Origin of the sequence: Streptomyces sp. NPDC051940 (assembly GCF_040680895.1) — a bacterium.
Taxonomy (GTDB): domain Bacteria; phylum Actinomycetota; class Actinomycetes; order Streptomycetales; family Streptomycetaceae; genus Streptomyces.
In genome coordinates this window covers 1-50,062 of sequence record NZ_JBFAXR010000061.1, presented here as the reverse complement: position 1 = coordinate 50,062, position 50,062 = coordinate 1, and the positions used below count along the sequence as shown (strand labels likewise).

The 50,062-nt window shown below is 72.1% G+C and carries 49 protein-coding genes; 23 read left to right on the top strand and 26 right to left on the bottom strand.

All coding sequences use genetic code 11. The annotated features are described in order from the left end of the window. Window positions 1-128 precede the first annotated feature (128 nt). The gene (locus tag AB0M28_RS23200; protein WP_365408019.1) at window positions 129-2,189 is read right to left on the bottom strand and encodes an MDR family MFS transporter; all 2,061 of its coding nucleotides are present in this window, start codon (window positions 2,187-2,189) and stop codon (window positions 129-131) included. A gap of 180 nt (window positions 2,190-2,369) precedes the next feature. Here AB0M28_RS23200 and AB0M28_RS23195 point away from each other — a divergent pair, with 180 nt between their 5' ends. Next, window positions 2,370-3,761 (top strand): AI-2E family transporter, encoded by a 1,392-nt coding sequence (locus AB0M28_RS23195; protein WP_365408016.1) that lies wholly within the window; start codon window positions 2,370-2,372, stop codon window positions 3,759-3,761. 104 nt (window positions 3,762-3,865) lie between these two features. Here AB0M28_RS23195 and AB0M28_RS23190 read toward each other — a convergent pair whose 3' ends face one another. From AB0M28_RS23190 to AB0M28_RS23175, 4 genes are all read right to left on the bottom strand, one after another. Next, a complete protein-coding gene (locus AB0M28_RS23190; RefSeq protein ID WP_365408013.1) occupies window positions 3,866-4,399 on the bottom strand; it encodes an alkyl hydroperoxide reductase in 534 nt (177 codons plus the stop codon). A 6-nt stretch (window positions 4,400-4,405) separates the two neighbouring features. Beyond that, on the bottom strand, window positions 4,406-4,960 hold the full coding sequence (locus AB0M28_RS23185) for a peroxiredoxin (RefSeq protein WP_365408010.1): 555 nt from the start codon (window positions 4,958-4,960) through the stop codon (window positions 4,406-4,408). Between the two features lie 57 nt (window positions 4,961-5,017). After that, window positions 5,018-5,536 carry a zinc ribbon domain-containing protein gene (locus AB0M28_RS23180; RefSeq protein WP_365408031.1) on the bottom strand — a complete coding sequence of 173 codons (519 nt, stop codon included), beginning with the start codon at window positions 5,534-5,536 and terminating at the stop codon, window positions 5,018-5,020. Window positions 5,537-5,670: 134 nt separating this feature from the next. Further along, the gene (locus tag AB0M28_RS23175) at window positions 5,671-6,081 is read right to left on the bottom strand and encodes a recombinase family protein (RefSeq protein ID WP_365408007.1); all 411 of its coding nucleotides are present in this window, start codon (window positions 6,079-6,081) and stop codon (window positions 5,671-5,673) included. 96 nt (window positions 6,082-6,177) lie between these two features. On the opposite strand from AB0M28_RS23175, the gene AB0M28_RS23170 reads away from it, so the two are divergent. The 4 genes from AB0M28_RS23170 to AB0M28_RS23155 all read left to right on the top strand — a co-directional run bounded on the left by AB0M28_RS23170 (window position 6,178) and on the right by AB0M28_RS23155 (window position 10,706). Further along, window positions 6,178-7,131: a hydrogen peroxide-inducible genes activator gene (locus tag AB0M28_RS23170; RefSeq protein ID WP_365408004.1), complete on the top strand. Its 954-nt coding sequence runs from the start codon at window positions 6,178-6,180 to the stop codon at window positions 7,129-7,131. Window positions 7,132-7,231: 100 nt separating this feature from the next. After that, entirely contained in the window at window positions 7,232-7,756 is a 525-nt protein-coding gene (locus AB0M28_RS23165) for a PadR family transcriptional regulator (protein ID WP_365408001.1), read from the top strand. Further along, window positions 7,753-8,439 (top strand): ABC transporter ATP-binding protein, encoded by a 687-nt coding sequence (locus AB0M28_RS23160; RefSeq protein ID WP_365407998.1) that lies wholly within the window; start codon window positions 7,753-7,755, stop codon window positions 8,437-8,439. Before AB0M28_RS23165 ends, AB0M28_RS23160 begins: the two co-directional genes overlap by 4 nt. Then, on the top strand, window positions 8,436-10,706 hold the full coding sequence (locus AB0M28_RS23155; RefSeq protein WP_365407995.1) for an FtsX-like permease family protein: 2,271 nt from the start codon (window positions 8,436-8,438) through the stop codon (window positions 10,704-10,706). Before AB0M28_RS23160 ends, AB0M28_RS23155 begins: the two co-directional genes overlap by 4 nt. Window positions 10,707-10,726: 20 nt before the next feature. On the opposite strand, the gene AB0M28_RS23150 is transcribed toward AB0M28_RS23155, so the two are convergent. Both AB0M28_RS23150 and AB0M28_RS23145 read right to left on the bottom strand, forming a co-directional pair. Further along, window positions 10,727-10,969, bottom strand: a complete 243-nt coding sequence (locus AB0M28_RS23150) for a hypothetical protein (protein ID WP_365407992.1) — start codon at window positions 10,967-10,969, stop codon at window positions 10,727-10,729. Further along, a complete protein-coding gene (locus AB0M28_RS23145; RefSeq protein ID WP_365407989.1) occupies window positions 10,966-11,895 on the bottom strand; it encodes an SPFH domain-containing protein in 930 nt (309 codons plus the stop codon). The genes AB0M28_RS23150 and AB0M28_RS23145 overlap by 4 nt, the downstream gene beginning before the upstream one ends. A 291-nt stretch (window positions 11,896-12,186) precedes the next feature. Between AB0M28_RS23145 and AB0M28_RS23140 the strand changes: the two genes are divergently transcribed. Both AB0M28_RS23140 and AB0M28_RS23135 read left to right on the top strand, forming a co-directional pair. Beyond that, window positions 12,187-13,011 (top strand): hypothetical protein, encoded by an 825-nt coding sequence (locus tag AB0M28_RS23140; protein WP_365407986.1) that lies wholly within the window; start codon window positions 12,187-12,189, stop codon window positions 13,009-13,011. Window positions 13,012-13,031: 20 nt separating this feature from the next. Then, on the top strand, window positions 13,032-14,198 hold the full coding sequence (locus tag AB0M28_RS23135) for a hypothetical protein (RefSeq protein ID WP_365407983.1): 1,167 nt from the start codon (window positions 13,032-13,034) through the stop codon (window positions 14,196-14,198). 30 nt (window positions 14,199-14,228) lie between these two features. On the opposite strand, the gene AB0M28_RS23130 is transcribed toward AB0M28_RS23135, so the two are convergent. From AB0M28_RS23130 to AB0M28_RS23110, 5 genes are all read right to left on the bottom strand, one after another. Beyond that, entirely contained in the window at window positions 14,229-16,097 is a 1,869-nt protein-coding gene (locus AB0M28_RS23130) for a SpoIIE family protein phosphatase (RefSeq protein ID WP_365407980.1), read from the bottom strand. Between the two features lie 133 nt (window positions 16,098-16,230). Next, the gene (locus tag AB0M28_RS23125) at window positions 16,231-16,920 is read right to left on the bottom strand and encodes a DUF402 domain-containing protein (RefSeq protein WP_365407977.1); all 690 of its coding nucleotides are present in this window, start codon (window positions 16,918-16,920) and stop codon (window positions 16,231-16,233) included. 24 nt (window positions 16,921-16,944) lie between these two features. Beyond that, a complete protein-coding gene (locus AB0M28_RS23120) occupies window positions 16,945-18,339 on the bottom strand; it encodes a class II fumarate hydratase (RefSeq protein ID WP_365407974.1) in 1,395 nt (464 codons plus the stop codon). 136 nt (window positions 18,340-18,475) lie between these two features. Continuing rightward, the gene (locus AB0M28_RS23115) at window positions 18,476-19,465 is read right to left on the bottom strand and encodes an MBL fold metallo-hydrolase (protein WP_365407971.1); all 990 of its coding nucleotides are present in this window, start codon (window positions 19,463-19,465) and stop codon (window positions 18,476-18,478) included. 70 nt (window positions 19,466-19,535) lie between these two features. Then, entirely contained in the window at window positions 19,536-20,552 is a 1,017-nt protein-coding gene (locus tag AB0M28_RS23110) for a serine hydrolase (RefSeq protein WP_365407968.1), read from the bottom strand. Window positions 20,553-20,579: 27 nt separating this feature from the next. Here AB0M28_RS23110 and AB0M28_RS23105 point away from each other — a divergent pair, with 27 nt between their 5' ends. Then, window positions 20,580-21,533 (top strand): LysR substrate-binding domain-containing protein, encoded by a 954-nt coding sequence (locus AB0M28_RS23105; protein ID WP_365407966.1) that lies wholly within the window; start codon window positions 20,580-20,582, stop codon window positions 21,531-21,533. A gap of 46 nt (window positions 21,534-21,579) precedes the next feature. On the opposite strand, the gene AB0M28_RS23100 is transcribed toward AB0M28_RS23105, so the two are convergent. Beyond that, the gene (locus tag AB0M28_RS23100) at window positions 21,580-22,434 is read right to left on the bottom strand and encodes a hypothetical protein (RefSeq protein WP_365407963.1); all 855 of its coding nucleotides are present in this window, start codon (window positions 22,432-22,434) and stop codon (window positions 21,580-21,582) included. 443 nt (window positions 22,435-22,877) lie between these two features. Between AB0M28_RS23100 and AB0M28_RS23095 the strand changes: the two genes are divergently transcribed. Continuing rightward, a complete protein-coding gene (locus AB0M28_RS23095) occupies window positions 22,878-24,743 on the top strand; it encodes an alpha-L-fucosidase (protein WP_365407960.1) in 1,866 nt (621 codons plus the stop codon). A gap of 87 nt (window positions 24,744-24,830) precedes the next feature. Here AB0M28_RS23095 and AB0M28_RS23090 read toward each other — a convergent pair whose 3' ends face one another. Then, entirely contained in the window at window positions 24,831-26,522 is a 1,692-nt protein-coding gene (locus AB0M28_RS23090; protein ID WP_365407957.1) for a fumarate hydratase, read from the bottom strand. Between the two features lie 233 nt (window positions 26,523-26,755). Here AB0M28_RS23090 and AB0M28_RS23085 point away from each other — a divergent pair, with 233 nt between their 5' ends. Continuing rightward, the gene (locus AB0M28_RS23085) at window positions 26,756-27,415 is read left to right on the top strand and encodes a DUF1707 domain-containing protein (protein ID WP_365408028.1); all 660 of its coding nucleotides are present in this window, start codon (window positions 26,756-26,758) and stop codon (window positions 27,413-27,415) included. A 232-nt stretch (window positions 27,416-27,647) separates the two neighbouring features. Next, complete coding sequence (locus AB0M28_RS23080) at window positions 27,648-27,986, top strand: WhiB family transcriptional regulator (protein WP_365408025.1); 339 nt, start codon at window positions 27,648-27,650, stop codon at window positions 27,984-27,986. A gap of 122 nt (window positions 27,987-28,108) precedes the next feature. Here AB0M28_RS23080 and glpX read toward each other — a convergent pair whose 3' ends face one another. Continuing rightward, window positions 28,109-29,146, bottom strand: coding sequence for a class II fructose-bisphosphatase (gene glpX, locus AB0M28_RS23075; RefSeq protein ID WP_365407954.1), 1,038 nt, complete (start codon window positions 29,144-29,146; stop codon window positions 28,109-28,111). Window positions 29,147-29,354: 208 nt separating this feature from the next. Between glpX and AB0M28_RS23070 the strand changes: the two genes are divergently transcribed. Next, window positions 29,355-29,909, top strand: coding sequence for a DUF4245 domain-containing protein (locus tag AB0M28_RS23070; RefSeq protein ID WP_365407951.1), 555 nt, complete (start codon window positions 29,355-29,357; stop codon window positions 29,907-29,909). A gap of 90 nt (window positions 29,910-29,999) precedes the next feature. Here the strand turns inward: AB0M28_RS23070 and AB0M28_RS23065 are convergent, their stop codons facing one another. Then, entirely contained in the window at window positions 30,000-30,590 is a 591-nt protein-coding gene (locus tag AB0M28_RS23065; RefSeq protein ID WP_365407948.1) for a malonic semialdehyde reductase, read from the bottom strand. A 196-nt stretch (window positions 30,591-30,786) separates the two neighbouring features. On the opposite strand from AB0M28_RS23065, the gene AB0M28_RS23060 reads away from it, so the two are divergent. Next, entirely contained in the window at window positions 30,787-31,050 is a 264-nt protein-coding gene (locus AB0M28_RS23060; protein WP_365407945.1) for an exodeoxyribonuclease VII small subunit, read from the top strand. 73 nt (window positions 31,051-31,123) lie between these two features. On the opposite strand, the gene xseA is transcribed toward AB0M28_RS23060, so the two are convergent. Together xseA and AB0M28_RS23050 are read right to left on the bottom strand one after the other, a co-directional pair. Then, window positions 31,124-32,335, bottom strand: coding sequence for an exodeoxyribonuclease VII large subunit (xseA, locus tag AB0M28_RS23055; RefSeq protein WP_365407942.1), 1,212 nt, complete (start codon window positions 32,333-32,335; stop codon window positions 31,124-31,126). 65 nt (window positions 32,336-32,400) lie between these two features. Beyond that, a complete protein-coding gene (locus AB0M28_RS23050; RefSeq protein WP_365407939.1) occupies window positions 32,401-33,780 on the bottom strand; it encodes an APC family permease in 1,380 nt (459 codons plus the stop codon). A gap of 121 nt (window positions 33,781-33,901) precedes the next feature. On the opposite strand from AB0M28_RS23050, the gene AB0M28_RS23045 reads away from it, so the two are divergent. After that, window positions 33,902-34,903, top strand: a complete 1,002-nt coding sequence (locus AB0M28_RS23045; RefSeq protein ID WP_365407936.1) for a 4-hydroxy-3-methylbut-2-enyl diphosphate reductase — start codon at window positions 33,902-33,904, stop codon at window positions 34,901-34,903. Here the strand turns inward: AB0M28_RS23045 and AB0M28_RS23040 are convergent. After that, window positions 34,863-35,405 (bottom strand): DUF6542 domain-containing protein, encoded by a 543-nt coding sequence (locus AB0M28_RS23040; protein ID WP_365407933.1) that lies wholly within the window; start codon window positions 35,403-35,405, stop codon window positions 34,863-34,865. The two genes, AB0M28_RS23045 and AB0M28_RS23040, sit on opposite strands and share 41 nt — an antisense overlap. Window positions 35,406-35,679: 274 nt before the next feature. On the opposite strand from AB0M28_RS23040, the gene ychF reads away from it, so the two are divergent. The 3 genes from ychF to AB0M28_RS23025 all read left to right on the top strand — a co-directional run bounded on the left by ychF (window position 35,680) and on the right by AB0M28_RS23025 (window position 38,861). Beyond that, a complete protein-coding gene (gene ychF, locus AB0M28_RS23035; protein WP_365407930.1) occupies window positions 35,680-36,768 on the top strand; it encodes a redox-regulated ATPase YchF in 1,089 nt (362 codons plus the stop codon). 513 nt (window positions 36,769-37,281) lie between these two features. Beyond that, window positions 37,282-37,413 (top strand): hypothetical protein, encoded by a 132-nt coding sequence (locus AB0M28_RS23030; RefSeq protein WP_365407927.1) that lies wholly within the window; start codon window positions 37,282-37,284, stop codon window positions 37,411-37,413. A 785-nt stretch (window positions 37,414-38,198) separates the two neighbouring features. Continuing rightward, window positions 38,199-38,861 (top strand): hypothetical protein, encoded by a 663-nt coding sequence (locus AB0M28_RS23025; protein ID WP_365407924.1) that lies wholly within the window; start codon window positions 38,199-38,201, stop codon window positions 38,859-38,861. Between the two features lie 10 nt (window positions 38,862-38,871). Here AB0M28_RS23025 and AB0M28_RS23020 read toward each other — a convergent pair whose 3' ends face one another. Next, entirely contained in the window at window positions 38,872-39,267 is a 396-nt protein-coding gene (locus AB0M28_RS23020) for a hypothetical protein (protein ID WP_365407922.1), read from the bottom strand. A 126-nt stretch (window positions 39,268-39,393) separates the two neighbouring features. Between AB0M28_RS23020 and AB0M28_RS23015 the strand changes: the two genes are divergently transcribed. Then, window positions 39,394-39,765 carry a type II toxin-antitoxin system RelE/ParE family toxin gene (locus AB0M28_RS23015; protein ID WP_365407919.1) on the top strand — a complete coding sequence of 124 codons (372 nt, stop codon included), beginning with the start codon at window positions 39,394-39,396 and terminating at the stop codon, window positions 39,763-39,765. Further along, window positions 39,762-40,097 (top strand): helix-turn-helix transcriptional regulator, encoded by a 336-nt coding sequence (locus AB0M28_RS23010; protein ID WP_365407916.1) that lies wholly within the window; start codon window positions 39,762-39,764, stop codon window positions 40,095-40,097. The genes AB0M28_RS23015 and AB0M28_RS23010 overlap by 4 nt, the downstream gene beginning before the upstream one ends. Before the next feature lie 72 nt (window positions 40,098-40,169). On the opposite strand, the gene AB0M28_RS23005 is transcribed toward AB0M28_RS23010, so the two are convergent. The 3 genes from AB0M28_RS23005 to AB0M28_RS22995 all read right to left on the bottom strand — a co-directional run bounded on the left by AB0M28_RS23005 (window position 40,170) and on the right by AB0M28_RS22995 (window position 42,880). Beyond that, a complete protein-coding gene (locus tag AB0M28_RS23005) occupies window positions 40,170-40,901 on the bottom strand; it encodes a hypothetical protein (RefSeq protein WP_365407914.1) in 732 nt (243 codons plus the stop codon). Between the two features lie 127 nt (window positions 40,902-41,028). After that, window positions 41,029-41,832: a thioesterase family protein gene (locus AB0M28_RS23000; protein WP_365407911.1), complete on the bottom strand. Its 804-nt coding sequence runs from the start codon at window positions 41,830-41,832 to the stop codon at window positions 41,029-41,031. Between the two features lie 115 nt (window positions 41,833-41,947). Beyond that, entirely contained in the window at window positions 41,948-42,880 is a 933-nt protein-coding gene (locus tag AB0M28_RS22995; RefSeq protein ID WP_365408022.1) for an NADP-dependent oxidoreductase, read from the bottom strand. 114 nt (window positions 42,881-42,994) lie between these two features. Here AB0M28_RS22995 and AB0M28_RS22990 point away from each other — a divergent pair, with 114 nt between their 5' ends. Next, entirely contained in the window at window positions 42,995-44,005 is a 1,011-nt protein-coding gene (locus AB0M28_RS22990; protein WP_365407908.1) for a helix-turn-helix domain-containing protein, read from the top strand. On the opposite strand, the gene AB0M28_RS22985 is transcribed toward AB0M28_RS22990, so the two are convergent. Beyond that, the gene (locus AB0M28_RS22985; RefSeq protein ID WP_365407905.1) at window positions 43,959-44,903 is read right to left on the bottom strand and encodes an SMP-30/gluconolactonase/LRE family protein; all 945 of its coding nucleotides are present in this window, start codon (window positions 44,901-44,903) and stop codon (window positions 43,959-43,961) included. The two genes, AB0M28_RS22990 and AB0M28_RS22985, sit on opposite strands and share 47 nt — an antisense overlap. 107 nt (window positions 44,904-45,010) lie before the next feature. Here AB0M28_RS22985 and AB0M28_RS22980 point away from each other — a divergent pair, with 107 nt between their 5' ends. The 3 genes from AB0M28_RS22980 (at window position 45,011) to AB0M28_RS22970 (ending at window position 48,210) form a co-directional block, all read left to right on the top strand. Beyond that, window positions 45,011-45,463 carry an Lrp/AsnC family transcriptional regulator gene (locus AB0M28_RS22980; RefSeq protein ID WP_365407902.1) on the top strand — a complete coding sequence of 151 codons (453 nt, stop codon included), beginning with the start codon at window positions 45,011-45,013 and terminating at the stop codon, window positions 45,461-45,463. 138 nt (window positions 45,464-45,601) lie between these two features. After that, window positions 45,602-47,107 (top strand): PQQ-binding-like beta-propeller repeat protein, encoded by a 1,506-nt coding sequence (locus AB0M28_RS22975; RefSeq protein WP_365407899.1) that lies wholly within the window; start codon window positions 45,602-45,604, stop codon window positions 47,105-47,107. 131 nt (window positions 47,108-47,238) lie between these two features. Then, window positions 47,239-48,210, top strand: a complete 972-nt coding sequence (locus AB0M28_RS22970) for an NAD(P)-dependent oxidoreductase (protein ID WP_365407896.1) — start codon at window positions 47,239-47,241, stop codon at window positions 48,208-48,210. 6 nt (window positions 48,211-48,216) lie between these two features. Here AB0M28_RS22970 and AB0M28_RS22965 read toward each other — a convergent pair whose 3' ends face one another. Both AB0M28_RS22965 and AB0M28_RS22960 read right to left on the bottom strand, forming a co-directional pair. Next, window positions 48,217-48,963, bottom strand: coding sequence for an ATP-binding cassette domain-containing protein (locus tag AB0M28_RS22965; RefSeq protein WP_365407892.1), 747 nt, complete (start codon window positions 48,961-48,963; stop codon window positions 48,217-48,219). After that, window positions 48,960-50,062 (bottom strand): ABC transporter permease (locus AB0M28_RS22960; RefSeq protein WP_365407889.1); only part of this gene is annotated, 1,103 nt, incomplete at its 5' end. The genes AB0M28_RS22965 and AB0M28_RS22960, both read right to left, overlap by 4 nt.

The window sequence follows — 50,062 nt, the reverse complement described above, 5'->3', positions numbered from 1 at the left end:
GGCTCTGCCCCCGGGCCCCCGTCCTCGTTTCGTGCGGCCCGCGCCTCCCGCCTGGGGGCTCCGCCCCCTTGCCCCCTGATCGGCGCTGCGCGCCTCGGCCTCAAACGCCGGCCGGGCTTCATAGCGGGCTACGAACCCACCCTCGCCGCCGGGAGGCCCTGGGAGAGGTCCTCTGCCAGGAGGCGTTTGGCGATGTTGTCCACTGCTGCGCGGAGGTCCGCCTGTGGGGGTTCGCCGAGGGCTTCCTCCACTCGGTGTCTGAGCCAGTCGCCCCAGGCCGCGCTGATCAGCGCGGCCTCCCGCGTGCCTGAGTCCGTGTGCGAGTAGAACGAGTCGTACGCCGTGAGGTAGCCCTCGGCGACCATGCGGTCGAAGACCGGGGCCAGGACCTCCGGGGGCACGCGGCGGCGGGCCGCGACCAGGTCCAGGTTGGCGTGGCCCACCGTACGGGTGAGGAGCTCCACCTGCATGACCGCCCACGCGCCCGCGTAGTCCAGGGCCGTGCCCGACGTGCCGTGGATGAGGCGGGCCGTGTCCTGGTCGGCGGTCGCGAAGAGTTTGCCCACCGTGCGTTCCAGGAGGCGGGCCGAGTCGCCGTCCGAGGGCTGGGCGAAGCCCTCGCCCATGTCGGAGGAGCCCATCCGGGCGCTGTCGCGGAGCTGGACCTCCTTCAGGAACAGGGCGACCAGGAAGCCGACCGCCGCGACCGGCACCGTCCACAGGAAGACCGTCTGGAGGGTGTCCGCGTACGCCTCGACCACCGGGATACGCGCCGCCTCCGGCAGCCCGTGCACACCCTGCGGGCTCTGCGCGGCCCGCGCCAGCGCCGCCGGGTCCAGGCCCGTACCCGCCTGGGCGGCCTCCTGTACGCCCTGCGTCAGGTTCGGCTTCAGGGAGTTGGTGTAGATCGTGCCGAAGACCGCCGTACCGAAGGAACTGCCGAGCGTGCGGAAGAACGTGACGCCCGACGTGGCCGTGCCGAGATCGGCGTAGACGACCGTGTTCTGCACCGCGATCGTCAGCACCTGCATGCACAGGCCGATGCCCGTGCCCAGCACGAACATGTACAGCGACTCCAGCCAGGCGCTGGTCTCCGGGCCCATGAGGGAGAGGAGGTAGAGGCCGATCGCCATGACGAGGGAGCCGATGATCGGGAAGATCCGGTAGCGGCCGGTCTTGCTGACCACGTTGCCGGAGTAGACCGAGGCCAGGAGCAGCCCGATCACCATCGGGAGCGTACGCACGCCCGACACCGTCGCCGAATCGCCGTCCACGTACTGCAGATACGTCGGCAGGAACGTCATCGCGCCCAGCATCGCGAACCCCACGATGAAGCTGAGGAGCGAGCACACGGTGAAGACCGGATTGCCGAACAGGCGCATCGGCAGCATCGGTTCCGCCGCCCGCGTCTCCGCCCAGCAGAACAGCGCCAGCGCCACCACGCCCGCCGCGAACAGGCCGATGATGACGCCCGAGGTCCACGCGTACTCGTTGCCGCCCCAACTCGTCGCCAGGATCAGCGCGCTCGCGCCCACCGCCACCAGCGCGATGCCCAGATAGTCGATCACCGGGCGGGCCGCCGAGCGCACCACCGGGATCGTCCGCGCGGCGGCCACCACCACGACGATCGCGATGGGGACGTTGACGTAGAACGCCCAGCGCCAGGAGAGATGGTCGGTGAACAGACCGCCCAGCAGCGGGCCGATGACCGTGGCGACGCCGAAGACCGCGCCGATCGCGCCCTGGTACTTGCCGCGCTCCCGCAGCGGGATGACGTCCGCGATCAGCGCCATCGACGTCACCATCAGACCGCCCGCGCCGACGCCCTGCAGACCGCGCCAGACGATCAGCAGCGTCATGTTCGTGGACAGGCCGCACAGGAACGAACCGGTGATGAAGATGATCGCCGAGACCTGGAAGACCAGCTTGCGGCCGAACAGGTCGCCGAACTTGCCGACCAGCACGGTCGCGACCGTCTCCGCCAGGAGGTACGACGTCACGACCCACGACATATGAGCCGCGCCGCCGAGGTCCGAGACGATCGTCGGCAGCGCCGTGCCGACGATCGTCTGGTCGAGGGCGGCCAGCAGCATGCCGAGCATGATCGTGACGAAGATGACGTTGCGGCGGCGTCTGTCCAGTTCGGGCGGGCCGGCGGTGCCCGCCTCCTCCTCGGCAGTCGTGGTCATTCCCGCAGCGTCACACGACCCCCCGCACCCCGCATCCGCGCAGGCCCGCGCGGGTGCCGCCGCGACATCCCGCCCGCACGACGCCGACAACCCTCATGAGCCGCGTCGCCCGCGCGGTGTACGGTCGGGCTCTGACGCAGGCGCAGGGGTGGGCCCCCTGCTCACATGGGGTAGGGACGAATGCCGAAGATGTCCGACTGGCTGGACGGGATGGGCGAGCGGGCCGCACGCTTCGCCCAGCGGCGCCGCGAGGCCGCCGAACGCCGGGAGGCGGAGCTCACCGGCCCGGACACCCCGCCGCCTGCCGACGAACCGCCGCCGCCCGCCCCGCCGCCACCCGGGGCGAGGCCCGAGCCGGCGCTGGCCATCCCCTGGGGGATGCGCGTCGCCGCCGAAGCCGGCTGGCGGCTGCTCGTCTTCGCCGGGGTGCTGTACGTCCTGATGAAGGTCGTCAGCATGATCAGCCTGGTGATCATCGCGTTCTCCGCCGGACTGCTGATCACCGCGCTGCTGCAGCCCACCGTCTCCCGGCTCAACCGGGCCGGACTGCCCCGCGGCCTGGCCACCGCGCTCACCGTGCTCGGCGGCTTCGTCGCCATCGGCCTCATCGGCTGGTTCGTCACCTGGCAGGTGATGGAGAACGCCGACCAGCTCACCAACAAGGTGCAGCACGCCATCGAGGACGGGCGGAAGTGGCTGACCGAGGGCCCGTTCAAGGTCAGCGAGGAGCAGATCAACGACGTCGCCGACAACCTCAGCAACTGGCTCGGCGAGAACACCAGCGAGCTGACCGCCAAGGGCTTCGAGGGCGTCAGCTACTTCATCGAGTTCCTCTCCGGCGCCGCCGTCGCCGCGTTCACCACGATCTTCCTGCTGTACGACGGCAAGCGGATCTGGAAGTGGACGCTGAACTTCGTCCCGGGCGCCGCGCGGGCCGCCGTCGCCGGCGCCGGCCCCCGGGTGTGGGCCACCCTCACCGGCTATGTACGGGGCACCGTGCTGGTGGCCCTCGTCGACGCCGTGTTCATCGGGCTCGGGCTCTTCCTGCTCGACGTGCCGCTCGCGGTGCCGCTGGGCGTGCTCGTGTTCCTCTTCGCGTTCATCCCGATCGTCGGCGCGCTCGTGTCCGGATGCGTGGCCGTCGTCATCGCCTTCGTCACCAACGGGCTCGTCATCGCGCTGCTCGCGCTCGGAGTGGTGCTGCTGGTCCAGCAGATCGAAGGCCACGTGCTGCAGCCGTTCATCCTCGGCCGGATGGTCCGCGTCCATCCGCTGGCCGTGGTGCTCGCCGTCGCCGCCGGCACGCTGATCGCCGGGATCGCCGGCGCGGTCGTCGCCGTACCGCTGGTCGCCGTGGTCAACACCGCCGTCGGCTACCTGCGGGCGTACCACAGGGAGCAGCTGGCCCGGCAGGGCGCGGCGCCGCCCGGGCCGCACGGGGCGACGCTCCTGCAGGTGTCACCGGCGGGAGGCCCGGTGCCGGGCCCGGCCGGCGGGCCCGAGGACGGGCCGGGCGGGCCGTCGGACGGTCCGGACAGCCCCGCGGACGGCGCGGCTGACCGGGACCAGTAACGGCCCTACGCGACGACAGCAGACGGCGGCCGGTGTGGAATCGCATCCACACCGGCCGCCGTCTGTCTGCTCCACGCCCGACCGCGAACGATCAGCCCGCGGCGTCACTGCGCCAGCGTCGCCTCCGCGTCCAGAACGGTGCCCACGGCCTGCAGCACCGAGGCGATCTTGAACGCCTCCTGGACCGTCTCGCGGTCCACGCCCGCCTTGCGCAGCACCTGCTCGTGCGAGTCCAGGCACTGGCCGCAGCCGTTCACCGCGGAGACGGCGAGCGACCACAGCTCGAAGTCGACCTTCTCCACACCGGGGTTGCCGATGACGTTCATCCGCAGACCGGCGCGCAGCGTGCCGTACTCCGGGTCGGAGAGCAGGTGGCGCGTGCGGTAGAAGACGTTGTTCATCGCCATGACGGCCGCGGCCGACTTGGCGGCGGTGTACGCCTCGGGGGACAGGTTCGCCTTCGCCTCCGGCTCCAGCTCACGCAGCACGATCGCCGAGCGGCTCGCGATGGCGCAGGCCAGCACGGTGCCCCACAGCTGCTGCTGCGGCAGCTCGCTGTTGCCGATCACGGACCCGAGGTTCAGCCGCAGGTCCTTGGCGTAGTCCGGTATCGCGGACTTCAGCTCGTCGAGGGCCATCGCTCTCTACTCCCCGGCCAGCAGCTTGACCGCGTCGAGGGTGTCCTCGCCCTTGGTCCAGTTGCAGGGGCACAGCTCGTCGGTCTGCAGGGCGTCGAGGACCCGCAGGACCTCCTTGGGGTTACGGCCGACGGAGCCGGCGGTGACCATGGAGAACTGGATCTCGTTGTTCGGGTCGACGATGAAGACGGCGCGCTGGGCGACCCCGTCCTCGCCGAGGATGCCGAGGTCGGAGCTGAGCTCCCGCTTGACGTCGGCCATCATCGGGAACGGCAGGTCGTGCAGGTCGGGGTGGTGCTTGCGCCAGGCGTGGTGGCTGAACTCGTTGTCGACGGAGAAGCCGAGCACCTGGGCGTCACGGTCGGTGAACTCGGAGTTCAGCTTGCCGAACGCGGCGATCTCGGTCGGGCACACGAATGTCCAGTCCTTGGGCCACGCGAAAACGATCTTCCACGAGCCCTCGTAGGACTTGTGGGTGATCTGCTGGAACGCATTGTCCGGGTCGAGATCGACGCAGGCGGTCAGTTCGAAGGTGGGGAACTGGTCACCGACAGTGAGCACGCGCTTCTCCTTGGGGTGGAAGGCCGGTTTGCGGCCTTCCTTGGATCTAGGTGTGCCTCAGGCTTTCACAGGGCGGCTAGTCTGCGGAAATCGATCAAACGGGGCTTGTTGATCGAAACGCCCTATCAGACCTGGAGGGGCCGGCAGACCGGGCCAGGCGCGCACCGCCGCGGCCAGCTCGGCCGTCTGCTTCCGGCGGCGGGCCTCTGCTGCGCGCACGGCTGTGCGGGAGACCGGATCGGAGCTCTGCCGGAACGGGAGCGCGTCGGACGGAGGCGGAGGCTGAGCCGTATTCCGAAGGAAGGCTGCTTCGACCAACTCGTCCACAGGCGGGCCGACGCGTGAGATTCCGCCGCAGCCGCCGTCCGAGGCCCGGCACTGATAGCGGTGCCCGTACTTGAGGGCAGACGGGCTGCCGACGATGTACGGGTTGGGGCGCAGTCGATTCCCGCAGAGGCCGCAGCGGGCGATCCCCGACAGCAGGTGACGGATGCGCGTGGGATGCGGCAGCGCCTGCCGGCTCTTTCGGCGGTCGGAGAGAACGGATACAACGCGCTCCCAGTCGGTGACCGACACGATGGGATCCCAGTCGCCCGTCACAGGGCTTCCGTCCTGGAGCACAAGATGATCGGGCAGCGAGACCCGCGTCCCGAGGCTGTCTCTGGTCGACTGGGGGACGTATGCGCGATAGCCGCACAAGCGAGGGTTGATCAGACGGTCTCGCACGGTGGATGTCCAGGTACGCCTTGCGGATGAGGCCCGCCTCGAACTCGTTCACCGTCCGACCGTCGCTGTTCCAGCCGAACGGACGGCGCGACCAGTTCCTCCTCCAGAGTGGCGAAGACGAGGGGGGCGGATGACCGCTCGTAGACATCGATCAGTCGCTCGAGGTCCAGCGGCCGGCGCGCGACACGATCCAGGTCGGACGTGACCACGCCGTCCAGCGCCTCGTTGCCCAGGTCCTCGAGCAGCTCCTCGAAACCCGGCCGCACGCGCCGCTCCTTGTACGCCGACGCGTCGTTGTCCACGTACACCTTGCCCACCACCCACCCGCGCGCAGCCGCGAGCTCCGTGCAGTCGCGGCGCCGGCGGTCCACGCCCTCCGGGTCGTCGGCCGACATGCGTGCGTAGATGCCTACAGTGACCATGGAAGTGCCCCAGCCCCTCGGGTGCGGTCGGCTGATATGCCTGACGATCAGGGGGGAGCGGGGTTTCGAGTGTCCGACCTGCTGTCGAGGAAGTTTCCGGAGGACGTCATCGCCGTGGGCAAGCCCCCGACGCTCGCTCAGTTGCGGGCCTTCTCCGCGGTGGCCGAGCAGCTCCACTTCCGCGACGCCGCGGCCTCGATCGGGATGAGCCAGCCCGCCCTCTCCGGTGCCGTGTCCGCGCTGGAGGAGGCCCTCGGCGTGCGGCTGCTGGAGCGGACCCGGCGGCGGGTGCTGCTCACGCCCGCCGGGGAGCGGATCGCGGTGCGGGCGCGGGCCGTGCTGGAGGGGGTCGCGGAGCTGGTGGCGGAGGCGGAGTCCGCGCGGGCGCCGTTCACCGGGGTGGTGCGGCTCGGGGTGATCCCGACCGTGGCGCCGTATCTGCTGCCGACCGTGCTGGACGTCGTACGGCGGGACTTCCCGGAGCTGGAGCTGCAGGTGCACGAGGAGCAGACCCCGTCGCTGGTCGACGGACTGCTGCAGGGGCGGCTGGACCTGCTGCTGCTCGCCGTGCCCCTGGGTGTGCCGGGGCTGCGCGAACTGGACCTGTTCGAGGAGGACTTCGTACTGGTCATGCCGCCGGGGCACACCCTGGCCGGGCGGCGGGGCATCGCCCACGACGCGCTGCGGCAGGAGGAGCTGCTGCTGCTCGACGAGGGGCACTGCCTGCGCGACCAGGCGCTGGAGCTGTGCCGCGGCGCCTCGGTGACGACGACCGCGGCGGGGCTGTCGACCCTGGTGCAGCTCGTGGCGGGCGGGCTCGGGGTGACGCTGCTGCCCCGGACCGCGCTCAAGGTGGAGACGGGGCGGGCGGAGCGGCTGGCGACGGGGGAGTTCGCCGAGCCCGCGCCGTCGCGGCGGATCGCGCTCGTGGCGCGGGAGGGCGCGGCGCGCGAGGCGGAGTTCGAGGCGCTGGCCCGGGCGCTGCGGGAGGCGCTGGGGCGGCTGCCGGTACGGGCGTCCTGAGCGGCCGCCGGCGCAGGCATCGCAGCACGCCCTACGCACATCGGCGTAAAAGCGAATCCAGCTATACACCGCGCGTATACACCGGGTGTATAACCGACCCATGTCCATCGCCCACGCCCTCCTCGGGCTTCTGGAGTCCCGCCCCCGCCACGGCTACGACCTCAAGCGGTCCTACGACGACACCTTCGGCCAGGACCGCCCCCTCGCGTACGGCCAGGTGTACGCCACGATGGCCCGGCTGCTGAAGAACGGCCTCGTGGAGACCGCCGGCGTCGAGCCGGGCGGCGGCCCCGACCGCAAGCGGTACGCGATCACCGACGCGGGCGTCACCGACGTGGAGCGCTGGCTCGGGCAGCCGGAGAAGCCCGAGCCGTATCTGCAGTCGGCCCTCTACACCAAGGTCGTCCTCGCCCTGCTCACCCGCCGCGACGCCGCCGAACTGCTGGACACCCAGCGCGGCGCCCATCTGCGCCTGATGCGCGAACTCACGAGGCGCAAGGCGGACGGCGATCTGGCCGACCAGCTGATCTGCGACCACGCGCTGTTCCATCTGGAGGCCGACCTGCGCTGGCTGGAGCTGACGACGGCGCGGCTGGACGAGTTGGGGAAGCGGGTGCGCTCATGACCACCGCCCCGCCGCTGCTCCACGCGACCGGTCTGCACAAGGCCTTCGGGCCGACCACGGCTCTCGCCGGGGCCGGCTTCGCCATCCGCCCCGGCGAGGTGGTCGCCGTGATGGGGCCCTCGGGGTCGGGCAAGTCGACGCTGCTGCACTGCCTGGCGGGCATCGTCCGCGCCGACGAAGGCACCGTCACGTGCGACGGCCGGGAACTGAACGCGCTGTCGGACCGCGAGCGCAGCGCCCTGCGGCGCGGCGCGTTCGGGTTCGTGTTCCAGTTCGGCCGGCTGGTGCCCGAGCTGACGTGCGGGGAGAACGTCGCCCTGCCGCTCAGGCTCGGCGGATCACGGCGCAAGGACGCCGAGGCGAAGGCCGGGGAGTGGCTGGCGCGGCTGGAGGTCGACGACATAGCCGGCAAACGGCCCGGCGACGTCTCCGGCGGCCAGGGGCAACGCGTCGCCGTGGCCCGCGCGTTGGTCACCGGCCCGCGCGTGGTGTTCGCCGACGAGCCGACCGGCGCGCTGGACTCCCTCAACGGCGAGCGGGTGATGCGGCTGCTGACCGACGCCGCCCGCGAGTCGGCCGCCGCGGTCGTCCTCGTCACGCACGAGGCGCGTGTCGCCGCGTACGCCGACCGCGAGGTCGTCGTCCGCGACGGCCGTACGCGCAGCATGGAGCCGGCGTCATGAGGTGGGCGCGCGAACTGGGCCTCGGCGTACGGCTCGCGGCCGGCGGCGGGCGCCAGGGCTGGACGCGGACGCTGCTGAGCGCCCTCGGGATCGGGCTGGGCGTGGCGACGCTGCTGATCGCCGCGTCGATCCCCGCGATCGTCGACCGGCACGCCGACCGGGTGTCCGCCCGCGAGGTGGCCCGGACGGCCGCCCCGGGGCCGGACACCACGGCCGTCGTCCCGGCCGACCGGACGTATCTGGGCCGCGAGGTCCGCGGCCGGCTGCTGCACCCGGACGGCCCGGAAGCGCCCCTGCCGCCGGGCCTGACCGCGGTGCCGGGGCCGGGGGAGGTCGTGGCCTCCCCGGCGCTGGAGCGGCTGCTGGACTCCTCCGGCGGCTCGCTGCTGCGGCTGCGCTTCACCGGCCGCACTGTCGTCGGCACGATCGGCGACGAGGGCCTCGGCGGCCCGCAGGAACTCGCCTTCTACGAGGGTGTGTCCGACGTCGGCCGCTACGGCGAGCGGGTGCGGCACGTGTCCGGCTTCGGGGTCCCGAGGGCGTCGTCCTTCGCCGAGACGGAGCCGCTGCTGCTCCTGCTCGTCCTCGTCGCGGTGATCGTGCTGCTGCTGCCCGTCGCCGTGTTCGTGGCCACCGCGGTCCGCTTCGGCGGCGACCAGCGTGACCGGCGGCTCGCGGCGCTGCGTCTGTCCGGCGCGGACGCCGCCGCCACCCGGCGGATCGCGGCCGGGGAGTCGCTGCTCGGCGCGGTCGGCGGGCTGGTGGCGGGGCTCGGGATCTTCCTGCTGCTACGGCGGTGGGCGGGGCTGGTCGTCGTCCAGGGGCAGAGCGTGTTCCCCGCCGACGTGGCGCCGCATCCGGTGTTCGCCGTGTTCGTGGGTGTCGCCGTGCCCGTCGCGGCCGTGGCGGTCACCGTGTTCGCGCTGCGTGGTGTGCTCGTCGAGCCGCTCGGGGTGGTACGGGAAGGGGGCGTGCCGGCGCGCAGGCTGTGGCCGCGGCTGGTGCTGCCCGCCGCCGGGCTGGTGGCGCTCGCCCCGGCGGGGCCGATGGGCAACGCCCGGGTGGGCGCGGGGGTGGCCCTGCTGCCGGTGGGCGCCGTCCTGCTGCTGCCGTGGCTGGTCGAGCGGACGGTGCGGGGGCTGCACCGGGGGCCGCTCAGCTGGCAGTTGGCGGCGCGCCGGCTGCAGGCGGGCAGCGGGGCGGCGGCGCGGACGGTCAGCGGCGTGGCCGTGGCGGTGGCCGGGGCCATCGCGCTGCAGATGCTGCTGGCGAGCGTGCAGGCCGAGTACACCCAGGACCGCTCCGGCGAGGCCCGGCTGCCCGACCTCGGCGTCGCGGCCCGCGCCGCGGACCACCCGCGGTCGGCGGCCCTCATCGAGGCCCTGCGCGGCACGCGCGGCGTACGGGAGGCCGACGGGGCCACCAAGGCCACCGTCACGGGAGTCGAGCCCCTCGGCGGCGACGTGGAGGCCGTCGTCGCCGACTGCCCCACCCTGCGCCGGCACACCGGCCACCGCGGGCCGTGCGAGGACGGCGACGCGTTCCTCGCGCCGGTGTACCAGGACTTGCTCAAGCCCGGCCTGCCGATCCGTCTCGTGGGGACGGACGGGCCGGTGCGGGTGCGGATCCCCGACGACGTACGGCTGCTCGACACGCCCGGCACGATCCCCGACGGGGACAGCCCTAACTGGCGCGAGGTGCTCTACTTCACGCCGTCCGCCGTCGACCTGCGCGGCACCGCGCTGCGGACGACCGTCGCCCTGCGCTTCGACCCCGCCGATCCGGGCGCCGCCGAGCGGGCGGCGACCGTCGCCCTGCGGTACGACCCCCAGGCGGAGCTGCGCTCCGAGCGGCTGCCCGAGTTCCGCAAGGACTTCGCCGACATCCGTACGGCGGTGCTGCTCGGTGCCGTCGGGCTGCTGCTGGTCATCGGTGGGGGCGTACTGGTCACGGTCTGCGACCAGTTGCGGCAGGCGGGGCCGCCGCTCGCGGTGCTCGCCGCCTTCGGCGCGCGGCGCCGGACGCTCGCGCTGTCGGTGCTGTGGCAGACGGCGTACCCGCTGGCCGTCGGGCTCGCGGTGGCCACGGTCACGGGGGTGGGGCTGGGCAGCCTGCTGCTCGTCGTGGGGGAGCAGCCGGTACGGCTGCACGTGGCCGACCTGCTGGCCCTCGCCGGCGCGGGCGCGGCAGTGACGCTGCTGGTGGCGGTGCTGGCGCTGCCCGCGCTGGGCCGGCTGATGCGGCCGGAGGGGCTGCGGGCGGAGTAGCCGGCGGGCGCGTACCGCCGTCACGGTTTGGGCGGCCGCCCCCGACGGGGGTGGGGGCGGGCGTCCGACGGCAGGCGGCCGGCCGACTTCAGGGCCTGGCGCAGCAGATAGTCGATCTGCGCGTTGGTGCTGCGCAGCTCGTCGGCGGCCCAGCGCGCGAGCGCGTCGTGGACCACCGGGTCGAGCCGCAGCAGCACCTGCTTGCGGGCGGCCCTCGCCGTACGGCCGCTGCCGCCGTCGCCGTCCGTGGGCGTATCGCTCACTGGTACAGGGACCCCGTGTTGATCACCGGCTGCGGGGCGCGGTCACCGCACAGCACCACCATCAGATTGCTCACCATGGCCGCCTTGCGCTCCTCGTCCAGCTCCACGACGTCCTGCTGGGTCAGCCGGGCCAGCGCCGCCTCGACCATGCCCACGGCACCGTCGACGATCAGCCGCCGCGCGGCGACCACCGCGCCCGCCTGCTGGCGCTGCAGCATCGCGGAGGCGATCTCCGGAGCGTACGCGAGATGCGTGAAGCGCGACTCGACGATCCGTACGCCGGCCGCCTCGACGCGGGCGGAGAGCTCGGCGGACAGCTTCTCGGTGATCTCCTCCGCGTTGCTGCGCAGGGAGAGTTCGTCCTCGTCGTGCGCGTCGTACGGGTACTCCAGGGCGATGTGCCGGACGGCGCTGTCGGCCTGGGTGGCGACGAACTCGACGAAGTCGTCGACCGCGAAGCTGGCCTTGGCGGTGTCCTCGACGTGCCAGACGACGACGGCCGCGAGCTCGATCGGGTTGCCGTAGGCGTCGTTGACCTTGAGCGCGGCGGTCTCGTGGTTGCGCACGCGGGTGGAGACCTTGGTCCGCTCGGTGAGCGGGTTCACCCAGCGCAGCCCGTCCTCGCGCACGGTGCCGACGTACCGCCCGAAGAGCTGCACGACGCGGGCCTCGCCGGGGGCGACCATGTTCAGCCCGGCCATGCAGAAGACGGACACGAGCGCGAGCAGCCCGCCCACGACGGCGACGGCCACACCGCCGGGCCCGCCGGCGACGATCCCGGCCGCGACGCCACCGCCGCCGACCAGGAACCCGAGCAGCCCGAGCAGCAGCGCGACCCCGCCGCCGACGTTGCGGGCGCGGGCCTCACGGACGGGAGAGGCGGGCATGGCGGGTACGTCGTCGGTGCTCTGGTGGTGGGTGGTCATGGCGGTCACTCCCCCTGTTTCCCCGGCGGGCGGCCGGGCTCGCCTATCAAAGTGATATCACTTTACGCGGTCGGCGGGCGCTGGGGAAGTCCGGAGCCCGCCCCCAGAGGTATGGACAACTGCACCGCCGCGCTCCCACCGGCGGATCAGCCTGGAGGATGTGACGAGAACCTGTCAGGCGGTCTTCCCGCCGCCCGCCCCGCGCCCGCAGAATCGATACAGCCCGCCCGCGGGAGCAGCCGCCGGCGTCAACAGTCCCGTGCGTTTCCCCACGGACCACCGGAGTGACCGATGACCAGAGGCACCCTGCTCACGCGCGCCCTGACCGGCGCCCTCCTCCTCGCGGCGGCCCTCACCGTCCCCGCGCAGGCGGCCGCCCCGCAGCCCGCCGACCCCGTCGGCGCGTACAAGGCCGCCCACGACACCCTCCCCCCGCAGCAGCTCACCGACGCCCAGCGGACGCTCATCGCCGAGAAGTCCGCCGCCGCGAAGGGCGCCGCCGGCAAGTCCCGCAAGAGCGGCGCCGGCACGCTCGCCATCCTCAGCGCGGGCGCCCTCCACCAGTCGCAGATCAACTCGTACTACTGCGGCCCCGCCACCCTCGTCATCACCCAGTCCGCCCACGACGAGGTCGCCGGCCGCTCCCAGACCACCGCCGGCGACCAGCTGAACACCACCACCGCCGGCACGGCCTGGTACGGCGTCAACGCCGACGTCCCGAACCCCACCGGCTACCCCATGGTCGACGTCCTCAACTACCGCATCACCTACGCCGGCTACGTCCCCAAGGCCCTCCCGTACACCCCGACGGCCACCGACAAGGCCAACTTCCGCGACCACATCACCCACAACGTCGACTACGACTACGCCATCGCCGGCAACGCCTGGGAGGTCGTCGGCGGTCCGCACCTCGTCGGCCACCCGAACCGGGAGATCTTCCACTGGGTGTCCATCGACGGCCACAGCGACGACGGCGCCACCCAGGTCCAGTACCGCGACCCGGTCGGCGGCGTGTCGACGAGCATCATCTCCTGGGCGGCGAGCGTGCCGAAGACGGCGACGATCTCCTCCGACACGATTACGACGATCATGGGCGGGCGCGGATACGTCTGGTGACATCGGGGCACGTGACCGGAGTGAACAAGCGACACACGGCGGCCGTCCTGCTGACGGCCGCCCTCGTCCTCACCGGCTGTACGTCCGGGGGCTCCGACGGCGAGCCCCCGGAGCAGCGTACGAAGTCCGCGGGCTCCGCCTCGCCCGGCTCCGCCGCGGGGCCGCCCACCGCGGCGCAGGCGTGCGCGGTCGGGCTGCCCCGCGCCTGGCAACAGGCCCTGGCCGACGGGGAGATCGAGCCCCCCGACGACGGGACGGGCCAGACGCTCGCCGAGGTCGGACCGGGAGCGGCATGGACCGTGCTGCAGTCCACGGGCGACAGCAAGCGCGAGCTGGTGCTGGCCGAGGGCGAGGGGGACGGCGGGCGGACCGTCGTCCGCGTGCTCGACGACCCCGCCCAACACCAGGTCGACACCGCCGACTTCGACGGGCGCTGGCTGGCGTACGACCTGGTCAAGGGCACCCAGCTGCAGAGCCCCTGGGAGCTGTGGGCCTGGGACCGCGAGACCGGCACCGAGCGGCTCGTCGCGCAGGCGGCGACCGGCGCGGACGGGCAGGCCGTGCCCGGGCCGCTGATCAGCCCGGTGATCCGCGCCGGGCGCGTGTTCTGGGCGCAGGGCACGGGCGGCGGCAAGGCGGCCGTGTACGCGCGCGACGTGGCGGAGGAGAAGCCGCGGCGGCTGTACGCGGGCGTGGTGGACACGCCGTTCGCCGCGGGCGGGCTGCTGGTGTGGCCGCAGGGCGACGCACAGGGGCGGCAGGTGCGGCTGGCCGCGGTGGCGATGGACACCCTGAAGCCGGCGGAGCTGCCCGGGCCCGTCGCGGCGCTGCGCGACATCCGCTCGGCCGCGTCGGACGGCCGGACCTGGGCCTGGATCGCGGGGGAGCAGCCGCGGCTGTACGTGTGGCAGGAGGGCTGGCCCGAGCCGCTGGCGCTGGTGCGGGACGCCGGGGCGGTGAACGCGGACCAGGTCCGCGTCGGCGGCGACCTCGTCACCTGGCGTACGACGGAGGCGGCGTACGCGCTGGACCTCCGCTCCCGCACGTACACGCGACTCACCCCGCAGTACGGCTACGCCACGGCCCGCGACGGCGCGCTGGGCGTCTCCTACGCGGACAAGGGCACGGCGCCGGTGATCCAGGTCGTACCGGCGGAGGACCTGCCGCCGCTGCCGCGGGGGTGCTGACAGGCCGCGGTCAGACCCCCGTCGGCCCCCTCAGATCTCGAACCAGACGACCTTCCCCGCGCTCAGCCGCTCCGCCCCCCAGTCGCGCGCCACCCGGTTGACGAGGAACATCCCGCGCCCGCCCTCGTCCGCCGGGCCCGCGCGGCGCAGGCGCGGGAGCTGCGGGACGTCGTCGACGACCTCGCAGCGCACCCGGTCGGTGTGCACCAGGCGGAGCGTGACCGGGCGGCGTGCGTAGCGGATGGCGTTCGTGACGACCTCGCTGACCAGCAGCTCGACGGCGTCGGAGAGGTCGTCCAGACCCCAGCCCGCCAGCGCCGCGCGCGCGTGGCGCCGGGCCTCGCGCGGCGCGGACGTCCGCGGGTCCAGCTGCCACTGCGCGGCCGAGCTGGGCGCGATTCCGTCGAGCCGGGCGGCCAGCAGCGCGATGTCGTCGTCCCGGGTGCCCGGGTCGAGGACGTCCAGCACCTCGTCGCACAGCGGCTCCAGCGGCGGCGGATGGCCGGGGCCCGTGAGCGCCGCCGTGGCGGCCAGCCGGGCGCGCAGACGCTCGATGCCCGTCGACACGTCGCACAGCCGCGACTCCACCAGACCGTCGGTGTACAGCATCAGCGTGGAGCCCGGCGGTACGTCGAGCTCCACCGGCTCGAACACCGTGCCGCCGACCCCGATGGGCGCGCCCGGCGGGACGTGCAGCACCTGGCACGTGCCGTCCTGGCCCAGGAGCACCGGCGGCGGATGGCCGGCGTTGGCGAGCGTCAGGCGGGAGGCGATCGGGTCGTACACGGCGTACAGGCAGGTCGCCATCCGCTCCTCGCCGAGGCGCTGCGCCTGCTCGTCGAGGTGGTGCAGCACCTCCTGCGGCGGCAGGTCCAGGCCCGCGAGGGTCTGCGTCGCGGTGCGCAGCTGGCCCATGATCGCGGCGGAGGTGACGGAGTGCCCCATCACGTCGCCGACGACGAGCGCCACCCGGCTGCCGGGCAGCGGGATCGCGTCGTACCAGTCGCCGCCCACCCGCGCCGACTCCGCGGCGGGCAGATAGCGGCTGGCCAGGCGTACGCCGGTGGGCTGGGGGAGGGACTCGGGCAGCATCGTGCGCTGCAGCTCGTTGGAGATGTACGCCTCGCGGCGGTAGATGACCGCCTTGTCGATGCCGAGCGCGGTGTGCGTGGCGAGCTGGGCGGAGACCAGCAGATCGTCGCGCTCGTACGGCTCCCGCTCGGCGCCCCGCAGCAGGACGACCACACCCGTCACCCGCCGCCGTCCGCGCAGCGGCGCGATGATCGACCGGCGCCCGGGCGGCGGCGTGGTGCCCTTGCCGAGCAGCTCCGAGAGCGCGCCGCGCGCGGCGAGGGTGTCGCCGAACACCGGCCGCACCCCGCGCAGCACCTCCGACAGGGCGCCCATGTGCGCCACCTCGACCAGGTCCGCCGGCCCCGGCAGCGGCGGGACGCCGGGAGCCGCCGCGTCCAGGTCGCTGCGCCGCAGCCGCAGCTGGAACGGCTCGACGGGCTGCTCGTCGCCCACGGGGAGCGGATCGCGCAGATAGACCAGGATCGCGTCGGCGAACGCCGGCACCACCGACCGGCACAGCCCGAGCACGATCTCCTCGAGGTCGATGCCCCGGGCGATCCGCCGCGTCGCCGCGCCGACGAAACGCAGCCGCGCCGAACCCGGATCCGGGCCGGGCGCCACCGGTACCGGGGCCGCCCGGCCCGGAAGTCCCGGGGACGGATCGGCCGAGCCGTCCGTGTCGACGTGCTGCGGCCGCGGCCGTGTGTCGTCCGGGGCCGTGCGCGGTGCCGGCGGCTCGGGGCGGCGACTGCCGCCGGGATCCGCGGATCCGCCGTCAGGCCTGCCCGACCGCAGGGCCGCCGCCCCTTCCTCGCGCTCCGTCACGATTCGCTACCCGTCCGTCAGCCCCGGGGTCCCGGACGGGACCCCGGCAAATTGTCGTCGCACCAAGCGAGTTGCTGTCAAAGCAGTGTGGATGACGATCCTACGTTTGAGGGACGGGGGCGCATCAAGAGGCTCATGAACTCGCGTGCGCCGGAGTACGGTCCCAGTCCGCCGGAAGCGCCGGAACCGGCCAGGCGGGATCGGGGCGCCAATCCTCCCAGCCGTCCGCGAACGGGGCGTTCCAGGCGCGGATCTCCGCGACCGCCGCCCGGCCCGCCCGGCGCACCTCGCGCGCCTGCTCCGCCGTCACCAGGCCCACGAGCTGGGCCTGGGCGAACTCGTCCTCGTCCCGCCAGTGCCAGCTGCGGTCCGGATGGACGGAGATGTCCAGGAAGTGGTCCTCCGAGTCCACCCCGCCGGACCACCGGCGCAGCGGCTCCTCGAGGTTGACGTACCAGTTCTTGAACCGCCAGTCCCGCTCCCAGAACAGCCATACCGACCATGGTTGCCCGGGCCGGGCCAGCTTGAGCACCCCGGTACCGAACCACTGGGAGCGAGCCGTCCGCCGCGGTTTGGTATAGCGCGTGGCGAGCGGCTCGCGGTGCAGCGGCGTACCGTCCAGCATCACCGGGCGTACGCACTCGGTGCCCGGCGCCATCCACACCGCGAGCTGCTCCGCGTCGTCGCGTACGACGGTCACCGGCCGGCAGATGTGCACGTGGTCCGTGCCGTTGCCGCGGTAGCGCCAGAGGATCTGGTCCCCGGGCGCCCAGGAAGCGGGCCCGGTTCGCCCGTTTTCTGATGGGGTGTCCGTCGTGGTCATCCCCCGATGGTAGAGGGCGGGTGCCTACGGCCGGGTCATCCGCAGCACGTCCAGGGCCTCGTCCAGCTGGGCCTCCGTGAGCAGTCCGCGTTCGACGTAACCGCCCTCCAGCACCACCTCGCGGATCGTCCTCCGCTCGGCGAGGGACTTCTTGGCGACCTTCGCCGCCTCCTCGTACCCTAGGTACCGGTTCAGCGGGGTGACCACCGACGGCGAGGACTCGGCGTACTCCCGTGCCCGGTCGGCGTTCGCCGTGATGCCGTCGACCGTGCGGTCGGCGAGCAGGCGCGAGGCGGTCGCGAGGAGGCGGACCGACTCCAGGACGTTGCGGCCGAGCACCGGCAGCATCACGTTGAGTTCGAAGTTCCCCGCCGCGCCGGCCCAGGCGACCGTCGCGTCGTTGCCGACGACCTGCGCGGCGACCATCAGCACCGCCTCCGGGATCACCGGGTTGACCTTGCCCGGCATGATCGAGGAGCCGGGCTGCAGATCCGGGAGGCTGATCTCGGCCAGGCCCGTGCGCGGGCCGGAGGCCATCCAGCGCAGATCGTTGGCGATCTTCGTCAGGCTCACGGCGATCGTGCGCAGCTGGCCCGAGGTCTCCACCAGTCCGTCGCGCGCGCCCTGCGCCTCGAAGTGGTCGCGGGCCTCGGTGAGCGGCAGCTCCGTCGCCCGCGCCACCTCGGCGATCACGGCGGCGGAGAAACCGGGCGGGGTGTTGATCCCGGTCCCCACCGCCGTACCGCCCAGCGGCAGCTCGGCCAGCCGGGGGAGCGAGACGAGCAGCCGCTCGACGCCGTGCCGGACCTGCGCGGCGTAACCGCCGAACTCCTGGCCCAGCGTCACGGGCGTCGCGTCCATCAGATGCGTCCGCCCCGACTTCACGACCTCCGCGAACTCCTCCGCCTTGCGCTCCAGGGACTCCGCGAGGTGGGTGAGCGCGGGGATGAGGTCGTGGACGACGGCCGAGGTGGCGGCGATGTGGATGGAGGAGGGGAAGACGTCGTTGGAGGACTGGCTGGCGTTGACGTGGTCGTTGGGGTGGACCGGGCTGCCCAGCTTCTCGGTGGCGAGGGTGGCGATCACCTCGTTGGTGTTCATGTTCGACGAGGTGCCCGAGCCGGTCTGGAAGACGTCCACCGGGAAGTGCTCGTCCCAGTCGCCGCGGGCCACCTCCTCGGCCGCCTCCTGGATCGCCGCCGCCAGGTCCTTGTCCAGTACGCCGAGCTCGGCGTTCACCTTCGCCGCGGCCGCCTTGACACGGGCCAGGGCCTCGATGTGGGTGCGCTCGAGGCGGCTGCCGGAGACGGGGAAGTTCTCCACGGCCCGCTGGGTCTGCGCCCGCCACTTGGCGTGCGCGGGCACCCGCACCTCGCCCATCGAGTCGTGCTCGGTCCGCCATGCGCTGTCGCTGTTCACGTCATCGACCTCCTGAGGGGATCAGCGTCCCCGACCCCTGACGTGTTCCCGCTGCGGGCGCGCCGGACCGGGCCGCACTTCCCGCGGCCGACGCGCCTCGCCCGGCCCACCCGCGGCGGGCAGGCACGACCGCGCCTCACACCGCCCGCAGATCGCCCCCGTACACCGTCCGGTAGTCCGGCAGCACCACCCGGGTGTCCGGGGACAGCCGGCGGACCTGGTCGACGAGCCCGGTCAGGTTCATCACCGGATCCGGGACCACCGGGCCGCGCAGCGGCGTCTCGAAGTTGTCCCAGTGCACCGGGACCACCACGCCCGGGTTGCCGAGGGCGTCCATCAGCCGCGGCACGTAGCGGTGGGTCGAGGCGCTGGACTGGGCGGCGATCATCGCCACGTCGGGGCGCATCCCGCGCACCGCCCGCTCCTCGAAGTCGCTGGCGCCCATCAGGAAGCAGGACGGCCCGTGCTCGCCCGCCCGTACCAGGAACGCCAGCGTGTCGCCCTCCGGCAGGTCGGAGATGGTGGCGGGCGGTGCGGCCGGCGGCGCGGTGAGCGTGCCCGGCGCGAAGTACGACCAGCTCTTGTTGCGGCTGTGCAGGCTCGCCGCCACCTCCACGACCAGCCCGTCGCCGAAGTCCAGCACCTCACCGCCCCGGACGACCGAGATCTGCCCGGGGTCCACACCCCAGGAGACCAGCAGATGCCGGGTGGTCTCGGTGCCGACGACCCGGGCGCCGGTGAGCTTCGCGAGATACGGCACGTCGGCGATGTGGTCCCAGTGCGCGTGGGTCACCAGGATCAGCGCGGCCTCGCCCGCGAACTCCTCCGCCAGCGCGGGATCGGTCGCCGCGATCGGCGTGGCGGGGTCGAACGCGCCCTGGAACAGGCCCGTCTCGAAGCGGGTGAGGTACGGGTCGACGAGCACCGTCCGGCCGCCGGTGTCGATCCGCCAGCCCGTCGTACCGAGCCAGCGCAGCGAGGCGGAGCCGGCGTCCAGCGGGCGGGGGCCGGACGGTGCTCGGGGGGCGGCCGCGGCGGCGGACTGCGCGGCCGGGATCAGGGGTACGGCGGCGCCGACGGCGAGGCCGCGGAGGACGTTTCGGCGGGAATTGTCGATCTTTGCCATACGGGCATCACAACAGGGCCCGCACGCCCGCGTCCAAGACCGGATCGCCCAACCAGCCATAGGCGTAAGGCTATCGGAGCAGGTCGGCGGGGCTGCCGGCGTCGGCTTCCGCGTGCAGCGGGCGCCCGTGGAGCTCCTCCACGGCCAGGCGCCCCGCCGTACCGATCGCGGCGTCCACCGCGGGCAGCCAGGCGGAGGGCGTGCGCGTACGGGCGAACACCGCCACGGCGTACTCCCGGCCGTCCGCACATCGCGCCACGCCCGCCTCGATGTGCAGCCCCGGCAGGGTGCCGGTCTTGGCGGCGATCCGCACGTCCGGCGGGAAACCGGAGACCAGCCGGTGCCGGAAGACCTGCCGGCCCATCAGCTCACGCACCTGCGCGCACGCCTGCGGCGGACCGGCCTCGTCCCGCCAGACCAGCCGCAGCAGCCTCGTGATGTCGCGCGGGGTCGCGGCGTTGGTGCGCGCCGGGTCCAGACAGCCCAGGGCCGCCTTGCGCTCGTCCGACAGCGCGCGGTAGCGGGCGGGGAACTCGGCTTCCGTGGCGGCGCCCACGTCGGCGAGCATGCCCCGCAGGATCGCCCGTGGGCCGCCGGTCAGCCGTACGCCGGTCAGTCCCAGCTCCGCGGCGAGCAGGCGGACGGTGTCCACGCCCACCCGGTCGAACAGCACGTCGGCGGCGGCGTTGTCGCTCACCGACAGCGCGAAGTGGGCCAGATCGCGCAGCGACAGCTCGACGTCGTCCGCGCAGCCCGACGTGCCCCAGCCGCCCAGGCGGTCCCGCGCGGTCACCCGTACGCGCTCGCGGGGGTCGAGCTGGCCGGCGGCGCACTGGCGGGCGAACTCGAGCGCCAGCAGGATCTTCACCAGCGAGGCGATGACGGCGGGCTCGTCCGCCCGTACACCGACCTCCGGTCCGGGCGGCCCCTGCACGGGGACGGCGTGCAACTGGGCGTCCGCGCCCGCGGCGTGGAGGGTGTCACGGATGCGCCGGGCGGCGGATGCCCTCCCGGGTGGCGTCTCCGGTGGGCGCCGTGCGGCGGGTGTCCGCTGCCCGGCGGGTGTCCTCTCGCCCTGGTGTTCCATGCGGCCCCCTCACGTAAGGTCCTGAGCGTGGATCTCCTTCGCCACCTGCGTATTGTCGTCGCCGTCGCCGACGAGCTGCACTTCGGGCGGGCCGCGCGGCGGCTCACCATGGCGCAGCCCCCGGTCAGTCAGGCCGTACGACGGGTGGAGAAGGAGCTGGGCGTCGAGCTGTTCGACCGCTCGCGCCGGCAGATCCGGATCACGCCCGGCGGCGCCGTGGTCATCGACGAGATCCGGCAACTCCTCGCCCGTGAGGACCGGTTGCGCGCCGTCGCTCGCCGCGCCGGACGGGGCGCGCTGGGCACGCTGCGGGCCGGGGTGCCGCCGTCCGCGGGAGCGGGCGCGCTGGCCGCGCTGATGGACGCGTGCGGGCGGGAACTGCCGGGCGTGGACGTGGACCTGCAGGAGCTGACCACCGAGGAGCAGATCAGGCTGCTGCACTCCGGCGGCCTCGACGCGGGCGTGCTCCACCAGCCCGCGGACACCACCGGGCTGTCGCTCGGCCCGCCCGCCGAGGCGCCGCTCGGGGCGGTGCTGCCGCGCACCTCGCCCCTCGTCCGGCTGCCTGACCTCACCCTCGCGGACCTGGCCGGATCCGAACTGGCCCTCTTCCCCCGGTCGCACGCCCCCGGCTGGTACGACGGCATCCTCGCCGTCTGCCGCGACGCGGGCTTCGCGCCGCCCCGGATCCGGCACGCGGCGAACCCGGAGTTCCTGCTCGCCCTCGTCACGGCCGGGCACGCGGTGGCGTTCGACGAGGGGCCGGTGGCCCGCAAGGAGCCCCGGGTGAGCTGGCGTCCGCTCGCCGGCCGGCCGCTGGTACGCCGCCTCACCGGCGCGTGGCCGGCCGGCGGGCCGGGGCATCGCGCCGCGGCGGCCTTCGCCGCGCTGGCGACGTGCGTCCTGGGGGGCGCGGACACGGCCACCGTCCACGGCCCGCCCGAGGAGGGGGAACGGCCGTGGACGGTGGTGTTCGAGTAGCGCTCCTACGCGGCAGCAACCGTGCCTGCGCGGGCGGTTGGGGCGCCTAGGCGGCGGGCGGGGTCGGCGAGCCGCTCGGCGGCGGGCCGTCGGGCGGGGTGCCGCCACCACCGGGGCCGGGGCCGCCGCCCTGGCTGAAGGAGTCGTCGGCGGCGACGGCCGTGTCGGACAGGTCCAGCCCGATCCGGAAGGTCGCCTTGTAGCCGTCGCCGTTCCTCGTCGGCTGCAGCAGCATCTGGTCGCCGATGTCGGCGTAGTGCATGTCGCTGTCGTTCGTGGTGTCCGGCGTGCCCTTCGCGGCGTACGGATCGGTCGCCAGGTACGCCGTCTTGAAGTCCTCGGGGAGGTACAGCTGCGAGGTGAACTCGTAGGCGTTGCCGTCCGTGCCCGTCGTCTGGACCTTCACGTGGATGTGCACCGTCCGGCCCTGGTACCAGCCGGGCAGGACCGTCGTGAAGCGCACCAGGCCGCCGCTGTTGGTGACCTGGTAGCCGCGCAGGAAGTCGTGGCCCTCCGTGCCCTCGGAGGCGATGTCGGAGTAGATGCCGCTCGCGTCGCAGTGCCAGATGTCGACCGTGGCGTCGGGCAGCGGGGTGACCGTCTTGCCCGCGATCCGGGAGACGATCAGCGCGAGGTCGAGCCGCGTGCCGTCGACGGCCGTGCCGTCGGAGGTGTCCGTGCGGATGTCGGAGCGCTTCAGGCCCTCGTCGACGTAGTACGGGCCCTCGGTCATCTCCGGCTTCGCCACGACGTCCGCGGCGGCGGTCGACTCCTCCGCGCTGGCGGAGGACGTGGCGAACACGGTGCCGCCCACGGCGGCGGTGGCACCGGCGGCGCCCAGCAGGGCGAGTGCGCGCCGCCGGCTGAGGATCCGGCCCACGGGGAGGTCGTCGTCGTGCATGTGGCTCCTTCACGGTTACGCGGGTGTGTGCTCCGCACGCTAGGAGCGCGTCCTGTGCCCCACCTGGCCCCACCCTGTGCCCCCGCTGTGCGTCCTCCCGGCTCGCCACGTCCGATCGACCCGCTCCGCTCAGATCAAATAGGATTCTGCTTCTCGTGATGCTGCGGGAGGTGGGCCGCCGCGTCAAGGCCGGACGTCGGCGGGCTCCGAGACTCCATGCATCCGGGCCTGTGTTCCAGCGAAAACCGCTGTTGATACGCCTTGGTGCCCCGTCTCGCGAGCCCTGGCGCCGAGCGCGCCGACTGGGTGCCGCGGCAATCCGTGCCTACGAACCCCTACCGCCGCGAGGCAGATTCGTATAGGAAGTGCTTCGCCGACTTCTGCGGGTCGCCGGTACTCGGCACGGTCCGGCCGACTCATCCGAATCCTGATTGCGAGCCATCGTGAACTCATTCACCCCGTCCCGCCGCGCGGTTCTCACCGCCGCCCTGGCCACCGCGGCCGGCATGGCGCTGCCGCTGACGGCCGGCGCCGGCCGAGCGGCCGCCGTCACCCCGGGTGGGCCGGCGCTGGTGCCCGTCCTGCCGGGGGACACCCCCGAGCAGCGGCTGGCCAAGGCCGCGAGCGTGGCACCCACCGGTGCCCAACTCGCCTGGCAGCGGCGCGGCGTGACGCTGTTCACCCACTACGGCGTCAACACCTTCACGGCCCGCGAGTGGGGCTCCGGCTGCGAGGACCCGCGCTGGTTCGCCCCCACCGCCGTCGACACCGACCAGTGGGCGGAGACCTATCGCGCCTCCGGGGCCACGCTCGCGCTCTTCACCGCCAAGCACCACGACGGTTTCGTCCTCTACCCCACCCGCTACACCAACCACTCGGTCATCGCCAGCCCCTGGTGGCTGCGCGAAGGCACCCCGGAGGGCCCCGAGCGGCAGGCCGCCGAGGCCGCCCGTGACGCCGACCCCTCCGCGTACTGGCAGGCCCGTGAGGCCGGCCCGGTCAACCCGCGCCGCGACGTCCTGCGCCAGTACGTGAACTCGATGCGCGCCGCCGGGCTGCGCGTCGGCGTCTACCTGTCCCCGGCCGACGGCGCGGAACTCCCGCACGCCTGGCATGTGGGGTACACGGAGCAGATCAAGGCCAAGGCGGCGGCCGGGCAGTCGCTCGGCGCCGGGGAGAAGTCCACGCTCGCGGACGCCGGCCGCACCCCGTCCGGCGCGGGCCGCTACGGCAACGGCAGCGCACCGGTGGCCCGGACGATCCCCACCCTCGTGCCGGGCGACGACCGGGCCGACGACGTCGCCTCCGGCCGGCTGCCGTCGTTCACCTTCACCGTCGACGACTACAACGCGTACTACCTCAACCAGCTGTACGAACTGCTGACCGAGTACGGCAAGCTCGACGAGATCTGGCTGGACAACGCCAACCCCTGGAGCGCCTCCGGCATCACCCAGACCTACGACCGCGGCGCGATCCACGCCCTCATCCAGGCGCTCTCCCCGGACACCCTGATCTGGACCGGCCCGCAGGGGCTGCGGTGGGTCGGCAACGAGTCGGGCACCGCCCGTACGACGGAGTGGAGCGTCATCCCGCTCAGCCGCGACCCGCAGAACGGCGTCGGGATGGTGGCGGGCAGCTCGGCGAGCGCCGACATGGGTTCGCGGACGGTGATCAACAGCCCTTACACGCGCTATCTCATGTGGTACCCGGCCGAGTGCGACGTCTCGATCCGGCCCAACTGGTTCTGGCGCGCGGACCAGCAGCCCAAGACCGCCGCCCAGCTCACCCGCCTGTACGAGATGTCCGCTGGCCGCAACTCCCTGCTGCTGCTCAACGCGCCCCCGGCGACCGACGGCCGGATCCCCGACGCGGACGTCGCCTCCCTGGCCGGGCTGGGCGCGTCCCTGGCCGCCACCTACGACGCAGACGGAGCGGACCTCGCCGCCGGAGCGAGCGGGGCCCCCGGGCTCAACGACGGGCGCGCGGACACCGCCTGGTCCCCGGACGGCGGCGACGTCACCGGCACCGCGGAGCTGGCTCTGCCCGAGGCCCGCACCTTCGACCGGATTCGGCTGGCCGAGCGGATCGAGGAGGGGCAGCGCGTGGAGGCGTTCACGGTGGAGGCGTGGGACGAGGGCTCCGGTGCGTGGGCTGCCGTCGCCTCCGGCACCACCATCGGATTCCGCCGCATCCTGGCGCTGACCGCGCCGGTGACGACGACCCGCGTCCGGCTCCGGATCACCGGTTCCCGGGCCGTACCGCGCGTCCGCGAACTCGGGCTGTTCCGCTACGTGCCGCCGGCCGCCTGACCGCGGGCCCACCGGGGCTTACGGCGACCGAACGCACAGAGCCCCCGGCGTCCGCCGGGGGCTCTGTGCGTGGTCGCAGGTCCGCGGTCAGCCGAGACCGGGGCCCCGGACGGGGATGCTGGTGAAGGTCGGGGCGAGCTGCTGCGGGCTGAAGAAGTCGTTGCCCTTGTCGTCGACGACGACGAACGCCGGGAAGTCCTCGACCTCGATCCGCCAGACCGCCTCCATGCCCAGCTCCGCGTACTCCACCGTCTCGACCTTCTTGATGCAGTCCTGCGCGAGGCGCGCCGCCGGACCGCCGATCGAGCCGAGGTAGAAGCCGCCGTGCGAGGAGCACGCGTCCGTGACCTGCTGGGAGCGGTTGCCCTTGGCGAGCATGACCTTCGAGCCGCCCGCCGCCTGGAACTGCTCGACGTACGCGTCCATCCGGCCGGCCGTCGTCGGGCCGAAGGAGCCCGAGGCGTAGCCCTCGGGGGTCTTCGCCGGGCCGGCGTAGTACACCGGGTGGTCCTTCAGGTACTGCGGCATCTCCTCGCCCGCGTCCAGCCGCTCCTTGATCTTCGCGTGCGCGATGTCGCGGGCGACGACGAGCGGGCCGGTGAGGGAGAGGCGGGTCTTGACCGGGTACTTGGTGAGCTCGGCGAGGATCTCGTCCATCGGGCGGTTGAGGTCGATCCGGACGACCTCGCCCTCGTCCAGGCCCGCGGCGGAGCCGCCAGTCAATTCGGCGTCGGTCGTGTCGGGCAGGAAGCGCGCCGGGTCCTTCTCCAGCTGCTCCAGGAAGACGCCCTCGGGGGTGATCTTCGCCAGGGCCTGGCGGTCCGCCGAGCAGGACACCGCGATGGCGACCGGGCAGGACGCGCCGTGGCGGGGGAGGCGGACCACGCGGACGTCGTGGCAGAAGTACTTGCCGCCGAACTGGGCGCCGATCCCCAGCTTCTGGGTCAGCTCGAAGACCTTCTCCTCCAGCTCCACGTCGCGGAAACCGTGGCCCGTCGGTGAGCCCGCCGTGGGCAGCTCGTCGAGGTAGTGCGCCGAGGCGTACTTGGCCGTCTTCAGCGCGTACTCCGCCGACGTACCGCCGACGACGATCGCGAGATGGTACGGCGGGCACGCGGCCGTACCGAGGGAGCGGATCTTCTCCTCCAGGAACTTCATCATGGAGGCCTCGTTCAGGACGGCCTTCGTCTCCTGGTAGAGGAAGGACTTGTTGGCCGAGCCGCCGCCCTTCGCCATGAACAGGAACTTGTACGCGCCGCCGTCCGCGGCGTACAGCTCGATCTGCGCGGGGAGGTTGGAGCCGGTGTTCTTCTCGTCCCACATGGTCAGCGGGGCCATCTGCGAGTAGCGCAGGTTGAGCCGGGTGTACGCGTCGTACACGCCGCGCGAGAGCGCCTCCTCGTCGCCGCCCTGGGTCAGGACGTTCTGGCCGCGCTTGCCCATCACGATCGCGGTGCCGGTGTCCTGGCACATCGGCAGCACGCCCGCCGCCGCGATGTTCGCGTTCTTCAGCAGGTCGAGGGCGACGAACTTGTCGTTCGGGCTGGCCTCGGGGTCGTCGCAGATCCTGCGCAGCTGGGTGAGGTGGGCCGGGCGGAGGTAGTGCGAGATGTCGTGCATCGCCTCCTCCGCGAGCTTGCGCAGCGCCTCCGGCTCGACCTTGAGGAAGGTGCGGCCGTCCGGTCCCTCGACGGTCGAGACGCCCTCGGCGGTGACGAGGCGGTACTCGGTGGTGTCCTCGCCGAGGGGGAGGAGGTCGGTGTAGGCAAACTCCGGCATGAGGGGGCTTCCTCTTCGGTTTCTTCGTCGCAGGCGGCTTCGACTGGCTGTACCAGGGTAGAGCGGCGCCGGAGCCGGGTCGGTGTGAGGTCGGTCGCCTGTGGACAACGCGCGCCCTGTGGACAACGGCCGAACCCCTAGGGGTTCTCCCCACTAGTCACGATGTATCGCGTTTGACTACGCTGGTGTGCGTGACTGACTCGACGCCCGCACCCCTCGACAAGCCCGCCCCCGTGGACATGGAGAAGGCGCCGGAGGCGCCCGCGCCCGCGGTCCTGCGCGCCTCGGACGCGGACCGCGACCGGGTCGCGGAGATCCTGCGCGAGGCGCTCGCGGAGGGCCGCCTCGACGCCGAGGAGCACTCCGAGCGGATCGAGGGCGTGTACGGCGCGAAGACCGTGGCCGAACTGGAGCGGTACGTCGCCGACCTGCCCGCCGGACGTCCCGAGGCGCCCGGCCCGCAGCAGCCGTCCGCCTACGCGTGGGGCGCGAGCCCCGCCACGGCCGCAAAGCAGAACCTCGTCGCCATCTTCGGCGGCTCCGTCCGCAAGGGCCGCTGGCGCGTCCCGGCCCGCATCAACGCGGTCGCCATCTTCGGCGGCGTGGACATCGACCTCACCGAGGCGATCTTCGAGCACCAGACGGTCGTGATCAACACGTTCTCCCTCTGCGGCGGCGTCAGCATCCGCGTACCGGAGAACATCACGCTCAGGGAGTCGGGCATCGGCATCATGGGCGGCTTCGACGTGAAGGCCATGGAGGCAGTCGAGCCGGGCGCGCCCGTGGTGATCATCGAGGGCGTGGCGGTCATGGGCGGCGTGGACGCGAAGCCGAAGCGGGGGAAGGTCGTCAAGGACCTCTCCGACCGGCTGCGCAAGCACACCGGTCACTGATCCCGCGCGGACCCGCGGGGGTCCGCCGGATCACGACGCGCGGGCGCTCCCCCTTTCCACACGCGTCGCAACCGCACGCATAGGAGCGCGTACAGCGGGTAGGACTTGTCGCATCGTCTTGCCGCGTCACACGGCCGAAGCACCCGGGGCCGGGCAGCGAGACCGAGACCGCCTGATTCGCCATCGCTGTCGTCAGGAGTAGACCGTGCTGCAACTCCCGCATCATCAGACACTGCGCGATGTCCCCACCACCGCGGTGCCGCGGCAGCGAACGCGTACGCCGGATGATGACGGCCCCTGGCATGTCGACGCGGCCTGCCGGCGTGATGAGGCCGGACTGTTCTTCGCCCCCTCCAAGGAACCCACCGCCGACCGGCTCTCCCGTGAGGCGGCGGCCAAACGCGTGTGCGCGCGCTGCCCGGTGATGCTGGAGTGCCGCGAGCACGCGCTGCTGCAGCCCGAGCCGTACGGCGTCTGGGGCGGCCTCACCGCGGCGGAGCGCCGGGTGGTGCTCTCCCGCCGCAGGCGGAGGACGGGAGCGCCCGCGGCGGACGTCGCGCAGGCGGGCTAGACGCACAGCGGACGGGCCGGGGAAACCCCGGCCCGTCCGCTGTTTGCTCCGTCTGACCGGCCGCTCTCAGGACGGTGGTCCGGGGGCGGAGCCCCCGGCAGTCCGCTAGCCGCCGGAGGCGCTCAGTGCGCGCGGTCGAAGTCGACGGCCGAGTACGCGCGCAGCTTCGACAGCTTGTGCTCGGAGTCGATCTGCCGGATCGTGCCGCTCTTGGACCGCATGACCAGCGACTGGGTGTACGCCGTCTCCGCGCGGTAGCGCACGCCGCGCAGCAGGTCGCCGTCCGTGATGCCGGTGGCGACGAAGAAGACGTTCTCCCCGTTGACCAGGTCGTCCACGAACAGCACGCGGTCGAGGTCGTGGCCGACGTCCAGCGCGTGCTTCTTCTCGGCCTCGTCCTTCGGCCACAGCTTGCCCTGGAACGTGCCGCCGAGGCACTTGATGGCGCAGGCCGCGATGACGCCCTCCGGCGTGCCGCCGATGCCCAGCATCAGGTCGACGCCGGTGCCCTCGCGGACCGCCATGATCGCGCCGGCCACGTCGCCGTCGGAGATGAACTTGATGCGCGCGCCGGTCTCCCGGATCTCGCGCACGATGCCGTCGTGCCGCGGCCGGTCCAGCACCACCACGGTGACGTCCTGCGGGGTGCTGCCCTTGGCCTTCGCGACCCGCCGGATGTTGGTCTCGACGGGGGCGTCGATGTCGACGAACTCCGCCGCGTCCGGGCCGGTGACGAGCTTGTCCATGTAGAAGACGGCCGACGGGTCGAACATGCTGCCGCGCTCGGCGACCGCCATCACCGAGACCGCGTTGGCCATGCCCTTGGCGGTCAGCGTCGTGCCGTCGACCGGGTCCACGGCCACGTCGCACTCCGCGCCCGTGCCGTCGCCGACCCGCTCGCCGTTGAAGAGCATCGGCGCGTTGTCCTTCTCGCCCTCGCCGATGACGACGACGCCGTTCATCGACACGGTCGAGATGAGGGTGCGCATCGCCCGTACGGCCGCGCCGTCCGCGCCGTTCTTGTCGCCGCGGCCGACCCAGCGGCCCGCGGACATCGCGGCGGCCTCGGTGACGCGTACCAGCTCCAGGGCGAGGTTGCGGTCAGGCGCCTCCGGGCTCACCTCAAGCTGCTGCGGCATGTGATGAGTCGTATCCGTCATGGTCTGTGCCTTTCTGATCCGGCGCGCCCGGAGGGTGAGGGTCCTATGACCATATCTGTTCTTCGCCACTATGAGCAGAGGGCCCCACGGATGAGCGGCCCCGTGGGACGCCTCTCACACCGGGTCGAGACGCACCTCACACCGCCCCGGGGCGCGCCTCACACCCCCCTCGCGCGGACCCGGCCCGGCGATAGGGGACGATGGACGCGTGTCGCAGAACCGTGTCTCCTCCCGTGCCGCCAAGCAGACCGTCCGCAACCTGGTGTTGTCGCTGCTGGTGACCTGCGCCCTCGCGGGCGCGGTATGGCTGGTGCTGATCCCGCACGACGACGACGCGGATCCCGTCCGCCCCGTCAGCTACTCCCAGGAGTTCACCCAGGCAGGCCGCGTCGCCCCGTACACCGTGCTGGCCCCGCCGCTGGGCGCGCCGGCGGGCGTACGGGCGACGTCCGTGCGGTACACGCCGCAGGGCGAGTTCGGGCCGCAGTGGCATCTGGGGTTCGTCACCGCGGGCGAGGAGTACATCGGCGTGGAGCAGTCCGCCGAGAATCCGGACGTGTTCGTGCGGAGGGTGACCTTCAAGGCGGACCGGACCGGCACCGAGCAGGTGGCCGGCGCGGCGTGGGAGCGCTACGAGGGCGCGAAGTACGACGCCCTGGTCAAGCGGGACGCGAACGGCGTGACCGTGGTGACCGGAACGGCGCCGATGGAGGAGCTGAAGGGCATGGCGGAGGCGCTGGTGGCGTCGCCGGAACAGGGCTGAGCCCAAGCGTTCGCGTTCGTGATCTGAAACGGCCGCCGGCCGCACCTCAGGGGAGGGGGTGCGGCCGGCGGCCGTTTTCCGTGCGGAGCCTCAGACGGTCGTGACGACCTGCTCGTACGCCAGGCGCGGGCCGCGCGGGTGGAAGGCGTCCTCACCCGGCTTGCCGATGTTGACGACGGCGAGGACGTGGTGGTCGCCGTCGAGGAACTCCTTGTTGATGCCCTCCGCGTCGAACCCGGTCATCGGGCCGGCGGCCAGGCCGGCGGCGCGGACGCCGACGATGAAGTAGCCCGCCTGCAGCGCGGCGTTGAAGGAGGCGGAGCGCTCGCGGACCGGGCGCTCGCTGAAGAACATGTCCTTGGCCTGCGGGAACGCCGGGAACTGGGCCGGCAGCTCCTCGTGGAACTCGTTGTCGGCGACCAGGATCGCGGTCAGCGGCGCGGCCAGGGTCTTGGCCTTGTTGCCGTCGCCCAGGTGGGCGGCGAGGCGCTCACGGGCCTCGGGGGAGCGGACGAGGATCACGCGCAGGGGCTGCTGGTTGAACGCCGTGGGGGCGTACTTCACCAGGTCGTAGATCGCCTGGACCTGCTCGTCGGTGACGGGCTCGTCGGTGAAGGCGTTGGCGGTGCGGGCCTGGCGGAAGAGCAGGTCCTGAGCGGCGGGGTCGAGTGCGAGGGGCATGGGGGAGGACACCTCAATAGTTCAGGATTAAACAACTTGCATCCGCAACGGTACGCCGAAGAAGGTGAACCTTCAACTAAAGGGGTGGGGTGGATGAAGAAGCTCACATCCGGGGCCCGGCCGCGCGGGCCCCGTACGTCCGCGCACCGCCCGCCGCGCCCCGGCGTTGTCCGCCCCACCCCCTAGGCTTGCGCCCATGACGGAGACGGAAGACCGGAGCGCGCTCGGCTACGAACAGGCTCGCGACGAGCTGATCCAGGTCGTACGCAGGCTGGAGGCCGGTGGCGCGACGCTCGAGGAGTCGCTGGCGCTCTGGGAGCGCGGCGAGGAGCTGGCCCGGCTCTGCCGCCAGTGGCTCGAGGGCGCCCGCGAGCGGCTGGACGCGGCGCTGGCCGAGGAGGGCGGGGAGGGCTTCGAGGGGGAGGAAGACGAGGACGAGGAGCCGGACGAGGACGAGTGAGGGCGATTCCTGGCGCAACTTCCGTTGCCACGCCCGGCGCCACTCCGGCGCCTGGGGCACCGCCCCCGCGGGCTCACCCCTCCCGCGTCACCTCGACCCCGAACTCGCCCCCGGACACCCGCGCCCGCAGCGCCTCGCCGGCCGCGACCTCCGAAGGCTCCCGGACCACCGACCCGTCCGCCCGCTGCAGCACCGCGTACCCGCGCTTCAGGGTGGCCGCCGGGGACAGCGCCACCACCCGGGCGTGCGTGTGCGCCAGATCCGACTCCGCGCGGTCCAGCAGATGCGACAGCGTGCGCCGGCTGCGGCCCAGCAGGGCGTCGACCTCCTCCGCCCGGTCCTCCACGATCCAGTGCGGGTCCGCTATCGACGGCCTGGTCATCCAGTCCTCCAGCCCCCGCTCCTCGCGCTCCAGGCGGCCGGTGACCACGCGCAGCGCCCGGTCGCGCAGCTGCTGGATGCGCGCGTGCTCCTCGCCCACGTCCGGCACGGTGTCCTTCGCGGCGTGCGTGGGCGTACGGGAGCGCAGGTCGGCGACGTAGTCCAGCAGCGGGTTGTCGGGCTCGTGCCCGATCGCGGACACCACCGGCGTACGGCAGGCGGCCACCGCGCGGATCAGGGTCTCGTCGGAGAAGGGCAGCAGGTCCTCCACGCTGCCGCCGCCGCGGGCGATGATGATCACGTCGACGTCCGGATGGCCGTCCAGCTCCTGTACGGCCTTGATCACCTGCGGCACCGCGTGCACGCCCTGCACGGCCACCGGCCGCACCTCGAAGCGCACGGCCGGCCACCGGTGCCGCGCGGTCTCCAGCACGTCCCGCTCGGCCGCCGACGCCCGCCCGGTGACCAGGCCGACGCGGCGCGGCAGGAACGGCAGCGGCTTCTTGCGCTCCGGGGCGAACAGCCCCTCCGCCGTCAGCGCCTTCTTCAGCTGCTCGAGGCGCGCCAGCAGCTCGCCCATCCCGACGAGGCGGATCTCCGTCGCGCGCAGCGACAGGCTGCCGTTCTTCGCGTACCAGACGGGCTTGGCGAAGACGACGATCCGCGAGCCCTCGTGCACGGCGTCGGCGACCGCGTCGAAGACCTGGCGGTAGCAGGTGACCGTCAGGGAGATGTCGTACGACGGGTCGCGCAGCGTCATGAACACCACGCCGGCGTTGGGGCGCCGGGAGAGCTGGACGATCTGCCCCTCGACCCAGACCGCGCCGAGCCGGTCGATCCAGCCGCCGATCTTGCGTGAGACCTCGCCGACGGGGAAGGGCGTCTCGGCTGAGTTGATGGCCATGACGCCCCAGGCTAGTGCGTGGTGCCGACACCGCCGCCGCGCCCGGCGGGTGCGGGCGGCGCGCGTCACTGGTCCGCGCGAACCCGCCGCCACCCCAGCACGGCCAGCCCCGCCGCCAGCCACACCGCGCCCACGACCAGCGCCTCGTACTGCGCCTCCGTGATCACCGCCACGCACACCGCCAGCCCGAGCAGCGGGACCAGCAGATGCTTGACCGGATGCGGGGCCGCCCCGCCCGCCCGGCGGACGTGGAAGAGGCCGAAGACCGCCACGTGCAGCAGGGCGAACGCGCCCAGCGCCCCGAGGTTCACCACCGCGACCACCCGGCCGAGCCCCTGCGCGTGCCCGGACGCCCACAGGGCCGTGGCCGCCGCCAGCGCCGCGCTCAGGACCACCGCCCGGCGCGGCACCCCGGACCCCGCGTCCAGCCGGGCCAGGGCGCGGGGCAGCCGGCCCTCGCGGGCCATGGCGTACACCGTCCGTGCGGCGGCGGCCTGCGCGGCCAGGCCGGAGAACGCGGCGCCGACGGCCTTGCTGAGGGCGACCAGGTTGTGCAGCCAGTGGCCGACGCCCGCCTCGGCGGCGTCGTAGAACGCGGGGTCGCGCAGACCGGGGTCCTCGACGAGGGCGGTGTAGTCGTCCGGGTAGAGGAGGGCGGCCAGATAGGACTGCAGGACGAAGAGCAGGCCGGCGACGGTGAGCGCGACGAGCAGGGCGCGGGCGGCGCGTTCGCCGTGGGTCCGGTGGTGGCGGGACCTGTCGTCGACCTCCTCCGCGAAGTTCGCGATGGACTCGAAGCCCAGATACGACAGCACGGCGATGGACACCCCGCCGAGCACCGCGCCCGGCGAGAACGCCCCGCTCCCGGTGAACGGCTCCAGCCACCCGCGCGCGGGCCCGTCCCGCACCAGGGCCGCGCACGCCGCCACGACGAACGTCGCCAGCACCGCCAGCTCCGCGGCCAGCACCGCGAGCCCCACACGCGCGGCGGCGCGCACGCCGGTCATGTTCAGCGCGCTCGTCACGACGATCGCCGCCGAGGTCCACAGCCAGACGGGGATCCCCGGCACGAGGGCGTGCACCGCGATGCCGGAGAAGAGGTACGCGACGGCCGGGACGAAGAGGTAGTCCAGCAGGAGCAGCCACCCGGCCAGGAAGCCCGCCCCCTCGCCGAGCCCGGTGCGGGCGTACGCGAACACCGAACCGGCCTCCGGCACGACCCGCACCATCTGCGCGTACGAGTAGGCCGTCAGCCCCATGGCCACGGTCGCCACGACGTACACCAGAGCGACGGCGCCGCGGCTGTCGGCGTACAGCGTCCCGAAGATGCCGACGGGGGCCATGGGGGCGATGAACAGCAGCCCGTACACGAGGAGGTCCCGGAACGACAGGGACCTCCTCAGCGAGGTGTCGCCGACGGCGTGCGGGATCACGTCAACGATCATCGGCGTGGGGCGTGCGGGCGGCAACGCGGGGCGTGCGGGCGGCAACGCGCAGCGCCGGGGCGTGTCACAGGCGCGCTGCAGCTCCCGCGCGCATGCCGGGCCGTCGGACCCGTTCCGTACGATGGGACGCATGACTGCAGCAGCTGCTTCCGCCCGCCGGGTACTCCTCGCCGCCCCGCGCGGCTACTGCGCGGGTGTCGACCGCGCGGTGATCGCCGTCGAGGAGGCGCTCAAGCAGTACGGGGCGCCGGTCTACGTCCGGCACGAGATCGTGCACAACAAGTACGTCGTGAAGATGCTGGAGCGTAAGGGCGCCGTCTTCGTCGAGCGCACCGAGGAGGTGCCGCCGGGCAACATCGTGATGTTCTCCGCGCACGGCGTCTCCCCGGAGGTGCACGAGGAGGCCCGGCGCGGGAAGCTCGCGACCATCGACGCCACCTGCCCCCTGGTCACCAAGGTGCACAAGGAGGCCGTGCGCTTCGCCAACGAGGACTACGACATCCTCCTGATCGGCCACGAGGGCCACGAGGAGGTCATCGGCACCACCGGCGAGGCCCCCGAGCACATCACCCTGGTCGACGGCCCGGACGACGTGGCCAAGGTCGAGGTCCGCGACCCCGACAAGATCGTGTGGCTGTCGCAGACCACGCTCTCCGTCGACGAGACGATGGAGACGGTCGAGCGCCTGCAGGAGAAGTTCCCGAACCTGATCAGCCCGCCGTCCGACGACATCTGCTACGCCACGCAGAACCGCCAGGTCGCGGTGAAGATGCTCGGCGCCGACTCCGACCTCGTCATCGTCGTCGGCTCGCAGAACTCCTCGAACTCCAAGCGTCTGGTCGAGGTCGCCCTCAACGCCGGCGCCCGGGCCTCGTACCTGGTCGACGGCGCCGAGGAGGCCGACGAGGCCTGGCTGGAGGGCGTCACCACGGTCGGCGTCACCTCGGGCGCCTCCGTACCGGAGGTGCTGGTCGACGGCGTGCTGGAGTGGCTGGCCGAGCGCGGTTACGGCGATGTGGACGTCGTGCAGCCGGTCGAGGAGTCGATCACGTTCTCGCTGCCGAAGGAGCTGCGCCGCGACCTCAGGGCCGAGGCGGCCGCTGCGCTGGCGGGAGACGAGTAGCGGACCCGTTGGCACGCCCGGTCCGCTCCGCGCGGCGGGCGTGCCGTACGGCCAGCAGCGCCAGCCGGCGCACCAGGGCGACACCGCCGGCCAGCATCGTCCCGGCGTACAGCCAGGGCGCCTGCAGGGCCAGCTCCGTGCCGGCGGCCATCAGATGGCCGGTGGCCCCGCCGCTGCCGTCGCCGGTGGCCAGGACCCCCACGGCGAAGGCGATCGGCATCGCGACCGGGGCGGTGACGGCGTCCAGGGGGCGCACCCAGGCGGCGGTCAGCAGGCACACCAGCACGAAGACGACCCCGAAGAAGACCGGCGCGTGCGCGTCCAGCAGGGCGAGCAGCAGCCCCGTGAGGAGCATCGCGCCGACGGCCATCAGCCCCGCGCCCAGCGCGGTGAGCCGGGGCCCGGGCGGTGCGAGGAGGGTCTCCACCACGGGCGGTACGGAGCGGCGGGGGCGGACCCGGTGGACCGCGGGCGGTGTGGGCCCCGCGGCCCCGGTCCCCATCCGGGGGGAGGATTCGCTGCGGGCGGGCCGGGGGAGCCGGCCGCGGGCGGGGCGTCGGTGATGCTCGGCGTGATGCGGTGTACCCGTACTGTGATGCTGCACTTGTCCACCGTAGGGCCCGAAACGGCGGGAAACATCCGCGATGGTCCGATTGGCTGGCTGTGTCGGACTGCTGTCCGGACGGGCGCGGGGCGCCGCCCCTGCCCGGGCGCCCGTAGAATTGCCGGGCAGGAATGTCATTCGTACGCCAGTACCCGTCCCGGGAAGTCGCCACGTGTCGCTCACGATCGGAATCGTCGGTCTGCCCAATGTCGGCAAGTCGACCCTCTTCAACGCCCTGACCAAGAACGACGTCCTGGCGGCCAACTACCCGTTCGCCACGATCGAGCCGAACGTCGGCGTCGTCGGCGTGCCGGACGCCCGCCTCGACAAGCTCGCCGAGATCTTCGGCTCCCAGCGGATCCTTCCCGCCACGGTCGACTTCGTCGACATCGCCGGCATCGTCCGCGGCGCGTCGGAGGGCGAGGGCCTGGGCAACAAGTTCCTGGCGAACATCCGCGAGTCGGACGCGATCTGCCAGGTGATCCGCGCCTTCCGGGACGAGAACGTCGTCCACGTCGACGGCAAGGTCTCGCCGAAGGACGACATCGAGACGATCAACACCGAGCTGATCCTCGCCGACCTCCAGACCATCGAGAAGGTCCTCCCGCGCCTGCAGAAGGAGTCGCGGATCAAGAAGGACGTGGCCCCGAAGGTGGCCGCGGTCGAGGAGGCCCAGAAGATCCTGGAGGAGGGCACCACGCTCTTCTCGGTCGGCATCGTCCAGGGCTCGGAGCGCGCCGCCCTCCTGCACGACCTGCACCTGCTCACGACGAAGCCCTTCCTCTACGTCTTCAACGTGGACGAGGAGGAGCTGACGGACGAGGGCTTCAAGGACGAGCAGCGCGCCCTGGTCGCCCCGGCGGAGGCGATCTTCCTGAACGCCAAGCTGGAGCAGGACCTCGCGGAGCTGGACGACGCGGACGCCCTGGAACTCCTGGAGTCCGTCGGCGCCGAGGAGCCGGGCCTGGCCACCCTCGCCCGCGTCGGCTTCAACACCCTGGGCCTGCAGACGTACCTCACGGCGGGCCCGAAGGAGTCCCGCGCCTGGACCATCAAGAAGGGCGCCACGGCCCCCGAGGCGGCGGGCGTGATCCACACGGACTTCCAGAAGGGCTTCATCAAGGCGGAGGTCATCTCCTTCACCGACCTCGTCACGACCGGCTCGGTCGCCGACGCCCGCGCGGCGGGCAAGGCGCGGATGGAGGGCAAGGAGTACGTGATGCAGGACGGGGATGTGGTGGAGTTCCGGTTCAACGTTTGATAGCCGTGGAGGTTCCCCCTCTGGTCAGCAGATGTGCAGGTCAGAGGGGGTTTCTCTAGGCTGATTCGTATAGTTCCAGCAGAAGGTACAGGCTTGGCCCGCTGGCGGGCGGCTGTAGCGTTTCCGCAGTTCAGAGCCCTGACCTGGGTTGGTTGAGTATGGTCGGGACTCCCCGTTGCCGCATTTCTACTGGGTTGGAACGATCTTTGTGGCGTGAGCCGTCTTGCTGCGGACGGCCGCCCGGGATGTCTCGTCCGCTTTCGATGACTGCGATCGTCTGGTCTGACCTCTGGTGCGCACCTGCCGTGAGCCGGCACTCCGGGCCGACGGGGCGCGGCCTGCCAGCCGTCTACAGGAATCGTCCTAGTCACTTCCGTCGATGAGCTCCTGCTGACGCCGACCGGCTGTGGCGATTGCCGTCGACCCTGCGCTGGAGACCGTGGTGTCGGGGCTCACGGCCACCACCCGGGCCAACATGCTGTGTCTGTGCCGCTAGGCCGCGCCGGAGACCGCGTGCCGCGCCAAGACCGTCTGGTCGCACTGTGCCTGGGGTGCCACTACCACCAGTACGAGCTCGGCCCCACGCACGACCAGGTCTCGACCTGGCGGACGGAGGTCGGCGACCTGGTCCGGGTATCGGTTTGATGCTGGCGGTCAGACCGACCACGACGCCGGGGCGCTGGCTACTTGACTACTCCTCGCGAGTGAGCCCCGACAAGCCTTCGCTGCGGCGTCCGCCTGTGGTGCGAACCGCGCGGCGAACCAGCTGGCGATACAAGAGTTCACGCGCGCAACGCGGAGGCCTGGACGCCTTGTTCGCCATAGACAACCCGGTGGCTGTCTATCTCTACGGCTTCATCCCGATTCCGAAGCAGACTCCTGGATCGGGCCGAACACATACCGCCTTCCCTGGAGGCGACAGCGTTGGCGAGCCACGTAGTTCTAGCCCGACTCGAAAGGGATTCGTCAGCTGCTGCCGTCATCGCAACTCGCAAGTGGCAGCAGTGATCAGATTTAGCATTAATGTGCTCTCGAGCCGAAGCGCCGGACAGTGCGAAATATCCTGCGGGCCTTAGAGGCTAAACTTTGGAGCGCAGATGGCACCTGACGTCTTCGACTGCATAGCAGCGTATGTCCGTAGTGTTTGCGGTGAAGGGCCGCTCTGTGTGCACGTGGACGACGTGCGAGAGTGTCGGATAAAGCAGCACCCGGACTACGCGAAGTTCCGATCCCGGGCTGTATCTGCAAGAGCGGCACGAAAGCCGTCTCAACTATGGGAATCCATGGTGGCCATGGGGCGCCTTTCTGACGTGCGTGGGGACAGCAAGTGGCGGATGATCGTTGTCGATTGTCTCACCCCTTTCCTTCGTGCACGCTCGTGGTCAATCTCTCGGGAGTTCTATTGCGACTTGAGGGACGTTCGATCAGACATGTTCGAAGCCGCCCTTAACGTTTGGGAGGAGACGGCGAAGGACGTTCCCCCACGAGAAATTCCCACACTTATGGTCAAGGCGGCTATCAATGCTGCGTATCGACGTGCAAGTGTTCATGGGAGCGAAAGGCTCAGCGGTAACGTAGAGGCTTTGTTGGCCTTCGAAGAGTCCGATTTGGACTCCGCGCTAAAAGCGTCGTCGATTATCCACGATGCTGACCCGAAGGATTCCGCTGTCGCAGAGCAGATCCGAGGCGAACGCACAGGGGCGCTATGGCAGAGGCATGGACTCGCTGAAGTAGTTAACCGCTACCACGAGGACCTTCGAGAGGGGCGTCGTCAGGGCTTGCGTGGCATCCTCGTGACGGAGGCGATGCTGGCCCGTACGTGGGTTGCGGGCCACAGCTATTACTACTACATCTCTGACTTCTACCCCAAATTGGTTGACCTCTCCGCTGCTGCCGAGGCGTTGGGGATCGCTAAATCTGCTGCATACCGAATGGTGAGAGCGGGATCTTTTCCCTGTCTGACCACGCGCATGGGGGGCAGTATTAAGGTTCCCACAGAGGCCCTGATGCACTCCCTGTCCATTCCGGATATTATCGTTCATCTCGATGACGTGGAGAATGGAGCGGCTCACATTCAAGTCGGCGGAGGCTGACTTCGGATCTTCATGTCATGAGATTGCTGAGATTGAGCTCTGCTCCCGTCGAGGAGGTCGGTTTCGCTAGGCGGGCGGGTGGTAGAGGCGAAGCGCATGGTGTCGGGTTCGGCGGTCGGCCCAGTGCTGTTTTGCCGGTGCAGCGCAGTGTCAAGTTGGACGAGAAGGTGCAGGTAGCGCAACGCGGGCCGGGGCATGGGCGGAGCAGGGTGGCCAGGAAAGTGCGATCAGCGGGTCTGAAGGCGGGTTTGTGAGCACCGAGTTGTCGTTCAAAGATGTTGATCTGGTGGCGTAGGGCGAGGGCTTCGGTGTCCTTGTCGCGGTTGCTCATCGGCAGCAGCCGCAGCGCGGCGAAGGTGTGGGTGACGGCCAGTAGGCGAAGTGGATCAGCGTGAGCGATGGTCATGCCTCCGCCGGTGGCGCCGTCGTAGCTGGGTAAGTAGGACAGGCGCGGATGAGGCGTTGGGGCGGCGCGGGATTCCCGGCGCTGGCACCGCCGCTAGCAGGTAGAGGATTTGCTACACTCGCGGATGTGGAGGAATGGGAGATCCGCATCACGGACCATTGTCTGGCCTGGGTCGAAGCGCTGGACGAAGGGTCGAAGGCGGAGGTGGTCGATGCGATCGACCGGCTCGCCGAGGCCGGTCCCGGGCTGGGGCGTCCGTTGATGGACCGGCTGGAGGGCTCGCAGGTCCACAATCTCAAGGAGCTGCGTCCAGGCTCCGCGGGGCGCTCGGAGGTCCGGATCGTGTTCGCGTTCGATCCGTGGCGCTCGGCGATCCTGTTGATCGGCGGGGACAAGTCGGGTGACTGGTCGGGCTGGTACGGGCGGACCATTCCGCTGGCTGAGGAGTTGTACGCGGAGTACCTGAAGGAGCGCGAAGCAGAGGAGGCGGCGCAGTGACCGGGACGCGGAAGTGGAGCGAGGTGCGCGCGGGCATTGTGGCCGGCGCTGGTGGCGAACAGGGTGTCGCGGAGGCTCGTCGGCGCAACCAGGCCTACATCGACGGCCATCGCCTGGCGGAACGGCGTGAGGCGCAGGGGCTCACGCAGGCGGAGCTGGCCGAGCGCATGGAGGTGACCAAGAGCAGGGTGTCGCAGATCGAGCGCGGCGAGGTCTCCACGGTGGAGGTCATCGCGCGCTACGTGCAGGCGCTGGGCGGGCAGCTTCAGATCTCGGCGGTCTTCGGTGACGATCAGTACATTCTCCGCAGTGCGGACACCCACGCCGCGTAGCCGCCGTCCGATGGCCCCGGACGGCTGCTGGACCGGTGGCGAGCGTCTGAGCCCCGGCGAGGTGCTCGGCGATCAGTTGGTCGGGTCGGTGCGGGCAAGGGTGGGGTCGCCGTTACCGGACAGGTGGGAGGCGACCTCGGGGTGCGCGGCGATCCCTTGGAGCAGTGCGCTGCCTGGGAGGGCGGCCGGGTTGAGGGCCCCGGCGATCGCAAGGGTGAGGGGGCGTCCGGTGAGGACGTGGTGGATGGCGTCGAGGGGGACGGGGCGCTCGTAGTAGTCCTCGAAGTGGGACTGGACGGCCTCGGGGGAGCGGTCGGTGAGGAGACGGAAGAGGAAGCCGGAGCCGTCCGGGTCCTCGGTGTCGGCGGGGAAGGTGATGGCTGAGCCGGTGCGCCAGGCGGTGTCGCCGGTCTCCCGCCACAGGCAGGCCGTGACCCGCAGGGCGTCGATGCCCTCGTCGTAGAAGGAAGGCTCGTCCAGGAGCGGGCGCAGCGCCGCGGGCACTTCGTCGATGACGCCGGGCCAGACCTGCTCGTCGTCCGTCCCGTACGGACTCATCGCCGACTCGTGGTCGAAGCCGCGTATGAGTACGCCGGCCGGGGTGAACTGGACGGAGAAGTCGTCCCCCGAGCCGTTGTTCATCAGGGCCGCCTCCTCACCGGGGCCCCAGGCGGGGTCGAAGGTGTACTCGCAGAAGCGCGGATCGCCGCCGATCACCGCGTCCAGGACGGCCAGTGCGCGCAGATCGGCACGGAGTCGGTCGGGGTCGGGGAGGAGGGCGGCAACCTCGTGCACAGTGCTCATGGCGTCATGGAAGCAGCTGCCACTGACAACCCGGCGGGGCTACCCGGACCACGGTCGCGGGCTGAGGCCACGCTGCCGCACCTGGGCGGATGCGACGGGCGGCGACTGACGAATCGCGTCGGCCGGCTCAGCCGTGCGGCAGTGGGCGGACCGTGAGTATCTGCTCGGCGCGGCCCACGGGTCCGTGGACGTCGTGCAGGACGCTGCTGGTGAGCCCCTGCCCGGTGGGGCCGAAGGTGACCGTGGTGTCCAGGCCGGTCCAGGGGCCCTGCGGCTGCCGGTGCAGGTGGACGGTCAGGTCGAGGTTCGGGAACATCCACGCGGTGGGGTCCTGCTGGACGGCGATGCCGTTGGCGGTGTCGACCAGTGCGACGTATGAGGCGAGAGGGCTGATCGGCTCGCCCGCGACCAGGTCGACGCGAGCGGACACCCACGCCGCCGTGCGGCCCCTGCGGGACGGGGGCGTGCGGCGGACGTCGAGGGAGGAGACGTAGCCGCCGTCCCATTCCTCGTCCATCGCCCAGGGGGCGAGTGCGTCGGGGGCGGGGAGCGGGTCGACGGGGCTGTCCGCGACGGAGGACGAGTCCAGCGGGGCCATCAGCCAGGCGCGGGCGCGGACGACCGGGCGGGCGCCGATGACCGCCACGGCTTCGAGCAGTTCGATGGTCCGGCCGGGGCGGAGGGTGGTGACCGTGATCTCGCACTCGTCGAGGGCGAGGAAGCCGAGGATGTCGTAACTGATCCGGGTGAGCACCAGGTTCCCGGGGCGCTGCGCGAGGTGGCGGTCGAGCTCGTGCGCGATCAGCCCGGCGAGCGGGCTGAAGTGCTGTTCGTCGGCGTTCCAGGCCCCGCCCGCGTGAGCCGTGGGCTTGTAGCGGTGCTCGCCCGTCCGCTCGTAGTAGCTCTCGCGCGGGTTGTTCGCGGTGGTCACGGGGTCTTTCTCCTTGGACGGGGCGCCATACGGAGCCGCACGTTACCCGAGGGTGGACGTGCTGGTCGGGCGGGCCTGTGCCTCCCACCGGCCAAGTTGAGCGGCCTGCCCGCTGTCAGGGAACCGTCAGTACGATCTTGCCCGTCGTCCGGCCCGTCTCGCCCAGGGTGTGTGCCTTCGCCGCGTCGGTCAGTGGGAGGGCCGCTTCGATGTGTGCGCGCAGGGAGCCGGTGGCGGCCAGGTCGGCGATGGCGTTCATGCCGGCGTGGTCGGCTTCTACGAGGAGCGTTTCGACGCGGATGCCGCGGGCCGCGGCCTTCGCCGGCTCGTCGGGGTCCGTTCCCGGCAGGATCGAGACGAGGATGCCGCCGGGGCGCAGGACGTCGAGGGAGCGGGTTCGGGTGTCGCCCGAGAGCGGGTCGAGGACCACGTCGATGTTCCGGACGGCGTCGCGGAAGTCGGTGGTGCGGTAGTCGATGACCTCGTCCGCGCCCAGGGAGCGGACGAACTCGTGCTTGGGGGCGCTGGCGGTGCCGACGACGTACGCGCCGCGGGACTTGGCGATCTGGACGGCGAGGTGGCCGACCCCGCCGGCGGCCGCGTGGATCAGGACGCGCTGTCCCGGCCGGACGTCGGCGGTGTCGACGAGCGCCTGGTGGGCGGTGAGGGCGGCGAGCGGCAGGGCGCCGGCCTGGACGTGGTCGATGCCGGCGGGCTTGCGCGCGAAGGCGCGGGCGGGGCCCGTCACGTACTCGGCGTGGGAGCCGACGCCGTGCGGGTAGGGCAGCATCCCGAAGACCTCGTCGCCCGGCTTGAACAGGGTGACGCCGAAGCCGACCGCCTCGACCACGCCGGAGACGTCCCAGCCGAGGACCAGCGGCAGGCGGTTCAGGAAGAGGCCGGCGGCGCGGTGCTTCCAGTCGGTCGGGTTCACCCCGGCGGCCCGGACGGCGACGAGGACCTGGCCCGGGGCGGGCGTGGGACGGGGCAGGACGACCTGCGTGAGCACCTCGGGGGTGCCGTGGGTGTCCTGGCTGATGGCATGCATGGTGGCGGAGTCCGTGGCGGAGTTCGTGGCGGGGTTCGTCATGTGCACCAGCCTCGCCGGAGACCCCCTCCGGATACCATGGCATGAATGCCAACTTCCGACGGGATCGTGCCAATGACCGCAGTCCACCGTGTCGCCGTCCTCGCCCTGGACGGGGTGTATCCCTTCGAGCTCGGCATCCCGAGCCGGGTCCTCGGCGCGCTCCAGGACCGTTACGAGGTGCTGACCTGCTCCGTCGACGGCGGCCCCGTCGCCACGAACGCCGACTTCTCGGTGACGGTGGGGCACGGCCCCGAGGTCCTCGCGACGGCGGACACGGTGCTGCTGCCGCCGTTCGACATCTCGCGGCTCTCCCGTGTGCTGCCGCCGGGAGTGGCCGAGGCCCTCGCGACCGTACGGCCCGGCACCCGCATCGTGTCGATCTGCACGGGTGCCTTCGTGCTGGCGGCGGCCGGACTGCTCGACGGCCGGCCCGCCACCACCCACTGGGCCGTCGCCGACGTCTTCCGGTCCTGGTACCCGGCGGTCGCGCTGGATCCGGACGTGCTGTTCGTGGACGACGGCGACGTGCTGACCTCGGCGGGTGCCGCCTCGGGCGTCGACGCCTGCCTCCACCTCGTACGACGGGATCACGGCGCGGCCGTCGCCAACCACGTGGCACGGGTCTGCGTCGTGCCGCCGTGGCGGGACGGCGGCCAGGCGCAGTACATCGAGCACCCGGTGCCCCCGCCGTCGGTGAACGGCACCTCGGCCACCCGCCAGTGGGCGCTGGAGAACCTGCACGAGCCGCTGACCCTGGGGCAGCTCGCCGGGCACGCCCGGATGAGCCTGCGCACGTTCACGCGCCGGTTCAACGAGGAGGTCGGGACGAGCCCGGGGCGCTGGCTGATCCAGCAGCGCGTGACCCGGGCCCAGTACCTCCTGGAGACCACCGACCTGTCCGTCGACGACATCGCCGGACGGGTCGGCTTCGCCACCGGCACGTCCCTGCGCGAGCACCTGCACGCCGCGATCGGGGTCTCGCCGATGGCGTACCGCCGCACCTTCCGGGGCGGAGGGACCTCCCCGGACCCGTCGGCTACATCCAGGGACGTCGTCCCGGTCCCGTCGGGTGCAGGCCGGTGACGCCCATGACCACCGAGTACAGGCTGGTCTCCGCGGCGATGAAGAGGCGGTTGCGCTTTGCGCCGCCCCAGGAGATGTTGGCGACCGTCTCGGGGACGTTGAGGCGGCCGATCAGGGTGCCGTCCGGGTCGTAGCAGTGCACGCCGTCGCCCATGGCGCCGACCCAGAGCCGGCCGCCGTCGTCGAAGCGGAGGTTGTCGAAGCGGGCGTTCTCGCGGACCCCGGCCTCGGCGAAGACCTTGCCCTCGGACAGGGTGCCGTCGTCGTGTACGTCGAAGACCCGGATGAAGCCCGCCCGGGTGTCGGAGACGAACAGCTGCCGCTCGTCGGCCGAGAAGACCAGCCCGTTCGGCGCGCCGAAGCAGTCGGCGACCAGCCGCACTTCGCCGGTGGCCGGGTCGATGCGGTAGACGTTGTTGGCGCCGATCTCGCTCGGCGCGCGGTATCCCTCGTAGTCGCTGGTGATGCCGAAGTCCGGGTCGGAGAACCAGATCGAGCCGTCGGACTTCACGGCCGCGTCGTTCGGGCTGTTCAGGCGCTTGCCCTGCCAGCGGTCGGCCAGCACGGTGACGGTGCCGTCGTGTTCGGTCCGGGTCACCCGGCGGTTGCCCTGCTCGCAGCTGATCAACCGGCCCTCGCGGTCGAGGGTGTTGCCGTTGGTGTGTCCGGCGGAGCGGCGGAAGACGCCGACGGCCCCGGTCTCCTCGTCCCAGCGCAGCATCCGGTCGTTGGGGATGTCGCTCCAGACCACCTGGCGCCAGGCCGGAACGTAGATCGGCCCCTCGGCCCAACGGCAGCCGGTGTACAGGACCTCGAGCGCTTCGTCACCGTTCATGCACCGTCCGGTACGGAACCGGTCGTCAAGCATCTCGTACAGGCCCGGGCGCTCACTGCTCATGGAGTCCACTCCTTACGAATACCAGCACATGCCGAACCAGAGTCGGCCTGAACTGCATCCTGCAAGATGGGATACTGTCCATGCCAGTCGATTCCGAATGGAGAGTTGTGGATCACATTGATCGCGCGCTGCTGGCCGAGCTGCAGCAGGACGCCACCCGGCCCTACGCCGCGCTCGGTCAGGCCGTCGGCCTGTCCGCCGGCGCCACCCACGAACGGGTCCGCAAGCTCCGCGAGCGCGGCGTCATCCGGCGTACCACCGTCGAGGTGGACCCGGCTGCCGTGGGCAGCGCCGTGCTGGCCTACGTGATGGTCGACTCGACGTCCTGGATGGGTGATTCGGCGCCGGACTTCGCCGCGCTCCCCGAGATCCTGGAGGCGCACGTCATCGCGGGCAGCGCCTCGGTGCTGGTGAAGGTCAGGACCGCGACCACCGAGCAGCTGCAGGACGTACTGCGCCGCATCTACGCGATCGAGGGGGTCAGCGGTACGCAGGCGACGGTGGTGCTGGAGACCTTCTTCGAGCGGCCGCTCTCCCCGCTGGCCGGTGAGCAGCCCTGATCCACCGGGACGCCGCCGGGCGCGGGGCGGATCGGGCGGTCCGTGCCTACCGGCTTCCTGCGGCCGGGAGTTGGCCACGGGACCTGCTCCTGCGGTATTGGTGATCGCACACATTGGCGAATGCCGAAGGGGTCGCGCATGCCGGGAGAGCCGTCCGAGTTCCACTGGGGTGCGCCGGGCCCGCCCCCGCCCGACCCGCCGGGGCATCGGCGGGCCCGGGCCCGGACGCGGCGGCGCTCCCGCGTCGTCGTGGTGGGCCTGGTGTGTGCGGTGGCCGTGGTGCTCGGGGCGGTCGCACTGCTCCGGCAGGGCGGCGACGCCGGCGGTGCACGCGCCGAGGGCCGGGTGGCGGCGGCGGGCCAGGAGCGCGGCGTGGCGCTGCGGCCCTCCTCCGCCCGCGGACACGAGCTCTTCCGCCGCGAAGTCCCCGCGGGGACCCCGGTGGGGGCCTCCTTCCGGACCGTCCGGGTCTGGGCGACGAGTGAGGTGCTCGTCAGGACGACCAAGTACGCCGTCGAGGGCCTCGACCCGGTCACCGGCACCCGGCGGTGGACGGTTCCGCTGTCCGGACGCGTCTGCGGCGCGAGCGAGACCATGACGAGCGGCGGCAAGGTCGCGGTGGTCTTCGAGCCCGCGAAGCTCGAGATCACCCACGCGCCCTGCTCCGAACTGGCCGTCATCGACATCAGCGCGGGCCGCAAGCTCTGGCAGAAGACCATCGACGGCATGGACTCCAGCGGGGACGGCCACCTGGTGGTCGCCGTCACCGAGGAGGCCGTGGCCGTGGACTGGTACCGGGAAGGGTGGGCGCCGGGAGCCCGCACCTACTCCCTGGACGGCAGGAGGAAGCTGTGGGCCGCCCGGCCCGCCGGCGAGAACCGCTGCTCCGAGCGCCTCGTCCGCGGCGGCGAAGGGCTCTACACCCTGGAGCGGTGCTGGAGCGAGACCCTCGAGTACTCCTACACGGTGCGGCTGCGCGACCCCGTGACAGGAAGGACCGAGTGGAGCTTTCGCTCCCCGCGGAGGGACTACTGGACCTTCCGGTTGGTCTCCGTCAACCCCACGGTGCTGGCGATCACCGAGCGGGCGGACCTGGCCGACGGAGTGGACGAGAGCGCGACGCGCCTGATGACCGTGGGGGAGGACGGGAAGCTCCGGGCCGAGATCAGGCTCCCGACGCCGGCCAGGGGCTGCGGCGGCCTCCAGGGCACCTGCGGCACCGTCGTCGCCGCCGGCGGCAAGGTCTACGTCAAGACGGGCGCCCTGGCGGCCGGCGAGCTCACGGCGTACGACTTCCGCACCGGCAAGGTGGCGTGGCGGGCCGAGGCCGCGGGCGGGAGGCGCCCCCTGTGGCCGCTGCGCATGGACGACTCCGGCGAGGGACTCATCGCGTACGAGCCGGCGAGCGACAGCGGCAGCGGTACGGGCGGCCGTGTCGTACGCCTGGACGCCGAGGACGGCAGCCGCGAGGAGTGGCTGCGGCTGCCCGACGCGAGCGCCGAGGAGCAGTCCCAGGCGGACGGCGTCGTCCGCGGCGCGCCTCCCCTCTTCGCGTACGGCCGGCTGTACTTCCAGCTGCAGGCCACCCTCGGGACGGCCGATCCGCCGCCCGCCCTCCTCGCCTTCGGCGCCGAACAGGGCTGACCCGCGGAACCGGGGGAGGGCCGGCCCCTTGTCCTTCCCCGGCCGCCTGCCCTTCCCGCCCCCTGCCCTTCCCCGGCCCGCACCGGGCTGCGAGGCTGAAGTCCGCCGCCCGCACCGCCGGAAGGAGCAGCATGCGGATCGTCGTCGTCGGAGGAAGCGGACACATCGGGACCTTCCTCGTCCCCCGGCTCGTCCGTGCCGGACATGAGGTCGTCAGCATCAGCCGGGGGCAGCGGGCCGCCTACGTACCCGCACCCGAGTGGGAGCACGTGCGGCAGGTGACGGCCGACCGCGTGGCGGAGGACGCCGACGGGACCTTTCCCGAACGCCTCGCGCGGCTGCGGCCGGACGCCGTCGTCGATCTGGTCTGCTTCACGCTCGAGTCCGCCGTCGCGCTGGTCGAGCGGATGCGCGGGGAGACGGGGCAGCTGCTGCACTGCGGCTCCGTGTGGCGCTACGGCCCCAGCCGCAAGCTGCCCATCGCGGAGGGCGAGGGCACGCCGCCGGTCGGGGAGTACGGCATCGGCAAGGACCGCATCGCCCGGATGCTGAAGGCCGAGACCGACGCGGGCGGTCTGGTGACCACGTCCCTGCACCCCGGGCACATCGTCGGACCCGGGTGGCATCCGATCGGACCGCTGGGCAACCTCGACCCGGACGTGTGGCACACGCTCTCCGCCGGGCGGCCCCTGCGGGTCCCCGGGCTCGGCGCCGAGACCATGCACCACGTGCACGCCGACGACGTCGCCCACGCCTTCGAACAGGCCGTCGTCCACCGGGACGCGGCCGCGGGCGAGGACTTCCACGTGGTCGCGCCCACCGCGCTGAACGTGCGCGGCTACGCGGACACGGCCGCGGGCTGGTTCGGGCGGGAGGCCGTGCTGGAGAGCGTCACCTGGGACGAGTTCCGGTCCACCACGTCCGCCGAGCACGCCCAGGTGAGCTGGGAGCACCTCTACCGCAGCCACTGCCTGACCATCGACAAGGCGCGGACCCTCATCGGCTACGCGCCCCGCTACCAGCCGGAGGACGCGGTGCTGGAGTCCGTCCGCCGGCTCGTCGACCGCGGGGGACTCACAGTCGACCGTCCCCTCGTGGTGTGACCGCGCCTATCTCCCGCGCGACCTCCGGTACTCCTCCACCACCAGGTCCGTCAGCTCCTCCACCGAGGTCTCCGACGTCCGCTTGTCGAAGGTGATCTCGCCGTGCTGGAGCAGGTTGACCCGGTCGCACACCTCGAAGACCTGGGCGTAGTTGTGGGCGATGATGACGATCGACACCTCGCCGCGGGCCTTCAGATCGGTCACCAGGTCGAGGATCAGCGCGCCCTCCCTGGCGCCCATCGCGGCGAGCGGCTCGTCGAGGAGGAGGATCCTGGCCTCCGAGTAGACCGAGCGGGCCACGGCGATGGCCTGCCGCTGGCCGCCGGAGAGCTTGGCGACCTCGATGTCCACCGACGGGATGTGCACCCCCATCTCGTCCAGGTGCTGCCGGGCGATCCTGCGCATCGCGCGGTTGTTGAGCAGCCGCGTGGGCCGGATCCGCTCCCGGTTCAGGAACATGTTGTGGTAGACGGTCAGTTCGTTCACCAGCGCCAGGTCCTGGTAGACCGCGTCGATGCCGAGCGAGCGGGCGTGGTCGACCGACTTCAGCGCCACCTCCCGGTCGCCGAGCAGGATGCGGCCCGCGTCGGGCCGGTGGAAGCCGCAGAGGATCTTCAACAGGGTGGACTTCCCGGCGCCGTTGTCGCCGACCAGGGCGAGCACCTCGCCCTTCTCCAGCCGCAGGTTCACGTCGCGCAGCGCCGTGACCGCGCCGAACCCCTTCGCCAGGTGCTCCACGGAGAGCGCGGTCATCCCCGTCCCGCCCTTCGCAGCCTGGTCAGGTGCACGTTGAGCACCATGGAGATGATGATCGCCGACCCCAGGACGATGTTGAACGGGTTGGCGCTGATGCCGATGAGGTTGAACCCGTTGCGCAGCTCGGCCAGGACGAGCGCGCCGAGCAGCGCGCCGACCACCGTCCCGGAGCCGCCCGCCAGTGCCGTACCGCCGATGACGGCGGCGGACACGGCGATGAACATCGGGGCCGCGCCGTCCGCGCCCGCCGAGCTCGGGTCGATCGAGTTGATGCGGAAGGCCTCGAGGATGCCGGCGAAGGCCCCCAGCGCGCTGGTGGCCATGAAGTTGCCGGTCTTGATCCGGCCGGTCCTGATCCCGGCCTCGCTCGCGCCGAGCGGGTTGCCGCCGGTGGCGACGGTGTGCAGGCCCCAGCGGGAGCGGGTGAGTACGACGTGGAAGAACGCGACGATGCCCAGGCACCAGATCAGCTCCGACCAGGCGGACTCCCCGAACCAGCCCTGCAGCCCCTGCGCCGCCTCCGGGATCTGCGCCGGGTACGCGTGCGACGTGGTCAGCATGATGCCCATGATCAGGAAGAGCATGCCCAGCGTGGCCACGAACGACGGCACCCGCAGGACGACCACCATGAACCCGTTGGCCAGCCCGATCACGGCGCCCGCCAGCACCGAGCCGACGATCGCGACGACCGGGTACATCCCGTAGTAGTCGACCAGGTAGTGCATCAGGAACGGCGCCAGCGCGAAGGCGGCGCCGACCGACAGGTCGATCTCCCCGCAGACCAGCAGCAGCACCATCCCCGCCGCGATGATCGCGTACGGCGCGGTCTGCTGGGAGAGGTTGACCAGGTTGTCGCGGGACAGGAAGTCCGCGTTGGCGGACCAGAAGTACACCAGCAGGCCCACCGCCACGACGAAGACGGTGGCCTCGCGGCGGACGACGAGGGCGTCGTAGGCGAGCAGCAGCGGGCCGGTCCGCCGCCCCGGCGGGGCGCCGGCCGCGGCCGGCGTACGGCATGCCGAAGCAGTCGTCCCACGGGCCGGGCAGCGGCTCGATGCGCTCGCCGGTCGGCAGATGGTCGGCGCCGCGCTCCTCC

Coding starts and splice junctions, on each gene's coding strand:
- AB0M28_RS23200 (WP_365408019.1), bottom strand. CDS start 2,189: ATGACCACGACTGCCGAGGAGGAGGCGGGCACCGCCGGCCCGCCCGAA.
- AB0M28_RS23195 (WP_365408016.1), top strand. CDS start 2,370: ATGCCGAAGATGTCCGACTGGCTGGACGGGATGGGCGAGCGGGCCGCA.
- AB0M28_RS23190 (WP_365408013.1), bottom strand. CDS start 4,399: ATGGCCCTCGACGAGCTGAAGTCCGCGATACCGGACTACGCCAAGGAC.
- AB0M28_RS23175 (WP_365408007.1), bottom strand. CDS start 6,081: ATGTCGGCCGACGACCCGGAGGGCGTGGACCGCCGGCGCCGCGACTGC.
- AB0M28_RS23165 (WP_365408001.1), top strand. CDS start 7,232: ATGTCCATCGCCCACGCCCTCCTCGGGCTTCTGGAGTCCCGCCCCCGC.
- AB0M28_RS23160 (WP_365407998.1), top strand. CDS start 7,753: ATGACCACCGCCCCGCCGCTGCTCCACGCGACCGGTCTGCACAAGGCC.
- AB0M28_RS23155 (WP_365407995.1), top strand. CDS start 8,436: ATGAGGTGGGCGCGCGAACTGGGCCTCGGCGTACGGCTCGCGGCCGGC.
- AB0M28_RS23145 (WP_365407989.1), bottom strand. CDS start 11,895: ATGACCACCCACCACCAGAGCACCGACGACGTACCCGCCATGCCCGCC.
- AB0M28_RS23140 (WP_365407986.1), top strand. CDS start 12,187: ATGACCAGAGGCACCCTGCTCACGCGCGCCCTGACCGGCGCCCTCCTC.
- AB0M28_RS23125 (WP_365407977.1), bottom strand. CDS start 16,920: ATGACCACGACGGACACCCCATCAGAAAACGGGCGAACCGGGCCCGCT.
- AB0M28_RS23115 (WP_365407971.1), bottom strand. CDS start 19,465: ATGGCAAAGATCGACAATTCCCGCCGAAACGTCCTCCGCGGCCTCGCC.
- AB0M28_RS23110 (WP_365407968.1), bottom strand. CDS start 20,552: ATGGAACACCAGGGCGAGAGGACACCCGCCGGGCAGCGGACACCCGCC.
- AB0M28_RS23100 (WP_365407963.1), bottom strand. CDS start 22,434: ATGCACGACGACGACCTCCCCGTGGGCCGGATCCTCAGCCGGCGGCGC.
- AB0M28_RS23090 (WP_365407957.1), bottom strand. CDS start 26,522: ATGCCGGAGTTTGCCTACACCGACCTCCTCCCCCTCGGCGAGGACACC.
- glpX (WP_365407954.1), bottom strand. CDS start 29,146: ATGACGGATACGACTCATCACATGCCGCAGCAGCTTGAGGTGAGCCCG.
- AB0M28_RS23065 (WP_365407948.1), bottom strand. CDS start 30,590: ATGCCCCTCGCACTCGACCCCGCCGCTCAGGACCTGCTCTTCCGCCAG.
- AB0M28_RS23060 (WP_365407945.1), top strand. CDS start 30,787: ATGACGGAGACGGAAGACCGGAGCGCGCTCGGCTACGAACAGGCTCGC.
- xseA (WP_365407942.1), bottom strand. CDS start 32,335: ATGGCCATCAACTCAGCCGAGACGCCCTTCCCCGTCGGCGAGGTCTCA.
- AB0M28_RS23050 (WP_365407939.1), bottom strand. CDS start 33,780: ATGATCGTTGACGTGATCCCGCACGCCGTCGGCGACACCTCGCTGAGG.
- AB0M28_RS23045 (WP_365407936.1), top strand. CDS start 33,902: ATGGGACGCATGACTGCAGCAGCTGCTTCCGCCCGCCGGGTACTCCTC.
- AB0M28_RS23040 (WP_365407933.1), bottom strand. CDS start 35,405: ATGGGGACCGGGGCCGCGGGGCCCACACCGCCCGCGGTCCACCGGGTC.
- AB0M28_RS23025 (WP_365407924.1), top strand. CDS start 38,199: ATGTTCGAAGCCGCCCTTAACGTTTGGGAGGAGACGGCGAAGGACGTT.
- AB0M28_RS23020 (WP_365407922.1), bottom strand. CDS start 39,267: ATGACCATCGCTCACGCTGATCCACTTCGCCTACTGGCCGTCACCCAC.
- AB0M28_RS23005 (WP_365407914.1), bottom strand. CDS start 40,901: ATGAGCACTGTGCACGAGGTTGCCGCCCTCCTCCCCGACCCCGACCGA.
- AB0M28_RS22995 (WP_365408022.1), bottom strand. CDS start 42,880: ATGCATGCCATCAGCCAGGACACCCACGGCACCCCCGAGGTGCTCACG.
- AB0M28_RS22990 (WP_365407908.1), top strand. CDS start 42,995: ATGACCGCAGTCCACCGTGTCGCCGTCCTCGCCCTGGACGGGGTGTAT.
- AB0M28_RS22985 (WP_365407905.1), bottom strand. CDS start 44,903: ATGAGCAGTGAGCGCCCGGGCCTGTACGAGATGCTTGACGACCGGTTC.
- AB0M28_RS22975 (WP_365407899.1), top strand. CDS start 45,602: ATGCCGGGAGAGCCGTCCGAGTTCCACTGGGGTGCGCCGGGCCCGCCC.
- AB0M28_RS22970 (WP_365407896.1), top strand. CDS start 47,239: ATGCGGATCGTCGTCGTCGGAGGAAGCGGACACATCGGGACCTTCCTC.
- AB0M28_RS22965 (WP_365407892.1), bottom strand. CDS start 48,963: ATGACCGCGCTCTCCGTGGAGCACCTGGCGAAGGGGTTCGGCGCGGTC.